We start from the raw sequence: 51,085 nt of genomic DNA, 5'->3' as shown, positions 1-51,085 counted from the left end.
TCTGTAACCACTGCCCCTATGTGAAGGCGGTGATTTCGCGCATCGTCCGCGATGCCAACGACCTCAAGGCGCAAGGCATCGGCTTTGTCGCGATCAACGCCAACGATGCCGACGCCTACCCCGACGATTCCTTCGACAACATGAAGCTTTTCGCCAGGACGAACGGGCTCACTTTCCCCTACCTCCACGACGAGCGCCAGACGGTGGCGCGTGCCTATGGAGCCGTTTGCACTCCGGATTTCTTCGGGCTCAACAGCGACTTGACCCTGCAATACCGCGGCCGGCTGGACGCGGCGCGGCGCGACGCCGGACCGCCCGGGCTGAGGCGCGACCTGTTCGAGGCGATGAAGCAAATTGCCCGAACCGGCGACGGACCGCTCGACCAGATCGCTTCGATCGGCTGCTCGATCAAGTGGAAGGACGCCGCATGAACGTCGGCATGGGCAGGCCGTTTCGATCGCCGAAGGCGATCCTTTTCGATCTCGACGGTACGCTGGTCGATTCGGCGCCTGATATAACCGCCGCCGTCAACGAATTGCTGGCCGGCCGCCATCTGCCGCCGCTGCGCTTGGATCAGGTCAAGGCCATGATCGGCGGCGGCATCAGGAAACTGGTCGAGCGAGCCTTCGCGGCTTCCGGTACGCCGCTCCTCGGCAGTGCGCTCGATGAGGCCAACCGCGTCATGGCGCCGATCTACCGCAGACATCTGACTGGCCTGACAAGGCTGATGCCTGGCGTCAGGGAGGTTCTCACGCACTTCCATTTGAGCGGAATAGCCATGGGCGTGGTGACCAACAAGCCGCAGTTGGCGGCTCGCGAAATCCTGCTGCATTTCGGGCTGACGGACTATCTCGGCGCGATCGTCGGCGGAGATGCGGTGACATCCCTGAAACCGGCGCCCGACGCTCTGCTGCTGGCGCTCGACCAGCTTCAGGTCGAGCCGCGTGACACACTGATGGTCGGAGACAGCAGCGCCGACGTGGCCGCCGCGCGCGCCGCCGGCATGCCCGTCATTCTGCTGCATGGCGGCTACACCCAGATTGCCGTTGAAGAGCTTGGCGCCGACCTCGTTTGCGACGGCCTGCTCGACCTGCCTTCCGCCATGCGGAGACTGCAAGACGCCGCTTGACCGGCGGCGCCAGGGTGGGCGCCGGCCGAACGCAGTTTCGAACGGCCGGCGAAGTCGCGTTACTTCCTGCGGAAGAACCGGGTTACTTCCTAGGGAAGAACCGGGTTATTTCCTGCGGAAAAACCGGGTTATTTCGAGAATTGCTTCAGATAGGCGATGACGTTCGCGACGTCTTCCTCCTTCTTGAGGCCGGGAAACGCCATCTTCGTGCCTTTGACCATGGCCTTGGGATCTTGAAGGTAGCTGGTCAGCGTGGCTTCGTCCCATTTGACGCCGGATTTACCCGCCTCGGTCATGGCTTTGGAATATTTGAACCCCGGATGCGTGCCGGCCGTTCGGCCGATGACGCCGCTCAACGACGGACCGACCTTGTTCTGGTCCTTGTCCACGACGTGACAGACCTTGCATTTGGTGAAGACCTTCTCACCTGCAGCAGCATCCTGTGCCTGCGATTGGTTTGTGATGAACGTCGCAACGGACACGACGGCGAAAAACGCGATTGCACGCATGGCATTTCCTCATTGATCGTCAAGGTGCCCTAGACGATTTTGCGCAGGCCGTTGTTTTGATCATCGGCATGCGTCGTTTTATGGCAGAGCGAAAACTTCTCCCTTGTGGAGTTGCCGCCTGCTTCTTGGAAGCTACCCGGCAGATGAGGGATGTCAACCGCTACCCGAGTTGAAGGCATCGCTTCAGACCAATTGCCGATCGAGGCGCAGTCGGCGAAGCTGCCGATCTCCCCCCTTGCGGGGGAAATTGGATGCCGCTTCGGCTTTCGCCAACCACCAACGCTGGAAGACTGGGCAAGGGGTGCAACCTGAAGCGATTGCCCTCGTATTTTCATTGCTTTGTGACGGCAGTTATGCTAGGAATTTATTCATGGTGCTGATTTGCGCCGACGACCCGCCACCGAGGCGGTTTTTTTGATTCAGGCTTCGGCGGCCATCCCTCCCGAGGTTCAGAGGAGATCGGCTGCGGTAGAATACCAGCCTGTCCATTCGATAGTGGGTCAGTTTGAAAGGGAAGCCGAGAAGCCGATGGTGCGCGGAACGTACGCAAAACGGACCGTCTCAACCTTCACGATGGAAAATTCGGACAATTAGTCGACAACTCGGCCCATGCTCGATCCAATTCGAGTTCCGATCGGGTCTTTTCAATGTTTTTCGCGTTAGCGTTGTCGATGAAGTTGCTTTCGGCCCGCATGACCTGAAAATTTCCCCCTGACGGCCGCTGATAGAGAACAATATACCCGCAGTGACGATCGATGTTTTCAAACTTCGTCGCTATGTCGACTGCGGCATAAACGCCAGGAAAGGGAGCGTTCGCTGGGTCCTTCAGCCACGTGAATTTGAGTAGCCGTCGCTCGCGCACAGCGCCAGCCTGAGAATGAAAATGTTTGCTTTGCTCCATGAAGGCGTTCGATGGGATCGAAGCTTTGGCGGCATCAGTCATCATTTCATATGCCCGCCCATACTCTTGGTTGTCGAGCGAAAGGAAATAGCGACCAACCGTTTCCGTTACATCGCGAACCGCGTCTTCTGAGGGCATCCACTCTTGCGATTGTGCGGGTAGGATCGTAACCAACACCGAAGTCACGATCGCAAGGAAAGCTACGGCTGCATGTGTCATGGGGACTTTCTTCGTAGGAGCCTGATCCGAATGCAATGCGGTCACTACCCTCCATTCGCCTTTGTTGACGGCCATTGGGCGAACGCGTAGCCTCAACCATTCCGGTTTTCCATGGGCACCTCGGGACTCCGGCAGGCGATTTATGTCCAGGCTCGCAGATCGGGCCGGATCTCGCCGAAGCGGGCGTCTTCAAGCGCGCAAGAGGTGCTGAATGGATGTGGTCGACCTCATACTGACGGTTTGCCTGATTGCCAATCCGGGCAACTGCCGAGACGAGCATCTCTATTTCGAGAGCCGTGGCTCTCTGTTCCAATGTATGATGCTGGCGCCCAGCGAAATCGCGAAGTGGTCGCAGGAACACCCGACCGTCAAGGTCAAGCGCTGGAAATGCGCTTCCCCGAGCAAGGACCGTGCGATCTGATCGGCGCCCTGGCTTATCCTGGCCCGGGAGGAGACATCATGATGATTTCGCGTCGAGGAACGCTCTGTCTGGCAGCTCTTGCAACAGCCGCGGCTCTTGTCTCAAGGCCCTCCTTCGCCACCGCCCCCTCCTTCGCCATGGGCAAGGTTCGCATCGGCGTGCTGAAGTTCGGCACCGTGAGCTGGGCGCTTGACACCATGAAACAGCACAAGTTCGACGCAGCCAACGGCATCGATCTGGAGATCATCGATTTCGCCGGTGAAGATGCTACCAACGTCGCGATGCTGGCCGGCGCGATCGACATCATCGTCTCCGACTGGCTGTGGGTCTCGCGCCAGCGCTCGGAAGGCGTCGACCTCACATTGGTCCCCTATTCGACCGCCGTCGGGGCAATCATGGTGAAGGAGCAATCGCCGATCCGGACGATCACCGATCTTAGGGGAAACAAGATCGGCGTCGCCGGCGGGCCTCTCGATAAAAGCTGGCTGCTGATCCAGGCGCTGGCCAGACGCGATCACGGCCTCGACCTGCCGGCAACCAGCGACATCGTCTTTGGCGCGCCGCCGCTGATTTCGGAAAAGGCGATGCAAGGCGAACTCGATGCGGTGCTCAATTTCTGGCATTTTTGCGCCCGGCTCGAGGCCAACGGTTTTCGTCGGCTGATCGGCGCGGATGATGCGGCGAAGGCGCTCGGGGCCGCGGGCGCCGTGTCGGCGCTCGGCTATGTCTTTCATGGCAAATGGGCGAGCGAAAATCTGGCCACCATCCGGGGCTTCGTCAAGGCTTCCGCGCAGTCCAAGGACTTGCTGGCCAGATCCGACGATGAGTGGCTGCGCCTTGCGCCGATCATCCGCGCGCAAGGCAAGGAATTGGCAAAACTGCGTGACCGCTATCGCGAGGGCATTCCCAGACGCCCCGTCGCCGAGGATGCGGCCGACGCGGGCAAGCTCTACCGCGTGCTGGCCGAGATCGGTGGCGAAAAGCTGGTCGGCCGCGCGCCGGAGATGGCGCCCGGCACGTTCTGGCAGGAACTCCCGAAATGAGCGCACCCGACACCGGCGATCGCACGCCTGGCGCTGCGGCCGGCAGCCAGTCCAGCCTTGCAACGGCGCTGACACCCGTGCTGACGGTCGCGGTCTCTCTGCTCGGGCTGTGCCTGCTGTGGGGTTTTGCGGCAAATGCCTGGCCGAGCCGTGCCTTTCCAGGGCCGGGACAGGTCTGGCAGGTGCTGCTCGCAGAGGCGGCGAGCGGCGACCTTTTCTATCATCTCGGCGCGACCCTCGGCCGGGTTGCCGCGGCATATGTCATCGCGATGGTCGTTGGCTCGGTCATCGGCGTTCTCCTCGGCAGCTACCGCAACGCCGACCGGTTCTTCAATCCCTGGGTGATCCTGTTTCTCAACATTCCCGCGCTGGTTGTCATCGTGCTCGCCTACATCTGGTTCGGTCTCAACGAAGCGGCGGCGATCGGCGCGGTTGCCGTGAACAAGATCCCGAATGTTGTGGTGACGATGCGCGAAGGCGCCAGGGCGCTTGATCCGAACTATGCCGAAATGGCCGCCGTCTACCGCTTCGGGCCCCTCGACCGCATCCGCCACGTCCTGCTGCCGCAGTTGCAGCCCTATCTTGCCGCCGCCTCACGATCCGGCATCGCGCTCATCTGGAAGATCGTCCTGGTGGTCGAACTGCTCGGCCGCTCCAATGGCGTCGGCTTCCAGATCTATCTCTATTTCCAGCTCTTCGACGTCGCCGCCATTCTTGCCTACACGCTGGCTTTCGTGGCGGTGATGCTTGTCATCGAACTTCTTGTGGTGCAGCCCGTTGAACGACATGCAACCCGTTGGCGCCGCCGTCCCGCTTAGGGTCGACATCGCCGAAAAGATCTTCAGGTCCGCGCAAGGCGTCTCGATCACGGCGCTTAGGGACCTTTCCTTCGAGGTCCGGCAAGGCGAATTCGCCTGCCTGCTGGGGCCGTCGGGCTGCGGCAAGACCACGACGCTGCGCATCCTGCTTGGATTGGACAAAGACTTTTCCGGCTCCTTCCAACTGCCTGAAGGCGGCTCCAACCGGATCGCCGCCGTATTCCAGGAGCCGATCTTGCTGCCGTGGCGGACGGTGGAGCAGAATGTCAGGCTGGCGCTGCCGAAAAGCCTGAGAACGAAAAATCTCGACGGGCTGTTCGACACGCTCGGCCTCGCCGGCATGCGCTCGCTCTATCCGGCGGAGCTTTCGCTCGGCCTTGCGCGCAGGGCAGCGCTTGCCAGGGCCTTCGCCACCGAACCGGCGGTGCTTTTCCTGGACGAACCCTTTGCCTCGCTCGACGAACGCACCGCCGAGCGGCTTCGGCACCTGCTTTTGACCGTGTGGTCGGCGCGGCCTACGACCGCCCTGATGGTCACGCACAATCTGCGCGAGGCCCTGATGCTGTCGGATCGCATCATCGTGCTCGCGCAGCGGCCAGCCCATGTGCTCGGCATGTTCGACGTAAGGCTGCCGCGGCACTATCGCAATACACAGGTGATGAGCGACCTCTTGCGGTCGTTCCACCAAAAATTTCCGGGCGTGGCCTGATCGCCTTACAGCTCGATGCATATCGGGGGAAGCCATGCCAATCGATAGGGTACGACGCAAACTTGTGAGCGGCTTCGCCTGCACCGCGGTCAGCGCCGCGATGCTGCCCTGTTGCCTCGGGCGGGCTGCTCTCGCCGCTGCCGGCGGCGTTGAATTCAAGGTCAGGAACGTCGCCGACGGCGTCTTCGCTTTGCAGGGCGTGGATGAATTGATGAGTGCCGCCAACCAGGGCGCGATCTCGAACCTGGGCGTCGTCGTCGGCACCGACGCCGTTGCCGTCATCGACAGCGGCGGCAGCCTGATCGAGGCGAACGCCCTCCTCGCCGCGATCGGCAAAATAACCGCCATGCCGGTTCGTTACCTGATCAACACCCACATGCACCCCGACCATATCTTCGGCAATGCGGCATTCCAGGAGATCGGCGCGACTATCGTCGGCCACCACAATCTGCCGCGCGCGCTCGAGGCGCGCGGCGCGTTCTACCTGCAAAGCTTTCGCCAACAGATCGGCGACGCGCTCATGAAAGGGGTCGAGATCATACCGCCGACGCTGCTGGTCGATGATCGCCTGCAGCTCGACCTCGGCGGGCGCATGCTCGAATTGCGGGCGTGGAAGGCGGCTCACACCGACAACGACCTGACCGTCTTCGACAGCGCGACCCGCACGCTGTTTGCCGGCGATCTCGTTTTCGTCGGTTCCTTGCCGACGCTCGACGGATCGCTGCTCGGCTGGCTCCGCCAGATGGATGCGCTCGCCACGATCGGCGCCGCGCGCGTCGTGCCTGGTCATGGCCCGGTGCCGGCCGACTGGCCGGAGGCGCTGACGGCGGAGCGGCGCTATTTCGAGGTTCTGGCGCGCGATATTCGCAAGGCGATCGCCGACGGGATGCCGCTCAGCGAGGCCGTCAAGACCGCCGGCGCAAGCGAACGGGGCAAGTGGCGTCTGTTCGACGAGTACAATGAGCGCAATGCAACGGCCGCCTTTGCCGAACTCGAATGGGAATAGACCGCACGACAAGCGCTGGACGTGGACGAGGTGGATCGATTTGCCAACGCATCGTCAAGGCCTTATCCTCGCCATCAGCCTGGGCACCACCTCTCTGACATTGGTGGAGGCATTGAAATGCAGAACCACGCTTACCGGAGCCGGCAGCTCGCTTTGCCGCTCGCAGCCGTCTTTGCCGCGATCATCCTGGCTGCCGGCACGCTCTTTGGCTTCGCGGGAGCCGCCAACGCGCAGCAGACAACCGCATCTTCGGACAGGATCTGGCAGGATTTGAAAGGCGACGTGTTCGGCGATCGGGCAATTCTGGTCGATAGCGGCGTCGTCAGGATCGAGGCGCCGAAGCGGGCGCAGGATGCCGCCATCGTGCCCGTCGACATCTATATCGACCTCGCCAAGACGCCCGATGGCATCAAATCCGTCACCTTGATCATCGACGTCAACCCGGCGCCGGTGGCGGCGACGTTCCAGATCGGCAAGGACGCCGGCGTGACACATCTGTCGACGCGCGTGCGCGTCAACGACTACTCCTATCTGCGTGCCATAGCAGAAACGCAGGGCGGCGAGCTCCACATGGCCCAGACCTTCGTCAAGGCGTCGGGCGGATGCTCGGCCCCGGCGGTCAAGAACCAGGACGAGGCGATGGCGACGATGGGGCAGATGAAGCTGCGCCAATTCCCGCCTCAAGAGACGATGACAAAGGTACAGGAATTGCAGTTGATGATCCGGCACCCGAACAATTCGGGCCTGCAGCGCAATCCGCTGACCCAGTATTTCATCCCCGCGCATTTTGTTCAGAAACTATCGATCTCTCAGGCAGACCGGCCGATCCTCTCGATGGAAGGCGGAATATCGATTTCGGAAGATCCCAATTTCCGGTTCGATTTCAAGGCGCACGGCAACGGCGAAATCCAGGTCGAAGCGATCGATACAGATGGCAAGGTATTTCGCAATCAATGGCCACTGGAGGCTGCGGGACTCTGAAGCCTCGAAGCGGCGTGCGTAACGCGTTTAAAAGCAGCGCACGTCGGCTTCCGCCTGCGCGCGCTTCAATTCAGTGCTCGCGGCTTTCGCCTGCGCGCTTTCGCGAAACAGTCCCGAACGCTCCCCTGTCGTCAGGGACATGCTCTTGAAGGTCTCGGCCCTTTCATAATGGTCGAAGGGAATGATCGAGGCGATCACGTCGATCGAGCAGGAACAGCTCTCCAGCGCCCGACGTGTCTGGCCGTTCGTCTGCATGCAGCCGAGCACATAGTCGACGACCGTCGCTGTCGGATAATCTCCGGCAGCGCCAGCCGGATTTGCGAATCCCAGCGCCGACGTAAGCAACAGCGGCAAGGTCGAAAAGCCGACATATCTGATCACTGGGAATCCTCCGATTGGCCTGGACGCGATAGATTGATCCGATGGGATCGAGCCGATGGACGAGACGGGACCACCCGCGCCAGTTGGCCTCGCGCCACCACGCCAGTCAAGTTCTCATGCTCACCGTATAGTACCAAAGGAGCAGGGCCGTACCGGCCGGCAAAAGGCCTCCTCGACGACACGATCACCCCCTCCGAATCCCGGTGCCGACCTTCATTTCATGTCTCCTTCACTATCGGCAACCGGAGCGACGCGCGCATACTTAACGTCGTACGCTCCAATGAATATTCCTAAATAAAAACCAATACATTCCGCAAAAAAAATACGCAAAATTTGGCAACTTATATAAATCCAGCCTCTAACACAGTCGATCAATAGCTTTCTGCATGCGTTTTTTCATATCTATTTCTCTATATTGCAGTGCAACATGGACGAAAGTGATTTTTCTTGCCTTCCGCCTGGGGATGACATAGCTTCATCCTGTTTCCGGCTTCAAGGGCGTCACCGTCATTAGGGAGCGGCGACAGTCTTTCGTAGGCCAAGTGGGATGGGCAGTAACGGTGCCCTCTGCTCATTCGGCTTAGGTCGTGACACGCTGCCGGAAATACTTCCCCCACATGAATCGCTTGGGCAAGCCCTCGTGGGCTCAACGGACGATTCGTCATTGTGAACCCTGGGAGGACTTTGATGCGTGTATTTGCGAAAACTGCCTACCTACTAACGACCGCGGCGCTCATGTCGTTCGGCGCGGTCCACATGACGTCGGCCAATGAAGAACTAATGAAAATGGCCGAAAACCCCAAAGACTGGGTGATGCAGACGGGTGACTACGCCAACACCCGCTTTTCCAAACTTAACCAGATCACCAAGGACAATGTGAAGAACCTGCAGGTCAAGTGGAGCTTCTCCACTGGCGTGTTGCGCGGCCATGAAGGCGGGCCGCTGATCATCGGCGATGTGATGTATGTCCACGCGCCGTTCCCCAATACCGTCTACGCTCTCGATCTCAACAATGACGGAAAGATCCTCTGGAAATACGAGCCCAAGCAAGACCCGAATGTCATTGGAATCATGTGCTGCGACACGGTCAATCGTGGCGTCGCCTATGGTGACGGCAAGATCATTCTCAACCAGGCCGACACCACAGTCGTGGCGCTCGACGCCAAGACCGGCAAGGTCGTCTGGTCGGTCAAGAACGGCGAGCAGACCGACGGCGGAAAGGGCGAATCCGGTACGTCAGCACCCGTAGTCATCAAGGACAAGGTGCTGGTCGGCGTCTCCGGCGCTGAATTCGGCGTTCGCGGCTGGTTGGCCGCCTACAATCTGGCAGATGGCAAGCTCGCCTGGAAAGCCTATTCGGAAGGTCCGGACGCAGACACCCTGATCGATCCCGAAAAGACCACCCACCTTGGCAAACCTGTCGGAAAGGATTCCGGCACGAACACCTGGGAAGGCGAACAGTGGAAGACAGGCGGCGGCACGACATGGGGATGGTATTCCTATGATCCCAAGCTGAACCTGGTTTATTATGGTACCGGCAATCCTTCGACATGGAACCCGGTCCAGCGCCCAGGCGACAATCGCTGGTCCATGACAATCATGGCTCGCGATGCGGATACTGGTGTTGCCAAATGGCTCTACCAGATGACCCCGCATGACGAATGGGACTATGACGGCATCAACGAGATGATTCTCGTCGATGGGATGGAGGTCGGCGGTGCCAAGCATGACGTGCTGGTGCATTTCGACCGCAATGGCTTTGCCTACACCATGGATCGCGCCAGTGGCGAACTTCTCGTCGCCAAGAAATACGATCCGGCAGTGAACTGGGCGACGGAAGTCAACATGGACCCCAGCAGCGACCAGTATGGCCGCCCGCAGGTCGTGGCCAAATATTCGACCCAGCAGAACGGCGAAGACACCAACTCGACGGGCATCTGCCCGGCGGCGCTTGGAACCAAGGATCAGCAACCGGCCGCCTATTCGCCGAAGACCGGGCTGTTCTACGTGCCGACAAACCACGTCTGCATGGACTATGAGCCTTACAAGGTGAGCTACACTGCCGGCCAGCCCTATGTGGGCGCCACCGTGTCGATGTATCCTCCCGCTGGAGGCGACGGCAACATGGGCAACTTTATTGCCTGGGATGCTGCCAAGGGCGAGATCGTCTGGTCGAAGCCCGAGCAGTTCTCGGTGTGGTCGGGCGCGCTGGCAACCGACGGCGATGTCGTCTTCTACGGCACGCTCGAGGGCTACATCAAGGCGGTCGATCATGACGGTAATGAACTCTACAAGTTCAAGACCCCGTCCGGCATCATCGGCAACATCACGGCCTACGAGCATGGCGGCAAGCAGTACATCGCCGTTCTGTCCGGCGTCGGCGGATGGGCCGGTATCGGTCTGGCAGGTGGACTGCTGTCGCCCGATAACGCCGCTGCCTGGCATGGTGCCGTCGATCAGGGCCGTGCGCAAGGCGACGAGTCCGCGGTCGTTGGGACTGCTGGTCTGGGTGCGGTCGGTGGCTATGCAGCACTTGCCGACTACACGACGCTGGGCGGCCAGCTCACCGTCTTCGGTCTCCCGGACTGACACACGGGAACCTTAGGCACACGCCTCGGGTCTTGTGAAAAGACCAAGGCTTGAAAAGCGAGAGCCCGGATCACCGGGAAGCCAGGACCGGGCTCTCGATTTCGCCGCGCCCCAAAACATCGATCAATGCCGCTTCACGACAGAAAAACCCGTGTCCGTGGCAAATGAAGGAAGACACTGAATGTTCGTTCGCATTGTAATTTCCGCTCTCGCCCTGGCTCTGCTGCCTCTGGCAAGCTCAAGTCTCGCACAAGCCCAGGACAGCGCGGAAAAAGCCAAGGCGGTGACGGAAGAAGACGGCAAGCATTTGGATGCGGACGGAAATCCGACCTACAAGATCGAAAACGGAACCGTGGATTGGTACACGTTCAGCGGTTATCGCCGCTATCACTCCGATTGCCATGTCTGTCACGGACCGGACGGCACAGGTTCGACCTATGCGCCGGCCTTGGTCAACAGCCTGAAAACCATGGATTACGGCACGTTCCTCTCGATCGTCGCCGAAGGCCGCAAGAATGTCGGCGGCGGCAAGGAGAACGTCATGCCCGCTTTTGGCGATAACAAGAACGTCTATTGCTACATGGACGATCTCTACGTTTACCTCCGTGCCCGCGCCGACGGTGCGGCGCCCCGCGGCCGGCCGCCGAAGAAAGCAGACAAGCCGCAGGCAGCGAAGGATGCCGAAGCATCCTGTATGGGTGGATGATATGATTGGCCGCGATGCCATGATGGGTTGCGATGCATTGAAGCTGCGTTTTGTGCTGCCGATCCTCGGCGCACTCGCCTTGCTGCCTTCGAACGCGCAGGCGCAGGGCGCCGGGCTTGGTGCCGCGGGAGAACTGGTCGATCCCGATATTCTGCGCGTCTGCGCCGATCCTTCGAACATGCCCTTCACCGACAAGAGCGGCGAAGGCTTCGAAAACAGGCTGGCCGAACTGGTTGCAGCGAAAACCGGTCGGAAGTCCGTCGCCTACACGTGGTTTCCTCTTGTCACCGGCTTCGTGCGCAACACGCTGGCGGCCAACCGATGCGACGTCATCATGGGCTATGCCCAGGGCGATGAACTGGTGCAGAACACCAACGCCTACTATCGCTCCTCCTATGTGCTGGTGCATCCGAAGGGCAACGGCATGGAAGGCGTCGAGACGATCGAGGATCCAAAACTCACCGGCAAGAAGATCGGTGTCGTCGAAAGCACGCCTCCGACTGCCAACATGGCCGCCAACAAGCTCTTGCGAACGGCAAAAATCTATCCGTTGGCGGTGGATACGCGCCTCACCCCTTCCATGGGGGAGGTCATGATCAAGGACATGCTCGCCGGCAAGATCGACGCGGCGGTCATTTGGGGACCGATGGCAGGCTACTATGCCAAGGAACTCGGCGCCGACCTCACGATCGTTCCGCTGGTGAAGGAAAAAACCGGCTCGCGTATGTCCTACCGTATCACCATGGGCGTGCGTCCATCCGACCAGGAATGGAAGCGGACGCTCAACCGGGTGATCAGGGAAAACCAGGCGGAGATCAACAGGATCCTGCTGGACTACAATGTGCCGCTGATCGACGAACACGATAATCCGATCACGCAATGACGATACCGGTATGGGGGACGATACCGGTATGAAGGGAAAGGAGACGATTTTGCTGGTCGCTGCGGGCCTTCTCAGTCTGACCGAACCCATGTGGGCTGGCGATATCGCCGAGCCCGGCGGCTACCGGATGGACGAATATCGGGCGCCGGTGCCGCAGACGCTGCGAGGCGCAAGGGTGGTGACGACGGCAGAGGCGGAGGCGCTGTGGCGGGAGAAGAAGGCAGTGTTCTTCGACGTCATGCCGAACACGCCGAAGCCGGCCAATTTGCCGGCAGGAACGATTTGGAGAGAGGCGATCAGAAAGGACATCCCGGGCAGCATCTGGCTGGCCAACGTCGGTTACGGCGCTATCTCCGAGGAGACCGCTAGCTATTTTCGTCAAGGCCTCGCGGCCGAGGCCGGTGCCGACAAGTCGCGCGCTATTCTGTTCTATTGCATGACGAATTGCTGGATGTCCTGGAATGCCGCGAAACGGGCCGTCGAATGGGGCTACAGTTCGGTGATCTGGTATCCGCTCGGCGCCGATGGATGGGAACGTGCAAACCTTCCGCTGGAGGAGAAGAAGCCTTACGTGATCGGCAATTGAAGCATGAGCATTGTTATTTCGATCGTCTTGTTTTTCGATTTTTCAGAACCTACCGTTTCATTTGTCCATTTTGAGAGCTGATGGACGAGCCATTGCAATGGTGCCCAGCAATGGTTGACTGAGAAAAGAATCGGCCCCTTCGGGCTGGTAGAAGAGGAGAATGCCATGAAGAAGAGCTGGACAAAACCGACCATGTGCCAAGTTGCTGCGGGCTTCGAAATTTCGCGGTATCTGCCTGCTGAAATTCCTCCCAAGAAGTAGGCCGCAGTGGTGCGTGTCCCTGGCAACGGGGACACGCACTCCCTTGCCGCGTGGGATCTTCGTGAAAGGTTTTGACGCGTTCAATGCGGGCGCGAAGCCGTTCGCGGCCGAAAATTTCCTGCTGGTTGAACAAGCCGCAGAGCGGGCATTGCAATGCGGTTGAAGATCATCGGCTCGGCGGCAGGCGGCGGCTTTCCGCAATGGAATTGCAACTATCGCCTGAGCCGCGCGGCTCGCAGCGGGATGGCTGGCGTGCAATCGCGAACCCAATCAAGCATCGCCGCATCAGTGGACGGGGCCGGCTGGGTTCTCTTCAACGCCTCGCCCGATATTCGCCAGCAGATTGCGCAAACGCCCGAATTGCAGCCCGCGCACGATGCGCCGCTGCGTTCGACGCCTATCCGTGCGGTGGTGCTGACCAATGCCGACGTCGATCATGTCGCCGGCCTGCTCAGCCTGCGTGAGCGGCAGCCTTTCGCCATCTATGCAACGACACAGGTTCTGGCGACGCTGGAGGCGAATTCGATTTTCAATGTTCTCGATCCGGTGCTCGTGCCGCGCCGCACCTTGCCGCCGGCGGAAGAACTGGCGATCTGCGATGCAGACGGCCATGACACCGGCGTGGCCGTCGAGAGCTTTCCCGTGCCCGGGAAGATAGCCCTCTATCTCGAGGAAAGAGGCCAGCCGGACGCCAATTTCAGCTCCGACGCCGGCGACACGATCGGCGTCCGTATCGCCGGCGCCGGCAGTCGCGGCTCAGTCTTCTATATCCCGGGCTGCGCACGCATCGATGCGAACCTGCGCACGCGCCTAGCCGATGCCGCCGGCCTTCTGTTCGACGGCACGGTCTACACGGACGACGAGATGATTGCCGCCGGCGTCGGACAAAAAACCGGTGCGCGCATGGGGCATCTGGCAATGTCGGGAGACGCGGGTTCGATCGCCGGCTTGGCCGATGTGAGGATCGGCCGCCGTGTCTTCGTCCACATCAACAACACCAACCCGGTTCTGGACGAGAATTCCGCCGAACACGCGGCGGTCAAGGCGGCGGGCTGGGAAGTCGCCCGCGACGGGATGGAGATGGAATTTTGAGTGATTTCCACGACGCGGCCAGGAACGGCCTGTCCTCCAGCGAGCTCGAAGCGGTGCTGCGTCAGGTCGGTGCCGAGCGCTATCACAACCGCCACCCCTTCCATCACAGGATGACCAGCGGTGCGCTGTCGAGGACCGAGATGCAGGCTTGGGCGCTGAACCGCTATTGCTACCAGGCTGTCATCCCGCGCAAGGATGCCATGATCCTCGCACATGCCGAGGATCCGGCGTTTCGCGCCGCCTGGCGCAAACGCATCGAGGACCATGACGGCGAGGACGGCTGGAGCGGCGGTATTGCGCGCTGGCTGCATCTGGCGACCTCGCTCGGTCTCGATGCCGATGCGGTGAAGAGCGAAAGGCTGGCGCTGCCGGCGACACGTTTCGCGGTCGGCGCTTACCTCTCCTTTTGCACGAACCGGACGCTGTTCGAGGCGGTCGCCTCGTCGCTGACCGAGATGTTCTCGCCGCTGATCATTGGCGAGCGGGTGCCGGCGATGCTGGCCAAATACGATTACATCACCGAGGATACGCTGGCCTATTTCAGCCGACGGCCCGAACAGGCCTCGCGCGACGCCGACTTCGCCCTCGCCTACGTGCTCGGCCATGCCGACACGGCGGAACGCCAGCAGCAGGCGATCGATGCATTGGTGTTCAAATGCGATATACTCTGGGCCATGCTCGACGCGCTTCAACACGCCTATGGCGAGCCGGGAAACATACCGCCCGGCGCCTTCCGCCCGGAGGCAGCGCTATGATGGCGCTGCGCGAAAGAGCCTTGGTGTCGCCGCAGTCGGTGCCGTCGCTACCGAAGCACGTGCGCATACAGTACGACCCCGTGCGGCAGGCGTTCGCCGTGCTTTCGCCCGAAAAAATATTTTGGCCGAACGACATCAGCCTCGACATATTGCGCCGCTGCGATGGACGGTCGACGGTCGGCCACATCATTGCCGACCTTGCCGCGGATTATGATGCCGAACAGGAGGCCGTGGCCGCCGACGTCGTCGCCTTCCTGCAGGAATGGTCGGACAAGCTGCTGGTGAAGCTATGAGCGAGCCCCTTCTCCCCCCGATCGGCATGCTGGCGGAACTGACGCATCGCTGTCCGCTGCAATGCCCCTATTGCTCCAATCCGCTCGAATTGCTGAAGGCCAATCGCGAACTCGACACACAGACCTGGCTCGACCTGTTCTCGCAGGCCGCCGATCTCGGCGTTCTCCAGGTGCATCTGTCCGGCGGTGAACCGACACTGCGCCGCGACCTCGAGCAATTGATCGCCGGGCTTTCGGCGCGCGGCGTCTACACCAACCTGATCACCGCCGGCGTCGGCATTGCCGAGGGCCGCATCGAGGCGTTTGCCGAAGCCGGGCTTGACCATCTGCAGCTGAGCTTTCAAGGCGCACGGCCGGCGACCACCGACCGCATCGGCAACCACAAGGGCGGCCACGAAAAGAAGCTGGAGACGGCACGCCGGGCTCGCGCGGCCGGCCTGCCGCTTACCATCAACGCGCCGATCCATCGCCACAACATCGAGGAAGTGCCGGAATTCATCGATCTGGCGCTTTCGCTGGGCGCGGAGCGGCTCGAGATCGCCAACGTGCAATACGCCGGCTGGGCGCTGACCAATCGCGATCAACTGATGCCCGAGCGTGACGCAGTTGAACGGCAGGCGGAGATCGTCGCGGCGGCACGCGAACGGCTCACCGGCATCATGAACATTGATTTCGTCCCGCCGGATTATTTCGCCATCTATCCCAAGCCCTGCATGGGCGGCTGGGCGCGCGACGCCTTCATGGTGACGCCGGACGGCACCGTGCTGCCATGCCATGCCGCACAGACTATCCCGTCGCTCAGCTTCGAGCGTTTCGGACCGCGCAGCCTGGCCGAGATATGGACCGATTCGCCGGCATTCAATGCCTTTCGCGGCACCGACTGGATGCAACAGCCCTGCCGCAGCTGCGAACGGCGTGAGATCGACTGGGGCGGCTGCCGCTGCCAGGCGATGGCGATCGCCGGCGATGCCGCCGCCACGGACCCGGCATGCGCGAAATCGCCGATCCATGCGCGCATGGCAATGCTGATCGACGAAGCCCAGCGTGCTGCGGCAGTTCCTTCGAAGGACGAACAATTCGTCTACCGCCGGATCGGCGTCGTGACCGAGCCCGCCTGACGCGCTCTTCTATTCCACGGTCTCGCGCTCGCGCACCGCGTCGGCGAAAGCCAGTGCGTCGCGATTGACCGCGACATTGTGCACACGAAAGATCGAAGCGCCCTTCAACCGCAGGATGACGCTGGTCGCCGCTGTGCCGACGTCGCGCCCCTCGTCACTTCCGCCGACCAGGTGACGGGCAAGACGCTTGCGCGACGTGCCGACCAGCAATGGAAAACCGAGAGCGCGCAATTCACCGAAGCGAGCCATGAGCTCGAGGTTTTCCTCTCCATCCTTGGCGAAGGCGAAGCCCGGGTCCAGCACGATCCGGTCGTCCGGGATGCCGGCGTCGCGCGCGATCTCCAGCGATCTGTTCAGGAACATGAACTGGTCGGCGATCACATCCGCCAGTTTTTCACGGCCGCGCCCGGTGTGCATGATGACGAGACCGGCGCCGGTTTCCGCCGCGACGTGCGCGATGTCGGGTTCGCGCTGCAGGCCATGCACATCGTTGACGATATGTGCGCCCGCCGCGACCGCCAGACGCGCGGTCTCGGCCCGATAGGTGTCGACCGAAACGAGGCTGCGGCCGTCGGACGACAGCGCCTCGATGATCGGGAGGATGCGCGACTGTTCCTCGCGCGCCGAAACGGCGCCGGCGCCGGGCCGGGTGGACTCGCCGCCGACGTCGATGATCGCCGCACCCTCGCCGATCATGCGCCGCGCCTGTTGGAGCGCCCGCTCCGGCCGATCGAATTCTCCTCCGTCGGAAAAACTGTCCGGCGTGACGTTCAAAATCCCCATCAGCAACGATTTCGCGCCAAGATCGAGATGCCGTCCATGAGCAAGGTGCCAGCGCGTCATGCATCAACCTTCTGTCTATTAGAAGCCAATCGCGACAGGATTGTCACTCACACGAGTCCGGTTTCCCCATCTACCTAAGCTCGTGAAACAAAAAGGAGCCTAGCAATGACCAAGGAAATGATCAGCTTTACTTACACGACCTATATCGTCTCGACACCGGGAAAGGTGTTCGAAGCCATAACGAAACCAGACCTCGCACGGCGCTACTGGGGCCACGAGAACGTCTCTGACTGGAAGCCCGGTTCGAGATGGGAACATATCCGCGCCAATGATGAGCGGACTGTCGAACTCGTCGGCGAGGTCGTCGAGGTCTCGCAGCCGACCCGTCTCGTCATCACCTGGGCAAACGCTTCGCAGGCGTCCGATCCGGCGAGCTACAGCCGGGTAGCCTTCGAGCTCGAGGAATACGAGGCCATGGTGCGGCTGACCGTCACCCATGACGAACTCGAAGCCGGCAGCGGCATGGCGAATGGCATCAAAAAGGGGTGGCCGATCGTCCTCTCCAGCCTGAAATCCTTCCTCGAAACGGGCCAGGCGATCGATGTCTTCGCGAAGCCACGCGCGTCCGAACTGGCGGCCTGAGCCAATACAAGGAGCCGAGCACATGAGCACTCTCTACACCGGCGGATGCGCATGCGGCGCGGTTCGCTACGAGGCAGAGGCAACCCCCATCTTCGAGAACCACTGCCACTGCCGTGATTGCCAGAAAAGAAGCGGCACCGGTCATGGATCCTATCTGACGTTTTCGTCGCGAGCGGACGTGACGATCACCGGCACGACCACGGAGTGGCGTGTCGCGGCGGACAACGGGAATGTGAAAATCCATTCCTTCTGCCCGGTCTGCGGAACCCCGGTCTACCTGACCTACACCGCCATGCCGGACCCGATAACGGTGCATGCAGCAAGCCTTGACGATCCGGGCCGGTTCAATCCGACCGTGGTGACGTACGGTATCCGGGCCCTCCCCTGGGACACGATGGAAGCCGGGCTGAAGACGTTCGAGAAGATGCCATCAGGCTAACCGGCGTCATAGCCGACACGCACCGCCGCAATTCCGGCTCCTGGAAACGGATCACGCGCCCTCCACCGCGGGCGCGGTCGTCGGTTGGCGTAGGTGCGCGCCCCAAACTCAAGCAAAGGAAAAGACCATGTTTCCGATTGATATCTGGTTGGCCTACACCCTTGCGAGCGTCCTGATTGTCCTGGCGCCGGGGCCCGACATCGTTCTCTCGATCGCGCGCGGTCTGAGCCAGGGCCGCCTCGCGGCAACGCTTTCCGGATTGGGGGCCGGCACCGGCATCCTGGTCCACACGGTCGCCGCCGCCTACGGCCTCGCTCTGATCATCCAGACTTCCGCCATGGCTTTCCTGGCGATCAAGCTGGTCGGCGCGGCCTATCTGATCTGGCTGGGAACCAGGGCTCTGCTTTACCGCAACCTCGTCACCTTTGCGCCGACCGCCAAGCGTTCGCTGCATGCGATCTATCTGGCTGGCCTGATGTCTAACGTACTGAACCCCAAGATCGGATTGTTTGTCCTGGCGTTCATTCCGCAGTTCGTCAGCGCCGACCGCGGCCCGGTTGAGGTTCAGATGATGACCTACGGTGCATGGCTCGCGGTCATTGCGGTCGTCGGTCTCTCCATCATCGGCAGCTTCGCTTCGGCCCTGAGCAATTGGCTGCTTCGCCGTCCGCGCGTGGTGGCCGGCATCAATATCGGGGCAGGCCTGACTTTCGTGACCACGGGCTTGTCTGCCGCGGCCACCAAGCCAAACTGAGCGATCAGTTTTTCGGGTCATTGCGGAACCGAGACCACGGCCCGCCGCCGCCGACCTGAGATCGCACCATCTCTCGTATGATCTCGTATGGTCTGGCGAACCCGATAATAACAATGACTCTGCTTGAATGTCAGCTCCGCGCCTGCGTTGCAGACATATTGGGATCTGCTGCCAAGACTGGGAAGCGGACATTTGTTTCGCCTCGTCGCTATAACGAACAAACTATATCCTTCATACCGAGATCGGCAGGACGAGAACTCCATGATGCATGACGATCAGGTGGATATCGACATCGATATCGCCCGGCAGATGATCCGCGATCAGTTTCCCCAGTATCGCCATGAGGACATCACCTCTGTTAGATCTTCGGGAACCGTCAATGCCATCTTCCGCATTGGCTCGAAGAGCACTGCGCGGTTCCCACTGCGGGCAATGAATCCGACCGAATGCGCCAATATGCTTCGGTCAGAGGCCGCTGCTATGGTCGAGATTGGGGAACATTGCTTATTTCCGACGCCTCAACCGATCGGGCTCGGCGAGCCAGGTCCTCACTATCCAATGCCATGGGCATTACAAACGTGGATCGAAGGCGAGGTTGCCACGCCGCACGGGCTAAGTGGATCGACGACGTTCGCCCTAGACCTTGCACACCTCGTGGCATCGTTGCGCCAAGCAGACACACGGGGCCGAGGCTTCGACGGGCAAGGACGTGGTGGACATCTCTCCGATCATGACGATTGGATGATTGTTTGCTTTGAAAACAGCGAGAGCCTTCTTGATGTGGCTCGACTGCGCGATTTATGGACTCGCTTGCGGGAGTTGCCATCCGCTGGGCCTGTCGTGATGAGTCATAGGGACCTTATCCCAGCAAACCTTCTCGTGCAGGGCGAGCGCCTTGTCGGAGTGCTTGACGGCGGCAGTTTCGGACCAGCCGACCCGTCGCTGGATTTAGTGGTCGCGTGGCATCTTCTAGACCGCGACCGAAGGGCGACCTTTCGGTGCCGCCTTCAAGTTGAAGATCTTCGGTGGAAGCGTGGTGTTGCTTGGGCATTCCAGCAAGCAATGGGTCTCATCTGGTATTACCATCGCACCAACCCCGCCATGAGTGCGCTGGGGCGCAGCACGATCTCTCGTATTCTCGATGATCCGGACATCTGAATCGAGCAGCCCCTCCATCGGGACGGACGTCGGTTTCCTGGCACGATAGTGCGATCCTCATACCGACTCGACCGGATGGCGAGGTCGAGCTCAGAGGTTCGCGCGTTGCGCGGTTGCCGGAGAAGTTTCGAGATGCGTGGGGGCGCTGCCTACGAAAGCGGAGACACGCTCTAGGACAACCTTGTCGCTAAGGAACTCTCCGTGGTGGCCCAAGCCGTCGACGAGCAGCCACTCAGCGCTCGGCCAAATGGAGGCAACAGCCTCCGCACCCTTGTAAGGAACAACCATGTCATCGGATGAATGAATGAACAGGGCAGGCTGGGACATTTTCGCCGCTTGTCGTCGCATGTCGATGCGATCCGGATGGAGCCCGATCAAGCGTTCCAACCGCAGCAAGATCGCGTCTTCGTCTCCTTCAAACCCAGCCTTGCGCGCCATGAACCGGGCCCAGTGGCCGTAGTGCGTCGGCGTAGCGAGGAGGACGATCCGCTCCGCTGAAAGACCTTGCTCCAGAGCCTGAACGACGCAGGCGCCTCCGATAGAATGTCCCACTACCAGAGCGAATGGTCCAGCGATCCTATCGACAGCCTGAAGAACGGCGGCGGCCAACGGAATGGACAATCGTTCGCCGGCCGAATCTCCATGGCCGGGAAGATCTGGAAGCCAGACCGCGTAGCCGGTCTCAACGAGCTTTTGGCCGATGCCCATGAGATCGGAACGCCGTCCCTGCCATCCATGCACAAGCAGTGCATTGCGTCCGGACCCCCAGCGATGGACTCGCACCTCGATCTGCCGACCGTCTGGCCAGTCGCCCGGCGCCTCGACTTGCAGCGCTAAGGATTCGGTGTTCGACAGTTCCTGAAACTGCTGGTCTATAGGCGGTCGCTTGACACGGAGCAGCTTGTCGGCAAACCCCGCAGCTCGGTTTTCGGCATCGCTCACTTCTTTCTGTCGCATAGCAAAACCTTCCTGCTGTTGATCGATGTGGAACCGCGTCGCGGTCGTTTTCGCCTGGTCAAACGAGGCGGTAGCGGATTCTCGAGAACCTGGGGGTCAAGCCGTCCTCCGCATGCCCAGCGCCGTTAACGCGCTGAGCGCCGCGCCAAGGGCGATGAGTTGCCAACTTGTTTGAAAAGCATGCAGTGCCTGGTTCGGGGCGAGACTGAGAGAGCCCGTAACCGCCACCAGGAGCGCCACGCCCAGCACATAGCCAAGTTGGCGGCTTGTATTGACCACCGCGCTACCCGTAGCTGTCATGTTTGCTGGAAGATCGCGCGACGCGCTCCCAATCATGGTCGGCATGGCGATGCCGATGCCGATGCCGACCAACATCCATGCCGGCATGATATCTATGCTGTAGCGGGGAGCGATTGACGCCATGAAGGCGAGGCTCAATGCCGCAACTGCAAATATGGCATTCCCGACGATCACAAGCACTCGCGGTGACGCGGTAGACGCAAACTTCTGAACGAAATAAGCGGCTATGGGCACGCAAACAGGGCCAGGGACGATCGCAAATCCGGTTTCGATCAAGGAAAGGCCGGCAACTGTTTGCAACCAGATTGCGACGCTCAGAAACATAGCGGCGAAGGCCGTGCAGAACAGAATGATAGTGATGTTCGCCCAGGTAAATGTCGAAACCCTGAAGAGGTCCGGATCCACGATCGGCGCCTGGTGAAACAGGATTCGCCTTACGAGCCAGGCTGCGGTCAGAATTGCCAAGACGTAATATGCAATGATCTGCGATGTCGTCGATTGTTCGTGCCCAACGACCGCGAGGGACAGTGACCCCACCGCGATTGCAGCGAGCAAGGCGCCGAATAGATCGAGATTTCTGGTCGAGACACTGGCTGGCTGTATTGTTGGTATCAGCAATGCGGCTGCGATGCCGGCAATAACTCCGACCGGCAGATTTATGATGAAAACCCATCGCCATGAATATTCCGCAAGGACCCCGCCAAGGGCCGGACCAACGGCCGCTGCAAGCGCGGATGTCGTCGCCCAGATCTTGACCGCCCCCGCCCGCTTCTGCGCAGGAAGGACCGTCAATATAAGGCCAAGGCTGCTCGGAGTGAGCATCGCGGCTCCCGCTGCTTGCAACACGCGGGAAAGTATGAGCGACCACATCGCGCCCGAAAGCGCACAGCCGACGCTGGCCAGCGTGAATATGGTCAGGCCCGTAAGGAACGCACGCTTGCGTCCCCACTTGTCGGCGAGCCCGCCGAACGGAATCAACAAGGCCGCATAAACTATGGTGTAGCCATTCAGAATCCAGCTGAGATCGGCAAAGCTGGCTTGAGGAAATTCGGCGCCTATTCGACGGAAAGCGACATTGACGATGAATACGTCAATCATCGCCATGAATGCCGCCCCACATAGGACGAAAGTTGTCAGCAGCGATCTCTGATCTGAGATGTCACTAGAGGATGCAACGTGCGTTTGTGTGTCCATTGTTGTCATCTACCCTTTAGGCAGTTCAACGCGGGCGACAGCCCGCTATTGATCGCATCCGGTTGATATTTTCCGCCCGGGCGCGGCGTCTGGTGAAAGCGACATCAACGACAAGCGTTAGAGCGTTTTCCATCGCGCAACCGGTCAGTTGGATATTCCAACTCTTAGAATTGCACACTAAGTTGGATACCACAACTCACTATGGTTTGATTTTCCAACTTTCTCTTGGTATGAGGTCTGGAATGCAATCGAAGGCCACCGATGTAACCCCACGCCTGTGCAATATCGCAGCCGCCCTTGAGGTCGTGGGCGATCGCTGGAGTCTTCTGGTCGTTCGGGAGCTGCTTTACGGGCAGCAGAAATTCAATGAGATCGTCAACAACACCGGAGCGGCGCGGGATATTCTCGCCGTCCGGCTTCGCAAGTTGGAAGAGCATGGTGTCCTGGACCGTGAGCCGTATAGCGATCATCCATTGCGCTACACATATCGGCTTACCGCCACAGGGCGCGCCCTTCTGCCTGTACTGCTCACGTTAAAGCAGTGGGGCCAGGATCATGTTCGGGACGGACAACCGGACTCGGTTCGCCTGATCCACCGACAGTGTGATCACGAAGTAGTGGCGCGGGTGCATTGCCGCGCTTGTGGCGAGCGTTTGACGTCTCGCGATCTGGAAGTGAATGGAAAGCAGCGCAACGACGCTTCGGAGCGCTGATCGGTGGGGTCGTCATTGGGGGCGTTTCGATCGTGTGCCTCTTGCAGGAAAGTGACGAGATGATCTTCCACCTCCATCGAGGCCTCCCGTCGCGCGAAATGTCTGGCGTCAGAAGTAACCACGCACCGACATGAGCCGGAGAAGAACTTCTCCTTGAGGGTCGTCCGAGCGCTCTGGTGAATATTAGCGCATTTGATAGTATCGCTCCCACTCCGCCAGCCAAGGCACCGTAGCATGTCGGAAAAGGGTCGAGTAGAGCCTCCAATCGTGGCCCTTGCCAAGGGCGTTCTGAGCAAGGTCGACAGTAGTGTGTCCGACGTTCGCAGCGAGCGGCGCGTTATGACAGCTCTCTGTTATGATCTGGTCGGATCAACCGACCTGCTCGCAGTTCTGGATATCGAGGACTATGAAGAACTGATGTCGGCCTTTCGGCGTGCGGCAAGACAGGCAATCTCATCGTGCTCGGGCGTTGTCGACAGCGAGGCCGGCGACGGCGGTGTCGCACTTTTTCCGGCAGAGATGGAGGCAAAGGACGCGGCTTCGCAAGCGATCCGGGCAGGACTCGAAATCATTGAAGCGTGCAAGCGGGTCGGGCTGGAGAAGGACCATACGGACCTACATGTTCGGGTCGGGATTGCCACATCCATGACCCTCGTTCACGGGGACGGCGGTGACCCGGCGCATGCCAGTGTCACGGGCCCTGCTTTGGCCATGGCGACGCGGCTCCAGGCTATGGCTCAGCCGGATGCAATATTAGTGTCCGATGAGACCCGAAATCTGGCGCGGCGGTCCCACGTTTTCAGTTTTCGTGGCATTCACGTTATTAAGGGTTTCGCGGAGCCGGAGCGGACTTGGCGTGCCATCAGCCACAAGCGGGACGTTGACCGCTTCTTCGCCTTCGGGCGCTTGAACAATACGTTTATAGGCCGTGGGGACGAACTGGCCACCATCGCCGCATGTTGGCATGATGCCGTCGCCGGCAAGGGCGGCGTCATTTTAGTTCAGGGTGAGGCCGGTATCGGCAAGTCTCGCCTGCTTTATGAAGTCCGCAAGAGGACACGCTTTCAGCGGGCAAAATTGCTGCTTTTCCAATGTCAGCCCGGCGGCTCCCACTCGGCCCTTTATCCTCTGCTGCAAAATGTTCGGAGTGACCTGGCTGGCAAAGAGGGTCGGCTGGAGACTTCAGACGTAGCGGAGGTCTTCGCAAATCAAAGCGTTCACGATGACGAAGTGGTCGACATCTTCTCGTTTCTACTTGGGGCTGAAGGGTCGAATCCCGCTCTGAAGGAGGCTGATCTCAAGGTCATCCGGGAGAAAGCCGCCTGGGCAGTTCGCAAAAGCATAGAAGCCATATGCGAACGCGGACCACTCATCCTGGTTGTCGAAGACATACATTGGATCGACCTCACGTCGAGGCAATTGCTGGCGGAACTTGCACTCTTCATCCATAGGGTGCCCGTGCTTCTCATAATGACTGCGCGACCTGGGACTTATTCAGGGTTCCGGGACTTGCCGCATATTACTCTGAAGCCGCTCGATCGCGAGGAAACGCGACAGGCGATCATGGCCATGCGGCCGGAAATCGGGTCAGCCGCGCATTCGGAACTCATTAGCATGGTGGAGGAGGTAACCGGGGGCGTGCCTCTTTTCATCGAGGAAATCTGCCAATGGATCGCCGAGAATGCAGCCTCCATAACGGATCGCATTGCGCCAGCCGGCTCATCAAGCCGAATATCGGTGTTTGAAGGCATCCTTCAAGCCAGGCTGGAAGCCTTGGGCCCTGCAAAGGATGTGGCACGAGCGGCCGCCGTCGCCGGCAATCGTTTCAATCTGGAATTGCTCCAGAAGCTGTTGCCGGAATACAGTGACGAGACGATCGGGAATGCACTGGACACCCTCATCGAGGCGGGATTCCTGATCCGGGTCAGGCCTTCCGGCGAGCCCGACTATGGATTTCGTCATGCCCTGATCCGGGAGACAATCTACAATGCATTGCTGCGGAGGAGACGGCAGGCCCTCCATCAGTCGCTTTTCTCCGCTGTCGGCTGCGACCGAAATCTGGCCCCGTGGCTGGGTACGGCTGAACTGGCAGAACATGCTGAACGCGCTGGCCTTATCGAGGAAGCGATCGATCAGTTCATCGCAGCCGGCCGGGAAAGTTACGTCCGCTCTGCAATGGCTGAGGCGAGACAGATTCTCGACCATGCCATGACCCTTTGCCAGCGAGTGAGAAGGCCGGACAAGCAGGATGTTTTGCGCCTCGCCGCGATGATGCCGCTCGGGCCGATACTTACAGCCACGGAAGGTCCAAACTCGCTGCCGGCCCGCAAACTTTACGAGGACGGGGTAGAGATCGCCAGGCGCCGGCCACTCGCCGAGCGTGCGAAGTGGTTTCCGATCTACTGGGGTTGGTGGTTCACCGACTCCACCATCGACGGGGAACGCGCACGGACCGTCCTCACCGACCTGAGGGATGTCGACGACCCCGAAGTGCAGTTTCAGGCCAGACACTGCGTTTGGGCAATCGAATTCAATCTTGGACATCACAAGAACTGCATCGCGGCGGTCGACGAAGGACTTGCGCTCTATGGGACGGGCCAAAGGCCAGGGAATGCCACTCTGTTCGGCGGCCATGACGCCAGGGTCTGCGGCCTGTCGCACAGGGGTCTCTCTCAATGGTTTACCGGCCGGGCCGCAAGCGCGGTTCGGTCGTTGGCTGAAGCCAGGCGCTGGGCAATGCAAACGGCGCATGTTGGGAGTATCGCCCATGTCTATATCAACGAAGCGATGCTTGATTGCTATCGCCGCGATTTCTCGGCGCTCCGGGGGGTCATCGCCGATATCCGCGAATTGACGAAGCGCCACCATCTGCCCTCCCTTGCCGCCTTGGCACAAATTCTCGAAGGCTGGTGCGAAGGAAATGCTGCTCGGGTAGAGCAAGGCAGGGACCAGATCAAGGAGGGTCTCGCGATCCACGGCGAACTCCAGACGCCGGAAGACTATCCTGTCTACTACGGCATGCTGGCGGAGCTTCTGGCCCGGACAGGCGAGACTGAAGAGGCCCTTGCGCTTGTCTCTTCCGCTGTTGCGGAAGCCGAAGCAGGTGGCAGTCTTTCTTGGCTCGCCGAACTCTATCGGCGAAAGGCCCATCTCCTCCTACTTACAGGTTCCTCAGGCACGGATGTTGTTGCCGCGCTCTCCAAAAGCCTGGCTACCGCTGATGAGCAAAACGCGGTGCCAATCCTGGTCAATGCATACGAGATGCTCAGGACATGGGGCGTATCAGAGGAACTATCCCGGCAGTACAGCAGTCGCGTCGACCTGGCGAAATCCGCCATCGAGCAAGGCGCGGCGCTGTTCGTCAATCGAGAACCGAGCCTGCGCCACTAGCCCGCGCGGCTGGGACATCAGGGAGCCTCCATGCTGGAACGATACGAGCGCTCGGGTCCGCAGCCGCGCGAAGCACTCATGCGGCTAATGACGATGCGCGAGCTCTTGGGCATCACACGGATTGCAGACATCACAGGTCTCGACGTGCTCGACATACCCGTGGTTCAGGCGGTCAGGCCTTTCTCCCTTTTAAATTCCGTTTCGCAAGGCAAGGGGCCGACCAGAACCGAAGCTGCGGTATCGGCCATTCTCGAGGCCGCAGAGTCCTACTTTGCCGAGCGCTTGGCGCACTACGACCCCATCGCGGCCTCCGCAGACTCCCTGAATATTCCTCCTGAAAGATTCGAAGCCCATCTCCAGCCTGGTGTCGACCCGGGCTGGCGCAGCAGGAAGATTGCTTGGATTCATGCCGAGAATATCCTCAAGGGTGGTCTGCAGGATTGGGTCCCATTCGAGCTTGTACACACTGCCTACGTGTTCCCGCCGCGGCCCCATGAGGAAATCTTCGCTTCATCGACGTCCGGCCTGGCGGCCTCCTTCGAGGAAACGGACTCTATCCTGCACGGGATAATGGAATGCATCGAGCGCGACGCACTCACGCGGGCGGAGCGAATCCATGGCTTTTTCCAGCGCCGTCGAATTGACCCGAGAACGATCGACCATCCGACAGTTGCGAGCCTTCTCGAAAGCCTGGAAGCCAAAGGCCTGCTGGTGGGGCTTTGGCACGCCCCCTCACCGCTGGGACTACCGGTGATCTGGTGCCATCTCATGGAGGATCGGCCGCCGGAAACTGCAATTCTTCACCATCCGGCAGAGGGCTCGGCTGCAGGTTTCGATGCCGCGTCCGCGATCGTTCACGCAATCTACGAGGCGGCGCAGTCGCGACTGACGGCGATCTCCGGCGCCCGTGATGACCTGACGCGTGCGTCCTATCCAAAATATCCCGACTGGCAAAAAATTGCGGCGCACCGACGTCTCCTGTCCGACGGCCCTCGTGACGTACATTTCCATGCGATTGCCGGGCAGAATTACACCAGCGCGGGAAATAGGATGTCCGCTCTTCTCGCACAGATCGAGGGCGCAGGAATCGATACAGTGTACATGATTCAGCTCGATACGAGACCGCTCGGCGACCTGTCGGTCGTCAGGATCGTCATACCAGCCTTAACGCCGCTGTTGCATGGCTAGGCATATGCGTCCCAAGCTGGTCTTCGCCGGTCCCACCCTGTCACAGGGCGAAGTGCTGGAAGTGGTGGAGGCGATCTGCCTTCCGCCGGCTGTGCAGGGTTCGATCATTGCGGCTGTGCAGCATTTTGATCCGAGTGCGATAGTCATCATTGACGGCGGCTTTCAGTCGGAGCCGGCGGTCAGGCACAAGGAAATCCTTTGGGCAATAGCGAAAGGTGTTCCGGTAATAGGCGCAGCGAGCATGGGGGCTCTTCGCGCTGCGGAACTTTTTCCATACATGCAGGGAGTGGGGCTCATCTACCGGTGGTATCGTCGTTTTGCGTTTGCGCCTGACGATGCAGTGGCCGTGCTGCACGGACCATGGGAGGTAAACTCCGCGTCCATAACCCACGCGCTGATCGATCTTCGCATGACGGTTCGCGGGGCCTGCCGTCGAGGCATCATTTCGGCTGAATACCGAACCAGCCTGGAGCGCGCCGCGCAAGCTCTCAATTTTCGCGAGCGCACGCTCGCCCGCATCGTCGTTGACGCCTTGTCATGCGAAGGTGATCTCGTTGTCGAGAAATATCAGGAGATCCTCGCCGCAACTTTCGTTCAGCAAAAGAAGCAGGATGCGCGTGATGCACTTCGGCTATTGCATCACGGTTTATTCAAGGAGCCCGCACCCCTGCCAGATTTCCAATTGACGGCGGCTTTCTTTAAGGATCTCGACGAAGCCGGGTTAGAGATTTGAAAGCATCAGGGCGAGAATTCTCAATCTCAATTTACAATACGTAAGATTTTGCTAATGTATTAAAATGAGAGGGGCTGAGCTACTAGGAACGCTCGATCGATCCAACGACGAAAGTCGCTCCGTCGGCACGCGCTTCCTGCTATTTCCGCAGGTGCCCCACCTTGCCGATTACGGCACGCCCGAGACCGTCTGGATATCGACCCCGCCGGGCCGGTTACGCCCCGGTCCGGAGGACCATCGCATCTATGTCCGCGATCCGCTCCTCGACAAGGAACCTTACGAGTATCCCTATCTGCCGCCCTTCGTTGGCGAGGTCTTCCCGCCGGCGGAACCCGCCTACGACGGTCACTTCGACCAGATTTCATTGAATTCACGTCAGTTCCTGGCGGCACACGCCTTCGGGGCAGTCAGCCGGGTCCTGGACATCTGGGAAAGCTACCTTGGGCGGCCGATTACCTGGTACTTCGCCGAAACCTATGAGCGGCTGGAGATCATTCCGTGGGTCGACTGGAACAACGCCCAGTCTGGCTACGGTTATCTGGAACTCGGCGCGGACAGGGCGCCCGACGGTCGAAATTATCCCTATGCCCTCAACTTCGATACGATTGCGCACGAGGTCGGCCATGCGATTCTGTTTTCCCTTTTTGGGGTGCCGGCAAATGGATTGAAGACCGGCGACTTCGCGTCGTTCCATGAGGCGAGCGCCGACATAACGTCGCTTCTGTCCTTCCTGCATTTCGACAGCGGTCTCGACCGGCTGCTGCGCCACTGCAACGGCAACCTCCTCGTCATGAACGAGCTCAACCGCATTGCCGAACTGATCGGCGACCGGCAGATTCGCCTCGCCAGCAATTCGCGCCGCATGTCTGAAGTCTCCGACGAAATCCATGACAGGTCGCGGCCCTTCACTGGGGCGGTATTCGATACGATCGTAGACACCTACCACGCGAATCTCGTGGGTGATGGACTAGCCGACGAACGGCTTCTCGATATCGACATCAGGGATATCGACGAGGCCGCCATGCACCGCATCTCGGATTTCACGGCGCTGGCCTTCCGTGCCAGGCCGTTCCTGTTCAAGAGCGCGCTTACCCGGGCGCGTGACGATGTGGCGCTGGCCCTCGCCCGGACCTGGTCCAGCCTCGAAGCTGACGATCTGACATTTGAGAATGCCGCGATTGCCGTAACCGAAGCTGGCGGTCGCATCGCGCCGGCGCTGGGCGCTAAGTTCGAGGAAAATTTCAGGTGGCGAGAAATCTCATGAACTGAATGTCAAAGTGAGGAGGACCAACATGAGCGACGACTATCACCGTCCCACATATACGACTGCGACGACCGATGTGCACGGAGCATTCAATGCAACGCAGGTGCGGCTCTACGGGGTTCCTGGACTACCAAAGCCAGAAGACAAAAATGAATTTGGCGATATAAACACTATTGTAAAAGAGGGCCAGTACGCCATAACTTTTTCAAAATTGGCAGAAAGCGCTCCTGACAATAATGATGACGAGTTGCTAAAATTGATAAGAACCATGTTTGACAATCAAGGAGACAATAAGCCAGACAGCTCTTACGTTTTTATTAAATCTATATTTGATAATTATATGCTGATGTTAAGCGCAATCGACATAGATCCAAAAAAAAAGATAAATGCGAAGAAATTTAGCTCTGGAATAATTTTTGGATACGCGTATGAGGGACACACATACGATCTGCCAAAACCAAAGATTATGTTGATACCGGCGCCTCCGCTAAAGATACCCAGCGATGATTCCGGATATGATCTTAAGAAAGACTATTACAGGGTCTGGATTGTCGATAAGCTTGACCAATGCGTCGAGTTCGAAATGAACCAGGGTTTTGTCGAACAACTTGTTCTTGAGGCTAACCTTCCCGGCAAGCGCTCGCCGACCATGTATGCTGCGAAGCAGGCGCTCGGGCACCGCAGCGGCAGGCTGACTGAGTAGTGATAGATCCTGCTACTTCGCGGCCCGTCGAGGGGTTGTGTCAGCCGGCCCTTTTCTTGCAGCATTGCCATGAACACTGTCTTGAACTCAGGCATCGGCTTCAGCGTTTCATGATGACATCGGTATAGAACGGCATATTATTGGCCGCATCTAGTGCGCCGGCAACCGCCACGCCGCCGAGCGAGCAAAGAGCGAGTGTCCCGAGACAAGCCGGGATACTTAACCGCCTGATGCCTGCAACACCTTGATTTAAGCGCAATTTGCCTCATTCAAACAGACGAGGACAGTAGGCCAGCCTGCCCCTACGGTAGGAGGTCGTTCTGTCGAACTCGTCCGGGGACAATTATTGTAGTTGTGCGGAAATAGAAGCAAGCTTGCGATTCTTCATGCGGACACTATGGCAGTTCATGCGCTCGCATCCCATAGGGGGGACATTGTCGACGAAGGATTGGGGGAACAACGATTTTCTCGGTGTTACCGCAAAAATCTACAAACCCCATTCGGTGATAGGCCGCCAGGATGACGATAACGATGAGATATTCATCGTAAAATCGGGTTGGGCCATCCTTTACCACGGGCTACCGGACGGAGAACGGCAGATCATTGACACTCCCCTCACGGGGGACATTGTCGGTTTCCGTTCTGTGAACGGACCACGTTTAGCATCGCTGGCGTCCATAACCGAACTAACTGTTTATGAAATTTCCAGTAAGGAACTGATCGAGGCCATCTTGTCGGAAGGCAGCCTTGGGAAGAAGATCGCTTGCTCCCTGGCCCGCCTGAACGCCATCCTTGCCGAACATCTCATGAATACCGGGCGGCGGAACGCGATGAGCCGCACCGCCCATTTCCTGCTCGAGTTGGAGGAGAGGCTCTCCGTGGTTGGCTTGTCGGCCCATGGGAGATATGAGTGTCCCCTTACGCAATATGAACTGGCCGACATTCTTGGAATGACCACCGTTCACGTCAACCGAACGTTGAGCGAACTCCGCAAGGCCGATCTCGTCTCTTTCAAGGCGGGCCATGTACAGGTGATCAACCGCAAGAAGCTGGTCGAAATAGCCGGATTTGACAACGAGTATCTCAGGTAGCGGCCATCTCCTAGAGCGGCAGCGCATGAGCCATCAGCAAATTTTCCGCTGGAACCTTCGCCGTCGCCGGAACAGTTCCAGCCAATTCTTCCGGACGACTGGTCGTGCGCGGCCTGGCGGGGCCATGGTATATCTCGACCACACGGTATTCGCATCCGGCTTGCGGCGAAGGACGGGCCGAGCGGAACTCAACCTCGTTCGTGTTGAGCAATAGGCAAAAAGGCCCGATCATCATGACCGACGGCGACAGGCCTATCGCGCGACGAGAGCGTGCTGCCGAATAAGTACAGGTGCTTCACATACCGCGGCAGATCCACCGGGTGTTCTAGCACCTAAGCGTTGGGCAACCGATATCAAAGCGCTGCGACCTGACCATGCCAACCACCACCTTAAGGAATCCTCGTCTATCGCTGCAATCGCCGCAGGCACTACCCGATGGTCGTTCGACTGCCAGCGGCTTGAGATGACTAAGCCATCCCATCCCTGCGTCTTCAGGCAGATTCCCGCGCCCTGGGGTTCTAGCTTGGCGTCCGTTTGCGGCGAAATTACCGAAAAAACAACCTATGTTAGAGACTGCTTATAAATAGACCTTACACTGCCCAAGCTGTTCTCGCTGAGAGGGGGAGCGAAGAACTGCTAGAGACTCAAAGCGGGGCATCGAGCCTTAAGCTCTCATAAGGGCTGGGAATCAAACTTTCAAATGCTGGAAACGAGGAGACTAATCAGTCGCCGCGAGGCGGCTGTATGGGAAGGAGTGGTATCGGTATGGGTTCCACAGCAGGACTGCATAATTCCGCTTCGGCCGATCGGTCAGGAGTTCCGTGCAGCGGAACGGAAAGCGTCCGCGGACAACCAGGCAAGGAATGCCTCCTCATCCTGGACGGAAGGGCCCTAGACCGCGAGTGTCTCGCCTCGGCTCTCGTGGACCACGAACTCCGCATGGAGGTCGCCGCCATGGGTTCAATCGATGAATGGCGCATGAAGAAGGGCTCGGCCCCTCCCCTTGCAGCCATACTCTTCAACCTTGGCGGCCGGAACGTCACCGATCATGGCATCGCAGACGAGATCAGTCATATTTCGTCCGAGTTCAAATCAGTCCCTTTGGTCATCCTGGCCGACACCGAAGACCTCGCGCAGATACTGACCGCTCTCGAATGCGGCGCACGTGGCTACATTCCGACCTCGGTCGGCATCGATGTCTGTGTCGAGGCGATCAACCTTGCGGCAGCGGGAGGCATCTTCGTGCCGGCAAGCAGTGTCCTTTCCATGCGGCACCTGATAGATTCGGGCAGCCGCGACACGCAGCCTTTGACAGGCATATTCACGCTCAGGCAGGCCGAGGTTGCGCAAGCGCTCCGGCGCGGCAAGGCGAATAAGATCATCGCCTACGAACTGAATCTGCGCGAAAGCACCGTGAAGGTCCACATCCGAAATATCATGAAGAAGCTGAAGGCGACCAACCGCACGGAAGTCGCCTACAAGGTCAACGATCTTCTCGCGGAAGGAACTCTGGCTGAAGAGTGAACCCAAGCAAAGCGCGGCCCGCCTTGGGTGAATCCCGGTGGGCCGTGTTCGACTTGTTGCTGCCAATCATTTAGATCGTGAAAGTCGGAGGATCTCCGTTGTGGGTCTTGGCACGATCGGCAGCATTGCCAAGCTGACCTTGGACTCGGGTAAATTGCTGCCTCGGAATCGGTCGCTCAATCTGCAGTGTAAGCAGGCTCGGGGAAGGTGTATCTGCCCACCCATCTTATGGCCTCCTCGATCGTATCGAAATTCTTGTGCTGCCCGCTCAGCAGCCCGAAGCCCGTCTCGAGAAACCATTTGCCTTTCGTCGAGTAGGCTTCCTCGTCGATCTGGGTGAGGACCGCCACCAGTTGGTCGCGTTTCCACACCAGAACCCCCGATTCTCCGCCCTCGACCGTTCCGATCCGGACTTTGCTGAACGAAAATCCAGAAGTAATTTTTGCTTTGCCCATTTTGATAAATCCCTCAACTTCAAAATGGTAGTAAAACTCCGTCAGCTTTGTATATATGTTTCATTTTTGTTATTAGATCACGCGCTGAGTTCAAGCCGTTTCCTCGATCTAATTCGTTGATCCACCGCTATTCGGAGCGGACGACAACGCTTAAGGAAAACCGATCTGAGACGGCCTGCTTCCAATACAAAAGGCCGGGTCGTGGTCCCCCACTGGGGGGTCCACTCATGCGCCCCTGCGATGCCGTCTCCACCGCCCGCTACCCATCGCCGGGGGATGGATTTGAGCCTATGCGTTCTTGATCGCGGAGCCTCGTATCAGGGCGAAGCTTTGGCAAAGCGAATGCACCAGCCTGAATGACGATATATTAAGACGAGTTAGCAGGATGATGATTGTCGACAAAGAGGTACCCCTTTTTTGCTTCAAGTAGATCGTGCGGATGGTGAGACGGCTGAGTTGGCATCTTTTCGTTCCCCGAGGGGGCATTGCCAGACGCCGAAGTAAGCATGCCATGGTTCATCGCCCAAACTGCAGCCTGTGTACGGTTGCGGACCCGAATCTTTCGAAGGATGGCCTTGACGTGTACCTTCACCGTAGCTTCGGCAATGTTAATCTCGCGCGCGATGGCTTTGTTAGACTCCCCTTCGATCAAGCGACGTAGAATACAGTTTTCCCGACTTGACAAAATTGATAGTTCTTGATCCTCGTACTCAACTTTAACAGCTACCTTTGTTAACTCATCAGCTACCGCGTCATGTTTCAGACCATGCCTTATATCTTGAATAGACGTCGAAGTTTCGGCAGGTAACACCGTCTGCCCTAGCATAACCAATTCGAGCGCTTTGATGAAGGTGTCGTGAGCAGCGACTTTTGTCAAATACCCGTCAGCGCCTGCATGAAAAGCTGAAACTATATCTGTCGATCGACAGTGATCGGCAAGCGCGACGACATGGCTGGTCGGATAAATCGCTTTAAATTCTGCAATTTGTGCGAATTCAGCATCCGCATCAGTACCGCCGACATCTATGATGAGCAAGATGGGCCGGTGCTGGGGTAGCGGCTTCTGCAGAATATCGTGAACACAAGCTGCAGAGAAAAGAACACGAAACTTTGCCGCATCCAGGATTCGACTAAGGCCCTCTCGGAGTAACTCGCTCGGCCCGACAAGTACTGTTATGAAAGATTGTCTTGTCGTCATTGCCTCTCGCTCCGACGCTATTGAGGTACACGCGTCGAGTAGGGCACTCCACGCGCCAACCCCAAAGTTTCTTTTCTTAAGCTTACGCCAGGAAATCCCTACATCGAAATACCCTCAATAGGCGTAGGGCAGCATCGTCGAGGCCTATCCGGATTTCTCAAACCTGAGGACTTGTGGAAGGGAACGAGCCCTGGTTTTCAGCCGCTCCGGCCGGCGGCCATCGTGGCGCCGGATTGCGCAGCCGTCTGGGTTACCGGGGCTTGGTTTCCCGTCGGCCGTGGATGGTGCCGCCGATCTGGCGCGGGGCGGCGGCGCATGTCAGGCGGAGAGCCGCGGGCCCAGGCGAGCCGCCCCCGGGCAGCCGCCATTCGGGGATGACGGTGCAGGGCCAGGGCGAAGGCGATCTTGAGGCGGCACACACTGATCCTGACCAATGCCCCGAGCTTCAGCAGCTTGAGGCGAGACGTGCCGCGGCTGCCAGTGGCGAAGTGGGTGTGTGGGCCAGGGTGCTGGAGCGCAGCGCGCACAACAGCACAGCTGCCTCGTGGGCATCGAAGGAGGCGAAGTCTGCCGAGTCGCTCCTTGCATTTCACCTTCGGCGGGCAATGGTGGAGTTGCCTGGCGCAGCCGATATCGGGCAGCGCTGCTATGATCGTCCTATGGCAGGAGCCGGAATTCGAGCGTGACGTGAGAGCCGATGAAAGAACCACCATGAGGCGGCGGCCGGCTCCGCTTATGGTTACCTCGATACGGTTGCCAAGATTGACCTCTTCATCGATGTCGCCTCTTAATTCATCTGGCACGTCAAGCCGTGCATCAGGTCATCCACGTAGCAGAATGATCGCGTTTGCAACTAGGAGCCGTAGATGGTGATCGGCTCGTTCTCCAGAGCCTGGATGATGAAGCTGGAAACGGCCCCGCCATCCTGCGCACGCATGTCGGAGCCGCAGAGCGGTTCGAGACGCTGCGTCGGTAACCAAGATTTCCGCCTCTTCGTTGCGTTCGATCGTTTTTGTCCCGTTTGCTATCAAACAAGTTCTCCTGCAGCGCAGCAACCTGGCTATTGGACGAGTTCTCCCAAGGCCGCGCTTTATCCGGAAGGAGTGCCCACAAAGGGATAGTTGTGCCGCTGGCGGCGAAGGGTCACGATAAGGCAGAGCCTTGCCTGTCGACCCGTGCTCGACCAGTTCGGGACGGGATGGCAACCATTGAAAGCCACGCGCCATGGCGATGGATACAAAATACAATTCCGACCCCGTCGCCCCTTCGTCACGGGCGGCTCGCCGCGGGGGAAAGAAGGCCGCCCTGCTTGCCTTTGGGCTCTGCGGGGTCGCCGCCTTGGGAGGGGCCGCGATCAGAAACTGGCGGGGCGTCGAGGTTGTTTCCGGACCCGTGATACAGAAGGTCGAGGATATCTCCGGAGCCGTATTGCACAAGGTCGAGGTTGTTTCCGGCGCCGTGGTGCAGAACGCCGCGGATGTCTCCGGAGCCGTGGTGCAGAAGGTGTCTGCTGCTATCGATAGCTGGCTAGAGCAACCGGTTCAAGCCACGGCCGAACCCTCCCGCGCGATCGTTTCTGATGCATCGGCCGCGGCGTTGGTCGATCGGAGCGTCGTCCCTGCCGTCCCCACCAGTGCCGAGCGCCCCAAAACCCTCAGCAATGCGCCAGGCGTGCCAACCGGAGCCCTGTTTGTCGTCGGCGACCGCCTCAAGGTCGCGTTCTACGAGCGCGTCGACGTCGAGGAAGACAAGTGGGGGCGCGCGTCCTCGGCCTTGCACGGCATCCAGCAGCGTCCGGAACTGAGCGGCGAATATATTGTCCAAGAGGACGGCACGATTTCCGTGCCTTTGCTTGGCTTCATTCCGGTCGCCAACCGGTCGACGCAACAGGTACAGGCCGACCTGGTGGAAACCTTCAATCAACTGCTGGGCCGCGAGGGACTGGTCAACATCCTGGCGCTGGAGCGCCCACCCATTTACGTGCTGGGGCCGGTCAAGAATCCTGGCTCGTTCAAGTACGCGGCCGGCATGACGATCCTGCACGCGATCGCGCTGGCCGGCGGACTCGACCGGGCCGAGAGCGAGCCGTGGCAGAAGATCGAAACCGTGCGTGAGACCCAGAAGCGGAGCGGGGCGATCGATGCCATGTTGAAGTTGCTCGCGCGCGCGGCGGTGCTGAAGGCCGAGCGCGACGGTACGGCACCCACTATCCCGCGCCAGTTGCTGGAACTGGCCGGCGCCACCGAAGCTGCCAACCTCGTCAACGAGCAGAGCGACCGGCGCAAGGCCGTCGCCACGGCCCGCAAAGATCGCGAGCGCGCGACCATGCGTGCGCTGGAGGCGTCCAGGCAGGATGTTGTCGCTTATGGGCGCATGGAGTCGCTCGACGAACTCGTCAAGCTGCGCCAGGAACGGGTCAATAGCATGCGCACGCTCGTGGACCGCAAAGTTCTTAGCATGACGGTGATGGCTCAGATCCAGAGTGAGTTGTCCGACGCGGAACAGCGTCGGCAGGACGCCCTCAACCAATACGCGAGCGCCAAGCAGCGCCTCGCGTCGCTGGAGTTTGAGGTGTTGCGGACCCGGGCCGACCTCAGGAACGATCTGGAGGTCGAGATCGAGACCACGGAGAGCCAGATCGCGGCCAATGTTCGCGAGTTGAACGCCAGCGAAGGCGTCCTGTACACGTTGCCGGTGACCCGCGCCCAGTTTGCGAAGGACGAAAACAGCGCAACTTATCAAATCGTGCGGCAATCGGCAGCCGGGCCGGTCAGCATCGAGACCGTTGGGATGACCCTGTTGCAGCCAGGCGACCTCGTCAACATCATCGTGGGCGAAAGCGAGCCAAGAGAGCCTGCCGGTTCGTCGGTCCCGACCTTGTCGCCGACCTGCGAGAGCTTGCCAGCCGCGTGCAACCCAAGCGATGTCGACCCTGCCCGCGTGGTGAGGGAGGAGAGGATCGTTCCGAATTGATGCCCGGCAAGGACATTGGCTGCATGGCTGGTCGCGTGGATGAACGCGTCGGCACGAAGTGGGAAGCGCGAAACGACCACTCGCCGTCGCCGACAACTTGAACCGCTTCATGAACGAGCATGTCCGCCTCCGCTCAGGAGTTCGGATCACTGACAAAGGTTGCAGTGGGATGACATCGAACGGGACACAGGTGCCTATCAAGCGGGATTGGTCAAAGATTTCGGAATTTTGTCACGACGCGCGTACGCCAGAGCGAATATTTGCGCACTATCAAATCGAGAAAGCTCTGGCTGCTCAGCTGCTGAACTCAGATCAAGACGATCGGCTCAGCCTCTATGCTGAAGTGTACAGCAAGCTTTTCACTTCGCTTGAAGATCATCCCCAAAATAGGAATGAATACAGAGACGATCGTATCGTCAATCTTCAGACCCGCCTTTTAAGAACGCTTGTCCGGAAAGGCGCGCGTTTCGGCGAATTGGGGGCCGGCGATTGTAAGCTTAGCCTCAGCATGTGCAATCATTGCTCATCAGTAAATGCAATCGACGTAACTGACGCGTTACTGCCACCTGGGGAGAAACCCGCCAATTTTCAATTCGCCAAGATCGATGGTATCCATCTACCCTTCGCCGATAATAGTCTCGATTTTATGTTCAGCGATCAGTTGATGGAGCACCTCCACCCCGACGACGCAGTAAGGCAGCTTTCGGAGGTATATCGCGTTCTTGCACCTGGCGGTGCTTACTATTGCATCACTCCAAACGCGGTCACGGGTCCTCACGACATTTCGGTATACTTTGACAAAGTTGCATGTGGATTCCACCTGAAGGAATATAGCTATCGTGAGCTGTCACGCGCGTTTACGGGGATTGGCCTTCGAAAGCAGGCTGTGCTGTTCGGCCATGGGGCCGTTAATGTGCTCGTTCCTGCCAAAATTGGGATCATGCTCGAAATGGTCATGCAAGGAGTTTGGCGGGGGCGATCGAGACCCCCTACGAATTCGGTTCTTCGGCATCTGATGGGGATTCGCCTGCTCGGCTATAAATGAGAGCGTGAGCCGCCGCGGTTCGAGACAATACCTCGGAACCGCCTTCGCGGGTCCTGGCCGCTCTAAAGGGGGCCGTGTGAAGCGGTCGCTCGTACTCCTCCAGCAGGCACAGACTAGCTCTCCGTGAGTAGCCAAGAATAGGGTCTTCACTTCCCGCGCTTGCAAGTCTTCACTTCCAGCGCCTCGCGACTTGAAGTCTTCTCTAAACAGGAAAACCCCGAGTGCTCCATGGACGAACAGCAGCGCGCAGCGAGGATACTCCTGGCATTCCCGCCGCAATGCGCAAAGTATCAGGAAGATGGCTGTATATCAGGACCTCTTGATGTCTCAGCCATAGGTGCGGAACCCGATCGCGTGGCTTCAGTAGAACAAGCCATGCGCCAGGATACGGTCATCGACGTTGCCGTGGAGGCCTTGCCGGACATCGTGAGACTCGAGACCGTTTGGAAGGAGCTCGAAACGCGAGCAACTCACTCATTCTATCTGTCCTGGCTCTGGATCGGAACTTGGCTGCGGCATCTGCCGGGGGGCGCGCAACCACATCTTCTAGTCGCTCGGACGTCAAGCAGGATCGTTGGGTTGGCGATTATTTGCCGGCGGAGGGCGTGGAGTTTCGGGCGGCATGCGCGGGCGCGTTGGCTGCTCAATGAAACCGGAGATGTTCGCTTCGATCGATTGTTCATCGAGTACAACGATATTCTTGCGGAGCGATCCCTGGCCGATGCCACTCGAGTGGCATGCGTCGAGGCCTTGGCGCATCACTTGCGCCACTCTGACCAACTGGTGCTCTCCGGAATTGATCCGGACTTCGAGTTGGCCGCTTGTCGCATAGCGGGCCGGGCCGGGCTCCTTACTGAGGTGAAAGCAGAAGATACGGCACGGTGGATCGATTTCGCCAAAGTCCGCCAGAAAGGCGGAAATTACCGCGCCACATTGGGCCGCAATACTCGCCAAGCGGTAAGCCGTGCCATGCGGCTATATGCGGAACGCGGCCCCATTGCGTTCCGGACCGTCGAAGTGACATCGGAGGCGCTCGCCGCGTTTGATTTGCTCGCCGAGCTTCATCAGTCGCGATGGGGACGCAGGGGAGCCTTTGCCAATCCGAGCTTCCGTCGATTTCACGAGGAGCTCATTGCACACGGAGTTCCCACCGGGGCCGTCCGCATCTCACGGACGTTGGCTGGGGACCAGACAATTGGGGTCCTGTACAATTTCGTGCATGACGGCCGTGTTTACAACTACCAAAGCGGCTTTCTTTATGAGCGCGACGGTCGGCTCAAGCCCGGGCTTATCAGCCATGTTCTGGCTATTGAGGACAGCATCGGACGCGGGGAGTGCGGCTACGATTTTCTGGCAGGCTTCTCCGGGCACAAGTCCCACCTGGCCAATGCGGAGCATCCCATGAAGTGGATCGCAATAGGCAGAGACACTCCAGAGCGCCGCATCGAGGCAAACCTGCGTGATGCCAAGCGGGTGCTAGGGAGCATTGTTGCTCACATGACACAGGCCGCGGCTTGAAGCGTCGGCCAGAAAAGGACCCGCCACTCAGTGTCAAGTAGGTAGCAGGTTCTTGGATATGCGGTCGGCGGGTGCTGCCCTTCGGCAGGCGAGGATCCATGGGAGGTACGCTTTGTATAAGTTGTGCGACGTGACCATTGTCGGTGCTGGCCCCTATGGACTGTCGGTAGCTGCACACTTGCGCGGACTGGACATTGACTGCCGGATAATCGGCAGCCCGATGGAGAGCTGGAAAAGCAAGATGCCGAAAGGCATGCTGCTCAAGTCAGCTGGGTTCGCATCAAACCTTTCTGATCCCGAGCATGCTTTTACTCTTCGGCAATTCTGCATCGAGCACGGCAATCCTTATGACCATCTGGATCTTCCAATTCCGCTGAGAACATTCTCCGCCTACGGGTTGGCGTTCCAAAAACGCTGCGTGCCGGGCGTGGAAGACGAGGAACTCGTTTCCTTGGTTCCGGCTCCAGAAGGATTCGATCTTCGCATGAAGAGCGGGCTATCCTTCAGGACGCGCAAGGTGGTGATTGCAACGGGCCTGACCTATTTCCGCCATATCCCCGAGTTGTTGTCCCGACTGCCCAGCGATAAGCTTTCGCATGCCGCTGACGTTCACGACCTCCAAAGATTCCGGGGGCAGCGGGTCGCGGTACTCGGAAGCGGAGCATCCGCAATTGATATAGCGGTGCTCTTGAACGAAGCGCGGGTCGAGGTTCAGCTTATCTCGCGCAAGCCGACGATCATTTACAGTGGCCGGTGGGGAGGCTCAGGCTCGCACCCGATGCTACGCCGCCTGGCATGTCCCGTTTCTGGAATCGGCCCGGGTTGGAAACATCGACTGTTCGCGGACTGGCCTTGGCTCTTTCGCTATTTCCCCGAGTACTATCGACTTCAAATGGCAGAAAAGTTTCCCTCGCCGTCTGGAGGGGAGCCAATGAAGGATCGGGCAGCAACCATTCCTTTGCTTGTAGGACGCTCGCCGCAGGAAGTGAGATTATCAGAGCACGAAATACAATTAAAATTGCTTTCCATGGACGGCAACACTCAAGTCGTAGAGGCAGATCATGTAATCGCGGCGACAGGCTATAAGGCGGACGTGCGTCGTTTTCCTTTCTTAAGCTCTTCGATTATCGAACAGCTGCGTCTTTTCGGAAAAACTCCGAGGCTGTCCGCGAACTTCGAGTCGTCCATCCCGGGGTTGTACTTCGTCGGGCATATATCGACTACGACGTTTGGACCGGTCATGCGTTTCGTGTTTGGCACCGACTTCACCTCTCGCACGATATCAAGGCACCTGGCGAGTCTGCGCCCTAGGCTGTGGCGAGAATCCCCTCGCACGAGTGCGGGGCAGCACCGCTCCGCTGTCGACATCTTCAGCCCGAAAATGCCTGTGAACACTCACCTTGAACGAATCAAGAGAAGTCAGTCTTCTCGCTAGGATTAGGGCTACCATGCCTAGTCAGGTGACAAATCCATCGCAACACAGCCTAGCAGCCGGTGGCGCACCGACACCCCTGGTCTTGGGAGGAGGAATAAACGGCCTGTCCGCTGTGCGCAGCTTGGCTCAAGCGGGGCTTCGGCCGATTGTAGTCGTTGAGACAAAATATGATGTGGCAGCTGTATCGCGATATGCCCGACGAGTTATCGTTTCCACGTTTAACGGCGAAGAATTTGTAGAGGAATTAGTTCTACTGCGAGAGGGAATGCCTCATGGAGGCGTAATAATATTTGCCGACGACCGTCCGCTATTGGCAGTGTCGCGGCACCGTGACCGTGTAGCTCCCTGGTTCGGCTTCCAACTCCCACTCCACGGACTGCTGGTCGACTTGACTCTGAAGGAGCCGTTTTTTCGTCTGGCCCAGCGCGGTGGCTTTCCGGTGCCAAAAACCCTCTTGGCGCATAACCATGGTGACTTGAACGGCCTGCGTGAGCTTCGGCCTCCATTGTGCGTGAAGCCAAACAGCCGTTCCCCGGCGTATGACGGCTCTTTTAAGAAGGCCTATCGCATTGAGACCCAAGCCGACGCTCGGTTGCTCTGCGAGCAAGTGCTGGACGCGGTGGGGGAGGTGATTGTTCAGGAGTGGATCGAGGGGTCGAATGACTCCATCTACTTTTGCCTGTGCTACCTGCGCCCGGGTTCTTCGGTCGCCTTTACGGGCCGCAAAGGCCGTTCCTGGCCGCCTCAGATCGGCGTGACCGCTAGTTGCTGGGCGGCGCCAGAAGTCGCCGAGGAATTGGAAGATCTGACAATCCGCTTCTTCCGATCAATCGGTTTGACAAACGGCTTCGCCAGCATGGAGTACAAACGCGACCAGCGTGACGGCGGCTTTTGGTTTGTCGAGCCAACCGTTGGCCGGGTCGATGGGCAGGTGGAGATCTCGGCCCTGTGTGGCATCAATCTCTGTCATGTCGGCTATTGCGATGCCGCCGGGCAGTCATACCCACCCTTGGAACTTGATCCGACTCACGTCTGGCGCGATGAATTCAGGGATTTCATCTCGGCCCGGTTCCTTGGCGCCGGCTGCTACTATCCACCAGGTCACCGGATTCACAACGCCTACTGGCGCTGGGGCGATCCAGGTCCGGCCCTGCTGGAGACAGCAAAAGGCGCGAAAGAAACGCTGCGCCGTGTGATCTGGCGCCCCGTCAAAACTGAACCGGTTTCAACGTACCGGAAAGATCAACCAGAGTTGAGGTGCTGATTGTCTCAGCGTCATCTCTGCCACGGAGTGCGCTCTGCATCGCCGACAATCGATCGGCGGGTTCGGCTCTTCGGCAGGCGAGGACCAAGGAGAGATTGGATTTGTCTAATCTATGTTTCAGCGTGGCGAAATTGGTAGACGCACCGCACTGTTAATGCGACGCCGAAAGGCTTGTAGGTTCGACTCCTACCGCTGGAGCCATAGATTACAAGTAGCCCGTAGCGACCATATTAAGTCGTTGAATAAGGACCTTTCGGCCCCTTTCTGTCCGTGCGGGGGGTACCCCCTCGGTCCACCTGATCCGCCGCCAGCAGGGCGAGGTTCTCCGCAGCGGCCGACAGGACCGTTTATCGGCGGACGCTCGCCAACATCAGTGTGCCGGCCGGTGATGACGGCGCCATCCTGCTCAACGAAGGGCTGCCATCGTTTGGACCAAGCCATCGGCGCGGCAGATCGTCGGCGCCGGGCGCTGCAGGAGCTCGCGGCGCTCGTGATGCAGCAGTTGGAGCTTCGCCACAGCGAGATCGCGCGCGGCGATGATGGGCTTTGCCGACGCCATGAGCTTGCGATCCTCACCATCGACGTCCACGGCGTCATCCGGTTCGCCAACCATGCGGCCGACGCGCTGTTTGGCTGGGACCTTGCGGAGATGATCGGGCACCCGAACGATATGATCGTCCGAGCGGCTGCGCAACGCCCACAATGCGGGACTGGCGCGCGTCGCTCGTCGGAAAGACGGTCGAGATCGCCGCCCGCCTCTATCTGCGTGCCTCCACCGCCGAGTAGGACGCCAGCCGGGCCTGCTGTGGAAACCAAGCCGTCAGCTACTCCCAGGGACACGATCCCAATTCTTCCGTAAGGCATGAAAGCCTCGCGGGCAGGCCGGGAGGCTTCGGTCGTCCAGCAGCAAAAGCCCATCGCCCAGGCGGTCACTCGGCCGCGCAAGCGAAGCGCGGAGATTGCTTTGATCTGACGTAATTCCGCATTCAAGTAACTGCTCTTTGGCCAGAGCCGGCGCAGCAGCCTTGCTCGTCAGAGCAGGGGATCATTGGAGCGCCAGTTCATTGTCAATCCGGCAAGATTATTTGGCAGTTTCGCCTCCGGCAGACCCCTTGCGGGCAGCAGTATGTCTGGGTCTTTTGAAGTAGCCATCCATACATCAAAATATCCACCAGGCGCTCCTTGCTTTCGCCCTTACGTGATTGTTTCATCAGGAAGTCAGCATGAATGGCGCTGGCGTTCATTAGAACGAATTGCGCTTGTGCGGGATGAGCGCTCCCAGCGATCGGAAACCACGTATGACTTCTGACTGCTGCCCCGAGTTCGACTTTATCCAATTTTCTGGCGCGGGCGGGGACGATCGCCATGGCGTATTGGGCGCGAGCTGGAATTTTCATGCTCTCTCGGCTCGGCCGGGACATCGATTAATTCGACCCGTCAGATTCGGCGTCAGTCAGCCTCTTGTGGAGCCGGCACCGCCCTCGCCAAACTTTTTGGATGAAGTCGAGCTGAGACCCGGGATCATAATGCCGGTTCTCGAGAATGGTGGTTTGGAGATCCTGGCATTCATGCTCGATGCGGAGCAGAACGTCATCCGCGAGATAGGCGTTTGCCTCAACGAAGAGGAACGTCGGCGCGCCGAGGGGCTGAGACTGGAGCGGGACCGCCGCCGCTTTGTCGCTACCCGTGGGCAGCTTCGCCGGGTCCTCGCTTCCAAACTGGGAATCTCGCCGTCCGACGTCGAACTAGAATATGGACGCCTAGGCAAACCCCACCTCTCGCACCGCATGCCTTCTCGCGATTTGCGCTTCAGCGTCTCACGATCCGGAGATGTCGCAGTCGTCGCCCTTTCGACCGGGCAGGAAGTCGGGGTGGACATCGAGGCAGTTCTCCCTGTGCCCGAAGCGGACGAGATCGCAGCGCTCTGCTTTTCCTCCTCCGAGTATGGGTCCTACACCGCCCTTGGTCCGGAAGACCGGCTGGAAGGCTTCCTCCGGCGCTGGACCCGGCTGGAAGCTATTTCTAAGGCCTTGGGGTGCGGCTTAGGACAGCCCCTCTCTTGGGATGAAAGGGATTGGGCTGTCCGTAGGTTCGTACCGAAATCTGAGTACATCGGGACCGTGGTAGTCCGGAATTGAGTGGTAGTCCGGAATTGAAGTGTCCGCGATGCCATCATTCACTTACGATGCACTGGGGATAAACGAGAAGCTGGATAAACGAGAAGCTCAACCAATTCCATTGGACTGCACGCAAGTTCATTCGAACCGCACTTGTTTCCCACACTTCGCGGTCGAGAACACGGGACAGCGCTCACTGACATGTCCCGGGCGTACGGAGAAAGAGGCGGCAGTTTCATCGATGAAACCGTCGTGCTGGAGCAACTGGGACGCGGGAACCACTTCGGCTCCGCCGTAAATGATGAAGAAAGTGATCGGAAGGCCCTATGTCGGCGGACGTGATGCAATTCCCGGAGCTTCTCGCAGACCTCGCGGTCAGGGACATCAAAGTCTGGGTAGAGGGCGACCGGCTGCGGTGCAACGCCCCAGTTGGCGCACTGACGGCAGAGTTTCGCGACCAGTTGCGGGACCGGAAGGGCGAGATCATCGCGTTTCTGAATATGGCCAAGGCGGCGGCCCTGCAACAGCCTGCAATCATTCCCCTGCAGTCTCGCGGAACACGCACGCCCATTTACGCCGTACCCGGGCATATCGGGGCGCCCTTCTCATTCTCGGACCTGTCGAAACACCTGGGCGGCGATCAACCGTTTTACGCACTCCAACCGTCTGGCTTCGATGGGCAGAGCGAGCCGATGAACCGCGTCGAAGATATCGCCGAGTACTTCGCCCGCCAGATTGTCGAATATCAGCCCGCCGGTCCGTACATCATCGCCGGTTACTGCTCCGGCGCTGCAACCGCTTTCGAACTGGCAAAAATCCTGGGTCAACGCGGAGCGGAGGTCCCATGCATAGCGCTTTTTGCCCCTCTTCACCCCACCACCTATAAGGAATTGCCGCGTCTGCTGTATTTCTTTGCCAAGCGCAGCGCCGATTCGTGCTTGCGAGAGATGGCGAAGCTGCCGACATTCGGCGCCCGTCTCCGATATTTCGGCAGTCGCCTCCGGAACCTTGGCGAGCGCGTCCGCGCTCTCGTGACCCTCGTTCGCAAAAGCAACGAGCCTGTCACGACAGATCCGGTGCTGGCGAGCAGAGCTCGACTCAAATCCACGGCGATCACGGCTTTGCGGCGGTACATTCCCACTCCGTATTCGGGTCGAGTATGCATATTCCTTCCGAACAAGGCCTGGCGGCGATCGGGTGCCGCACCGCACCGATGGCTTCGAGTGGTGCCCCATGCCGAATTTTATTTCGGGCCCGAGGACTGCAACGATCCCCTTATGCTGGAGGAACCGGACGCACCTGCCATCGCAGAACTTTATCGCCAGGCAATCCAAAAAAGCTGAAATGATTGACGTGATTTGATTTTTTGATTTCCGCGATGGGGAGCGTATCTCATGAATGAAGTCCTACCTATCGCGGCGGAGGGCGTAGCGCTTCCCCTGCTGAAAGATGCCGATCATCAGGCGCTGGTTGTCGAGTACAACGGCACGGCAGCGCCCTACCCGTCGGACAGGACGATCATCGATCTCTTCCGCGACCAGGCGACGCGTAGTCCTGACGCTGAAGCGATCCGCTTCGGCGACGCAACGCTGACGTACCAGCAGCTCAACGAACGCTCCAACCAGATGGCCACGCATCTAAGTTCGACCGTGGGGCCGGGTCGGATTGCCGTTGTGTTCATGGAGCACTCCATTGAAGTCGTCGTCGCGATCTTAGGCGTCCTGAAGTCCGGCGCAGCCTATGTGCCGGTGGATGCGGCAACGCCGAAGGGGCGTCTGGCAACAATCCTGAAGGACATTGCCAACGGGACCGACGGGCGGGCGCCGGTGGCGATCACTCAGGCGCGCCTGCAATCGGTCGTTTCCCCGAACCTTGCCGACATTTTTGTGCTCGACGCCGATTTCGGGTCGATTTTGAATCAGCCGGACTCGGCCCGACCGTCCGCTGCCACTCCGGACGGCGCCGCCTATATCATCTTCACCTCCGGCTCGACCGGCACGCCCAAGGGCGTCGTGATCGAGCACCGGAACCTGGTGAACTACATCTGGTGGGCCGCTCGGGTGTACAGTTCCCGCGAACGTCTCGCATGGCCCCTTTTCTCATCCCTCGCCTTCGACCTGACCGTCACGACGCTCTTCACGCCACTCATCACCGGCGGCCGCATCGTGGTCTATCTTGGTGATCCCGGAGTCCAGAGCATGGTGGTGCTCAAGGTCATCGACGACAATGCCGTCGATATCATGAAGCTGACGCCGGCGCATCTCGCGATGATCCGCGACCGCAATCTTGAGACCACAAGGCTGCGCAAGTTCATCGTGGGTGGCGAGGACCTCAAAACCGAGTTGGCTCGCGATATCACAAAAGCCATCCCCCATCCTATCGAGATCTACAACGAGTACGGACCAACCGAAGCCACTGTGGGCTGCATGATTCACCGTTTCGACATCGACCGGGATCAATCCGCATCGGTGCCGATCGGCGTTCCGGCCGCCAATGCGGGCATCTACGTCCTCAACAAGGCACATCAGCCCACCGCCCCCGGCATCATCGGTGAGATGTTCATTGCCGGCGACGGTCTCGTGAGAGGCTATTTCAATCGCCCTGACTTGACCGATGAGCGTTTCCTCACGGTCACCGATCCCCGAGATGGGTTTTCGAAGCTGCGGCTGTACAGGACGGGCGATCTCGCCCGCTGGAACTCGGAAGGGCGCCTGGACTTTCTCGGCCGCGCCGATCATCAGGTGAAGGTTGGTGGCGCGCGTGTCGAGCTGGGCGAGATCGAAGCGCGGCTGCTGAAGCACCCGCACGTTCAGGAATGCGCTGTCGTTGCCATCGCCACCCCGGTGGCGAAACCAGCGACACAAGTGCGTTATTGCGAACGGTGCGGTGTTGAGTCCGGCCTGCCCGGCACGACATTCGATGCGGCAGGCGTCTGCAATCTATGCCGGGCCTTCGACACCTATGTCGACAAGGCGCAGACCTATTTCAAGACATCGGATGACCTCCAGGTTCTCATCGCGGAGATGCAGGCTAACCGGAAGGGACCTTACGACTGCATCGTGCTGTTGAGCGGCGGCAAAGACAGCAGTTTTATGCTGTGCAAGCTCGTCGCCATGGGGGTGAAACCGCTTACCTTCACCCTCGACAACGGTTTCATTTCGGAAGGAGCCAAGGCCAATATCAGGCGGCTCGTGAACTCACTCGGCGTGGATCACCACTGGGGAAGCACGCCGCATATGAACGAGATCTTCGTCGACAGCCTGAAACGGTTCGCGAACGTCTGCAACGGTTGCTTCAAGACGATCTACACCCTGGCCACAAACGTCGCCCGCGAACGAGGGATCGGATACATCGTGACGGGGTTGTCCCGCGGCCAGTTCTTTGAGACGCGCCTGACCGAGGAGGTCTTCAAGCGGGACGACTACGATCCGGCCCGTCTGGACGCGCTCATCGCCGAGGCGCGCAAGGAGTATCACCGCCGCGAGGATGCTGTGTCGCGCTATCTCGACGTGGATGCCTTCGGGAATGACTCAGTATTCGAGGAAGTGAAGTTCATCGACTTCTACCGCTATTGGAGCGTCCCTCTGGAGGACATGCTCGACTTCCTGAAGACGCAGGCGGGATGGAATCGGCCTGCGGATACAGGACGCTCCACGAACTGCCTCATCAACGATGTCGGCATCTACGTTCATAAGAAGCAGCGGGGACATCACAATTACGCCCTTCCCTACAGCTGGGATGTGCGTCTCGGCCAGAAGACGCGCGATGAAGCCATTGACGAACTCAACGACGAGCTGGACGTACCCCGCATCAAGCAGATTATGGCCCAAATCGGCTATGTCGAACCGCCAGCGGCCGAAGACGGCATCGCACGACTTGTGGCCTACTATGTCTCGTCGAAACCCCTGACCGTGGCGGACCTGCGCGCCCACCTCGCCGAAGAACTCTTGGAGTCCATGATTCCGACGCACTATGTTCGCCTCGAACGGATGCCGCTCACGTCCAACGGCAAGATCGACCGCTCCGCGCTTCCCGAGCCGACGGCGGAAAACATCCAGCCTGCACAAGCTTTCGCCGCCCCCTCGACGGAGACCGAGAAGACGCTGGCCGCGCTGTGGTGCGAGCTCCTGAAGGTCGAGTCGATCGGCCGTGACGACAACTTCTTCGGCCTGGGCGGGCACTCGCTCCTAGTGATGCGGGCGGTCTCGCGCATGCGGGAGACCTTCGGCGTCGACGTGCAGCTTCGCAACCTCTTCGAGCGCCCGACAGTGGCCGGACTGGCGGAAGTGATCGACGGAATGCTCTGGGTGGCCGATTCCAGAGCCCCTTCAGTCTCGGAAGGACCGAGAGAGGAAATCGAACTCTAGCTTACCGGAAGGCCTCCGAATGGCCTTGGGGAACCAATTCGGACGGAAGCTTTTGCGTTGGACTGCACAGCAGAGCGGATGAAGATGATGGACAAAGCTTGGGTACCGGCGCGAGGATCGGGGCTGCCTTGGGCGGCGGGGGAGTATGAGCTCTTACGCGACCAGGTGCGCCGGTTCGTCGAGGAGGAGATCAAGCCCCGTGCGGATCGCTGGGAGGAGGACGGGTTCGTTCCCCGTCCGATCCTGCGCCGCATGGGCGAACTCGGCTTCTTCGGCATCCGCTACCCGGCCGAGTATGGTGGTGCCGAGATGGACGTGGTCGCATCCACGATCTTCGCCGAGGAGCTCGGGCGCTCGACCTATGGCGGCGTCGCCATCGCGACGCTGGTCCATACCGACATGGCTTCCGTGCATGTCTTTCACGACGGGACCAAAGCCCAGCGGGCCCGCTGGATGCCGGGTATTATCAGCGGCGAGGTGATCACCGCGGTCGCCATCACGGAGCCGGATGCGGGCTCGGACGTGAAGGCCATCCGCACGCGCGCCCGCCGAGAGGGCGACTCTTACGTCCTCGACGGCACGAAGCTCTACATCACCAACGGCGTCCACGCGGATCTCTACTGCGTCGCCGCCAAAACCGATCCCTCGGCAGGAAGCCACGGGATCACGATGTTCCTCGTCGAGAAAGGCACGCCAGGCTTCAGCGTCGCCCGCGAGCTGGACAAGCACGGCTGGCGCTCCTCCGATACGGCGGAGCTCGTCTTCGACGGTTGCCGTATCCCCGCCGAGAACGTACTCGGCGCAGAGGGACAGGGCTTCTACTCTATCATGCGCAACTTCCAGAACGAGCGCCTTGTCCTCGCCGGCATGGCGATAGGGGCGGCCGAGGCGGCGATCGATATGACCCTCGGCTGGGTGAAAGCTCGCCGCGCATTCGGGGGCGTCCTATGGGACATGCAGGCGATCCGTGAACGTCTGGCCATGCTTTCTGCGAAGGTGGAGGCAGGCCGCCAGTTTCTCTATGCCACCGCTTGGCGCATGGCGGCGGACGAAGATTGCCTGCGCGAGGTGTCGATGGTGAAGGCTATCTGCGGCGAACTCGTCAACGAGGTCGCGTATACGTGCGTGCAGTTCCACGGCGCTATGGGCTTCATGCGCGAGAGCCCGATCGAGCGCATAGCGCGTGACGCCCGCGCCCTATCCATCGGCGGCGGCGCGACGGAGGTGATGCTGGAGGTGGTCGCGTCGATGGCGTGAGCCTAATGCGGCTGTGAGGACGTCGCTCTGGCGTGGCTGCGTGAAGGGCTCTTCGCACGGCGGGTAGTGTTGGCTGAGGGGTCCTTCGGCTGTTCTTTTTTCCCCACCCGCTCTCAGGCGGCGGCGCTGGAGGAAAGCATGAGCGATCATGGTCATGAGCGCGTGTCGATGGCCCTGCCAGGAGCGGCCCTCGAAGTGGTCGAGGCCGAGGCGGCCCGTCGGC

48 protein-coding genes, 1 tRNA gene and 1 pseudogene are annotated in these 51,085 nt (G+C 59.5%); 38 read left to right on the top strand and 12 right to left on the bottom strand.

Annotated features, from left to right (window positions below; genetic code table 11):
• Nucleotides 1-431 (top strand): thioredoxin family protein (locus E5W87_RS06235; RefSeq protein WP_292395018.1); only part of this gene is annotated, 431 nt, incomplete at its 5' end.
• Entirely contained in the window at nucleotides 428-1,129 is a 702-nt protein-coding gene (gene gph, locus E5W87_RS06230; RefSeq protein WP_292395016.1) for a phosphoglycolate phosphatase, read from the top strand. The genes E5W87_RS06235 and gph, both read left to right, overlap by 4 nt.
• Nucleotides 1,130-1,257: 128 nt before the next feature.
• On the opposite strand, the gene E5W87_RS06225 is transcribed toward gph, so the two are convergent.
• Both E5W87_RS06225 and E5W87_RS06220 read right to left on the bottom strand, forming a co-directional pair.
• Nucleotides 1,258-1,638 (bottom strand): cytochrome c family protein, encoded by a 381-nt coding sequence (locus E5W87_RS06225; protein WP_292395014.1) that lies wholly within the window; start codon nucleotides 1,636-1,638, stop codon nucleotides 1,258-1,260.
• A 568-nt stretch (nucleotides 1,639-2,206) separates the two neighbouring features.
• Entirely contained in the window at nucleotides 2,207-2,833 is a 627-nt protein-coding gene (locus tag E5W87_RS06220) for a DUF4019 domain-containing protein (RefSeq protein WP_292395012.1), read from the bottom strand.
• Between the two features lie 136 nt (nucleotides 2,834-2,969).
• Here E5W87_RS06220 and E5W87_RS06215 point away from each other — a divergent pair, with 136 nt between their 5' ends.
• From E5W87_RS06215 to E5W87_RS06190, 6 genes are all read left to right on the top strand, one after another.
• Nucleotides 2,970-3,179 carry a hypothetical protein gene (locus E5W87_RS06215; protein ID WP_292395010.1) on the top strand — a complete coding sequence of 70 codons (210 nt, stop codon included), beginning with the start codon at nucleotides 2,970-2,972 and terminating at the stop codon, nucleotides 3,177-3,179.
• A 38-nt stretch (nucleotides 3,180-3,217) separates the two neighbouring features.
• Nucleotides 3,218-4,222 carry an ABC transporter substrate-binding protein gene (locus E5W87_RS06210; protein ID WP_292395008.1) on the top strand — a complete coding sequence of 335 codons (1,005 nt, stop codon included), beginning with the start codon at nucleotides 3,218-3,220 and terminating at the stop codon, nucleotides 4,220-4,222.
• On the top strand, nucleotides 4,219-5,040 hold the full coding sequence (locus E5W87_RS06205; protein ID WP_292395006.1) for an ABC transporter permease: 822 nt from the start codon (nucleotides 4,219-4,221) through the stop codon (nucleotides 5,038-5,040). The genes E5W87_RS06210 and E5W87_RS06205 overlap by 4 nt, the downstream gene beginning before the upstream one ends.
• Nucleotides 5,009-5,749, top strand: coding sequence for an ABC transporter ATP-binding protein (locus tag E5W87_RS06200; protein ID WP_292395026.1), 741 nt, complete (start codon nucleotides 5,009-5,011; stop codon nucleotides 5,747-5,749). The genes E5W87_RS06205 and E5W87_RS06200 overlap by 32 nt, the downstream gene beginning before the upstream one ends.
• A 34-nt stretch (nucleotides 5,750-5,783) precedes the next feature.
• Complete coding sequence (locus E5W87_RS06195) at nucleotides 5,784-6,755, top strand: quinoprotein relay system zinc metallohydrolase 2 (RefSeq protein ID WP_292395004.1); 972 nt, start codon at nucleotides 5,784-5,786, stop codon at nucleotides 6,753-6,755.
• Nucleotides 6,756-6,872: 117 nt separating this feature from the next.
• Nucleotides 6,873-7,736: a quinoprotein dehydrogenase-associated SoxYZ-like carrier gene (locus E5W87_RS06190; RefSeq protein WP_292395002.1), complete on the top strand. Its 864-nt coding sequence runs from the start codon at nucleotides 6,873-6,875 to the stop codon at nucleotides 7,734-7,736.
• A gap of 27 nt (nucleotides 7,737-7,763) precedes the next feature.
• Here the strand turns inward: E5W87_RS06190 and E5W87_RS06185 are convergent, their stop codons facing one another.
• Entirely contained in the window at nucleotides 7,764-8,117 is a 354-nt protein-coding gene (locus E5W87_RS06185; RefSeq protein WP_292395000.1) for a hypothetical protein, read from the bottom strand.
• 687 nt (nucleotides 8,118-8,804) lie between these two features.
• Here E5W87_RS06185 and E5W87_RS06180 point away from each other — a divergent pair.
• From E5W87_RS06180 to E5W87_RS06165, 4 genes are all read left to right on the top strand, one after another.
• A complete protein-coding gene (locus E5W87_RS06180) occupies nucleotides 8,805-10,706 on the top strand; it encodes a methanol/ethanol family PQQ-dependent dehydrogenase (protein ID WP_367118797.1) in 1,902 nt (633 codons plus the stop codon).
• Nucleotides 10,707-10,887: 181 nt separating this feature from the next.
• Nucleotides 10,888-11,412: a c-type cytochrome, methanol metabolism-related gene (locus E5W87_RS06175; RefSeq protein ID WP_292394998.1), complete on the top strand. Its 525-nt coding sequence runs from the start codon at nucleotides 10,888-10,890 to the stop codon at nucleotides 11,410-11,412.
• Nucleotides 11,384-12,295, top strand: coding sequence for a quinoprotein dehydrogenase-associated putative ABC transporter substrate-binding protein (locus E5W87_RS06170; RefSeq protein WP_292394996.1), 912 nt, complete (start codon nucleotides 11,384-11,386; stop codon nucleotides 12,293-12,295). Before E5W87_RS06175 ends, E5W87_RS06170 begins: the two co-directional genes overlap by 29 nt.
• Nucleotides 12,296-12,323: 28 nt before the next feature.
• Nucleotides 12,324-12,881 (top strand): PQQ-dependent catabolism-associated CXXCW motif protein, encoded by a 558-nt coding sequence (locus E5W87_RS06165; RefSeq protein ID WP_292395022.1) that lies wholly within the window; start codon nucleotides 12,324-12,326, stop codon nucleotides 12,879-12,881.
• Here E5W87_RS06165 and E5W87_RS06160 read toward each other — a convergent pair.
• Nucleotides 12,863-13,168 carry a hypothetical protein gene (locus tag E5W87_RS06160; RefSeq protein WP_292394994.1) on the bottom strand — a complete coding sequence of 102 codons (306 nt, stop codon included), beginning with the start codon at nucleotides 13,166-13,168 and terminating at the stop codon, nucleotides 12,863-12,865. The two genes, E5W87_RS06165 and E5W87_RS06160, sit on opposite strands and share 19 nt — an antisense overlap.
• Nucleotides 13,169-13,295: 127 nt before the next feature.
• Between E5W87_RS06160 and pqqB the strand changes: the two genes are divergently transcribed.
• The 4 genes from pqqB to pqqE are packed head-to-tail and all read left to right on the top strand — an operon-like array spanning nucleotide 13,296 to nucleotide 16,400.
• Nucleotides 13,296-14,234 (top strand): pyrroloquinoline quinone biosynthesis protein PqqB, encoded by a 939-nt coding sequence (gene pqqB / locus E5W87_RS06155; RefSeq protein WP_292394991.1) that lies wholly within the window; start codon nucleotides 13,296-13,298, stop codon nucleotides 14,232-14,234.
• A complete protein-coding gene (gene pqqC, locus E5W87_RS06150; protein WP_292394989.1) occupies nucleotides 14,231-14,989 on the top strand; it encodes a pyrroloquinoline-quinone synthase PqqC in 759 nt (252 codons plus the stop codon). Before pqqB ends, pqqC begins: the two co-directional genes overlap by 4 nt.
• On the top strand, nucleotides 14,986-15,282 hold the full coding sequence (pqqD, locus tag E5W87_RS06145; protein ID WP_292394987.1) for a pyrroloquinoline quinone biosynthesis peptide chaperone PqqD: 297 nt from the start codon (nucleotides 14,986-14,988) through the stop codon (nucleotides 15,280-15,282). Before pqqC ends, pqqD begins: the two co-directional genes overlap by 4 nt.
• Nucleotides 15,279-16,400, top strand: coding sequence for a pyrroloquinoline quinone biosynthesis protein PqqE (gene pqqE, locus E5W87_RS06140; protein WP_292394985.1), 1,122 nt, complete (start codon nucleotides 15,279-15,281; stop codon nucleotides 16,398-16,400). Before pqqD ends, pqqE begins: the two co-directional genes overlap by 4 nt.
• 9 nt (nucleotides 16,401-16,409) lie before the next feature.
• On the opposite strand, the gene folP is transcribed toward pqqE, so the two are convergent.
• Nucleotides 16,410-17,243 (bottom strand): dihydropteroate synthase, encoded by an 834-nt coding sequence (gene folP, locus E5W87_RS06135; RefSeq protein WP_292394983.1) that lies wholly within the window; start codon nucleotides 17,241-17,243, stop codon nucleotides 16,410-16,412.
• A gap of 105 nt (nucleotides 17,244-17,348) precedes the next feature.
• Here folP and E5W87_RS06130 point away from each other — a divergent pair, with 105 nt between their 5' ends.
• From E5W87_RS06130 to E5W87_RS06115, 4 genes are all read left to right on the top strand, one after another.
• Nucleotides 17,349-17,825 (top strand): SRPBCC family protein, encoded by a 477-nt coding sequence (locus E5W87_RS06130; protein WP_292394981.1) that lies wholly within the window; start codon nucleotides 17,349-17,351, stop codon nucleotides 17,823-17,825.
• Nucleotides 17,826-17,847: 22 nt separating this feature from the next.
• Entirely contained in the window at nucleotides 17,848-18,264 is a 417-nt protein-coding gene (locus E5W87_RS06125) for a GFA family protein (RefSeq protein ID WP_292394979.1), read from the top strand.
• A gap of 127 nt (nucleotides 18,265-18,391) precedes the next feature.
• On the top strand, nucleotides 18,392-19,018 hold the full coding sequence (locus E5W87_RS06120; RefSeq protein WP_292394977.1) for a LysE family translocator: 627 nt from the start codon (nucleotides 18,392-18,394) through the stop codon (nucleotides 19,016-19,018).
• A gap of 261 nt (nucleotides 19,019-19,279) precedes the next feature.
• The gene (locus E5W87_RS06115; RefSeq protein ID WP_292394975.1) at nucleotides 19,280-20,176 is read left to right on the top strand and encodes an aminoglycoside phosphotransferase family protein; all 897 of its coding nucleotides are present in this window, start codon (nucleotides 19,280-19,282) and stop codon (nucleotides 20,174-20,176) included.
• A gap of 90 nt (nucleotides 20,177-20,266) precedes the next feature.
• On the opposite strand, the gene E5W87_RS06110 is transcribed toward E5W87_RS06115, so the two are convergent.
• Both E5W87_RS06110 and E5W87_RS06105 read right to left on the bottom strand, forming a co-directional pair.
• Nucleotides 20,267-21,133, bottom strand: coding sequence for an alpha/beta hydrolase (locus E5W87_RS06110; protein WP_292394973.1), 867 nt, complete (start codon nucleotides 21,131-21,133; stop codon nucleotides 20,267-20,269).
• A gap of 96 nt (nucleotides 21,134-21,229) precedes the next feature.
• Entirely contained in the window at nucleotides 21,230-22,627 is a 1,398-nt protein-coding gene (locus E5W87_RS06105; RefSeq protein WP_292395020.1) for an MFS transporter, read from the bottom strand.
• A gap of 242 nt (nucleotides 22,628-22,869) precedes the next feature.
• On the opposite strand from E5W87_RS06105, the gene E5W87_RS06100 reads away from it, so the two are divergent.
• The 8 genes from E5W87_RS06100 to E5W87_RS06065 all read left to right on the top strand — a co-directional run bounded on the left by E5W87_RS06100 (nucleotide 22,870) and on the right by E5W87_RS06065 (nucleotide 33,233).
• Nucleotides 22,870-23,340 carry a helix-turn-helix domain-containing protein gene (locus E5W87_RS06100; RefSeq protein WP_292394971.1) on the top strand — a complete coding sequence of 157 codons (471 nt, stop codon included), beginning with the start codon at nucleotides 22,870-22,872 and terminating at the stop codon, nucleotides 23,338-23,340.
• Between the two features lie 267 nt (nucleotides 23,341-23,607).
• A complete protein-coding gene (locus E5W87_RS06095; protein ID WP_292394969.1) occupies nucleotides 23,608-26,730 on the top strand; it encodes an AAA family ATPase in 3,123 nt (1,040 codons plus the stop codon).
• Nucleotides 26,731-26,760: 30 nt separating this feature from the next.
• Entirely contained in the window at nucleotides 26,761-27,918 is a 1,158-nt protein-coding gene (locus E5W87_RS06090; protein WP_292394967.1) for a YcaO-like family protein, read from the top strand.
• Nucleotides 27,919-27,922: 4 nt separating this feature from the next.
• Nucleotides 27,923-28,651, top strand: a complete 729-nt coding sequence (locus tag E5W87_RS06085) for a TfuA-like protein (protein ID WP_292394965.1) — start codon at nucleotides 27,923-27,925, stop codon at nucleotides 28,649-28,651.
• 64 nt (nucleotides 28,652-28,715) lie between these two features.
• Nucleotides 28,716-29,915, top strand: a complete 1,200-nt coding sequence (locus tag E5W87_RS06080) for a hypothetical protein (RefSeq protein WP_292394963.1) — start codon at nucleotides 28,716-28,718, stop codon at nucleotides 29,913-29,915.
• 28 nt (nucleotides 29,916-29,943) lie between these two features.
• Nucleotides 29,944-30,618: a hypothetical protein gene (locus E5W87_RS06075; RefSeq protein WP_292394961.1), complete on the top strand. Its 675-nt coding sequence runs from the start codon at nucleotides 29,944-29,946 to the stop codon at nucleotides 30,616-30,618.
• 434 nt (nucleotides 30,619-31,052) lie between these two features.
• Nucleotides 31,053-31,709: a Crp/Fnr family transcriptional regulator gene (locus E5W87_RS06070; protein ID WP_292394959.1), complete on the top strand. Its 657-nt coding sequence runs from the start codon at nucleotides 31,053-31,055 to the stop codon at nucleotides 31,707-31,709.
• Between the two features lie 765 nt (nucleotides 31,710-32,474).
• Nucleotides 32,475-33,233 (top strand): response regulator transcription factor, encoded by a 759-nt coding sequence (locus E5W87_RS06065; protein WP_292394957.1) that lies wholly within the window; start codon nucleotides 32,475-32,477, stop codon nucleotides 33,231-33,233.
• Nucleotides 33,234-33,409: 176 nt separating this feature from the next.
• Here E5W87_RS06065 and E5W87_RS06060 read toward each other — a convergent pair whose 3' ends face one another.
• Nucleotides 33,410-33,688 (bottom strand): hypothetical protein, encoded by a 279-nt coding sequence (locus E5W87_RS06060; protein WP_292394955.1) that lies wholly within the window; start codon nucleotides 33,686-33,688, stop codon nucleotides 33,410-33,412.
• A gap of 367 nt (nucleotides 33,689-34,055) precedes the next feature.
• Nucleotides 34,056-34,886, bottom strand: a complete 831-nt coding sequence (locus E5W87_RS06055) for a response regulator transcription factor (protein ID WP_292394953.1) — start codon at nucleotides 34,884-34,886, stop codon at nucleotides 34,056-34,058.
• 1,224 nt (nucleotides 34,887-36,110) lie between these two features.
• Here E5W87_RS06055 and E5W87_RS06050 point away from each other — a divergent pair.
• From E5W87_RS06050 to E5W87_RS06025, 6 genes are all read left to right on the top strand, one after another.
• A complete protein-coding gene (locus E5W87_RS06050) occupies nucleotides 36,111-37,859 on the top strand; it encodes a polysaccharide biosynthesis/export family protein (protein ID WP_292394951.1) in 1,749 nt (582 codons plus the stop codon).
• Nucleotides 37,860-37,968: 109 nt separating this feature from the next.
• Complete coding sequence (locus tag E5W87_RS06045) at nucleotides 37,969-38,904, top strand: class I SAM-dependent methyltransferase (RefSeq protein ID WP_292394949.1); 936 nt, start codon at nucleotides 37,969-37,971, stop codon at nucleotides 38,902-38,904.
• Nucleotides 38,905-39,132: 228 nt separating this feature from the next.
• A complete protein-coding gene (locus E5W87_RS06040) occupies nucleotides 39,133-40,422 on the top strand; it encodes a GNAT family N-acetyltransferase (RefSeq protein ID WP_292394948.1) in 1,290 nt (429 codons plus the stop codon).
• Between the two features lie 112 nt (nucleotides 40,423-40,534).
• Nucleotides 40,535-41,857, top strand: coding sequence for an NAD(P)-binding domain-containing protein (locus E5W87_RS06035; protein WP_292394946.1), 1,323 nt, complete (start codon nucleotides 40,535-40,537; stop codon nucleotides 41,855-41,857).
• 388 nt (nucleotides 41,858-42,245) lie between these two features.
• Nucleotides 42,246-43,121, top strand: a complete 876-nt coding sequence (locus E5W87_RS06030) for a hypothetical protein (RefSeq protein WP_292394944.1) — start codon at nucleotides 42,246-42,248, stop codon at nucleotides 43,119-43,121.
• 116 nt (nucleotides 43,122-43,237) lie between these two features.
• Nucleotides 43,238-43,322 (top strand) — tRNA-Asn (locus tag E5W87_RS06025).
• 205 nt (nucleotides 43,323-43,527) lie between these two features.
• Here the strand turns inward: E5W87_RS06025 and E5W87_RS06020 are convergent.
• Together E5W87_RS06020 and E5W87_RS06015 are read right to left on the bottom strand one after the other, a co-directional pair.
• Nucleotides 43,528-43,734 (bottom strand): hypothetical protein, encoded by a 207-nt coding sequence (locus E5W87_RS06020; protein ID WP_292394942.1) that lies wholly within the window; start codon nucleotides 43,732-43,734, stop codon nucleotides 43,528-43,530.
• 454 nt (nucleotides 43,735-44,188) lie between these two features.
• Entirely contained in the window at nucleotides 44,189-44,518 is a 330-nt protein-coding gene (locus E5W87_RS06015; protein ID WP_292394940.1) for a hypothetical protein, read from the bottom strand.
• 96 nt (nucleotides 44,519-44,614) lie between these two features.
• Between E5W87_RS06015 and E5W87_RS06010 the strand changes: the two genes are divergently transcribed.
• From E5W87_RS06010 to E5W87_RS05995, 4 genes are all read left to right on the top strand, one after another.
• Nucleotides 44,615-45,259 (top strand): 4'-phosphopantetheinyl transferase superfamily protein, encoded by a 645-nt coding sequence (locus E5W87_RS06010; protein ID WP_292394937.1) that lies wholly within the window; start codon nucleotides 44,615-44,617, stop codon nucleotides 45,257-45,259.
• 305 nt (nucleotides 45,260-45,564) lie between these two features.
• Nucleotides 45,565-46,581, top strand: coding sequence for a thioesterase domain-containing protein (locus E5W87_RS06005; RefSeq protein WP_292394935.1), 1,017 nt, complete (start codon nucleotides 45,565-45,567; stop codon nucleotides 46,579-46,581).
• Nucleotides 46,582-46,632: 51 nt separating this feature from the next.
• Nucleotides 46,633-49,605, top strand: coding sequence for an amino acid adenylation domain-containing protein (locus E5W87_RS06000; protein ID WP_292394933.1), 2,973 nt, complete (start codon nucleotides 46,633-46,635; stop codon nucleotides 49,603-49,605).
• Between the two features lie 78 nt (nucleotides 49,606-49,683).
• Entirely contained in the window at nucleotides 49,684-50,862 is a 1,179-nt protein-coding gene (locus tag E5W87_RS05995) for an acyl-CoA dehydrogenase family protein (protein ID WP_292394931.1), read from the top strand.
• On the opposite strand, the pseudogene E5W87_RS05990 reads toward E5W87_RS05995, so the two are convergent.
• Nucleotides 50,756-51,085, bottom strand: a pseudogene (locus E5W87_RS05990) (hypothetical protein); the annotation flags it as partial. The gene E5W87_RS05995 and the pseudogene E5W87_RS05990 overlap by 107 nt on opposite strands.

It is taken from the genome of Mesorhizobium sp. (genome assembly GCF_004962925.1).
In the GTDB taxonomy this organism is placed as follows: Bacteria; Pseudomonadota; Alphaproteobacteria; order Rhizobiales; family Rhizobiaceae; genus Mesorhizobium.
This window is presented reverse-complemented; position numbering and strand designations above follow the sequence as displayed.

Bases quoted from the DNA above. Each gene is read 5' to 3' on its own strand.
- gph (WP_292395016.1), top strand. From the start codon at position 428: ATGAACGTCGGCATGGGCAGGCCGTTTCGATCGCCGAAGGCGATCCTT.
- E5W87_RS06225 (WP_292395014.1), bottom strand. From the start codon at position 1,638: ATGCGTGCAATCGCGTTTTTCGCCGTCGTGTCCGTTGCGACGTTCATC.
- E5W87_RS06220 (WP_292395012.1), bottom strand. From the start codon at position 2,833: ATGGCCGTCAACAAAGGCGAATGGAGGGTAGTGACCGCATTGCATTCG.
- E5W87_RS06215 (WP_292395010.1), top strand. From the start codon at position 2,970: ATGGATGTGGTCGACCTCATACTGACGGTTTGCCTGATTGCCAATCCG.
- E5W87_RS06210 (WP_292395008.1), top strand. From the start codon at position 3,218: ATGATGATTTCGCGTCGAGGAACGCTCTGTCTGGCAGCTCTTGCAACA.
- E5W87_RS06205 (WP_292395006.1), top strand. From the start codon at position 4,219: ATGAGCGCACCCGACACCGGCGATCGCACGCCTGGCGCTGCGGCCGGC.
- E5W87_RS06200 (WP_292395026.1), top strand. From the start codon at position 5,009: ATGCAACCCGTTGGCGCCGCCGTCCCGCTTAGGGTCGACATCGCCGAA.
- E5W87_RS06195 (WP_292395004.1), top strand. From the start codon at position 5,784: ATGCCAATCGATAGGGTACGACGCAAACTTGTGAGCGGCTTCGCCTGC.
- E5W87_RS06190 (WP_292395002.1), top strand. From the start codon at position 6,873: ATGCAGAACCACGCTTACCGGAGCCGGCAGCTCGCTTTGCCGCTCGCA.
- E5W87_RS06180 (WP_367118797.1), top strand. From the start codon at position 8,805: ATGCGTGTATTTGCGAAAACTGCCTACCTACTAACGACCGCGGCGCTC.
- E5W87_RS06175 (WP_292394998.1), top strand. From the start codon at position 10,888: ATGTTCGTTCGCATTGTAATTTCCGCTCTCGCCCTGGCTCTGCTGCCT.
- E5W87_RS06170 (WP_292394996.1), top strand. From the start codon at position 11,384: ATGCCGAAGCATCCTGTATGGGTGGATGATATGATTGGCCGCGATGCC.
- E5W87_RS06165 (WP_292395022.1), top strand. From the start codon at position 12,324: ATGAAGGGAAAGGAGACGATTTTGCTGGTCGCTGCGGGCCTTCTCAGT.
- pqqB (WP_292394991.1), top strand. From the start codon at position 13,296: ATGCGGTTGAAGATCATCGGCTCGGCGGCAGGCGGCGGCTTTCCGCAA.
- pqqD (WP_292394987.1), top strand. From the start codon at position 14,986: ATGATGGCGCTGCGCGAAAGAGCCTTGGTGTCGCCGCAGTCGGTGCCG.
- pqqE (WP_292394985.1), top strand. From the start codon at position 15,279: ATGAGCGAGCCCCTTCTCCCCCCGATCGGCATGCTGGCGGAACTGACG.
- folP (WP_292394983.1), bottom strand. From the start codon at position 17,243: ATGACGCGCTGGCACCTTGCTCATGGACGGCATCTCGATCTTGGCGCG.
- E5W87_RS06130 (WP_292394981.1), top strand. From the start codon at position 17,349: ATGACCAAGGAAATGATCAGCTTTACTTACACGACCTATATCGTCTCG.
- E5W87_RS06125 (WP_292394979.1), top strand. From the start codon at position 17,848: ATGAGCACTCTCTACACCGGCGGATGCGCATGCGGCGCGGTTCGCTAC.
- E5W87_RS06120 (WP_292394977.1), top strand. From the start codon at position 18,392: ATGTTTCCGATTGATATCTGGTTGGCCTACACCCTTGCGAGCGTCCTG.
- E5W87_RS06115 (WP_292394975.1), top strand. From the start codon at position 19,280: ATGATGCATGACGATCAGGTGGATATCGACATCGATATCGCCCGGCAG.
- E5W87_RS06110 (WP_292394973.1), bottom strand. From the start codon at position 21,133: ATGCGACAGAAAGAAGTGAGCGATGCCGAAAACCGAGCTGCGGGGTTT.
- E5W87_RS06105 (WP_292395020.1), bottom strand. From the start codon at position 22,627: ATGGACACACAAACGCACGTTGCATCCTCTAGTGACATCTCAGATCAG.
- E5W87_RS06100 (WP_292394971.1), top strand. From the start codon at position 22,870: ATGCAATCGAAGGCCACCGATGTAACCCCACGCCTGTGCAATATCGCA.
- E5W87_RS06090 (WP_292394967.1), top strand. From the start codon at position 26,761: ATGCTGGAACGATACGAGCGCTCGGGTCCGCAGCCGCGCGAAGCACTC.
- E5W87_RS06085 (WP_292394965.1), top strand. From the start codon at position 27,923: ATGCGTCCCAAGCTGGTCTTCGCCGGTCCCACCCTGTCACAGGGCGAA.
- E5W87_RS06080 (WP_292394963.1), top strand. From the start codon at position 28,716: ATGAGAGGGGCTGAGCTACTAGGAACGCTCGATCGATCCAACGACGAA.
- E5W87_RS06075 (WP_292394961.1), top strand. From the start codon at position 29,944: ATGAGCGACGACTATCACCGTCCCACATATACGACTGCGACGACCGAT.
- E5W87_RS06065 (WP_292394957.1), top strand. From the start codon at position 32,475: ATGGGTTCCACAGCAGGACTGCATAATTCCGCTTCGGCCGATCGGTCA.
- E5W87_RS06060 (WP_292394955.1), bottom strand. From the start codon at position 33,688: ATGGGCAAAGCAAAAATTACTTCTGGATTTTCGTTCAGCAAAGTCCGG.
- E5W87_RS06055 (WP_292394953.1), bottom strand. From the start codon at position 34,886: ATGACGACAAGACAATCTTTCATAACAGTACTTGTCGGGCCGAGCGAG.
- E5W87_RS06050 (WP_292394951.1), top strand. From the start codon at position 36,111: ATGGCGATGGATACAAAATACAATTCCGACCCCGTCGCCCCTTCGTCA.
- E5W87_RS06045 (WP_292394949.1), top strand. From the start codon at position 37,969: ATGAACGAGCATGTCCGCCTCCGCTCAGGAGTTCGGATCACTGACAAA.
- E5W87_RS06040 (WP_292394948.1), top strand. From the start codon at position 39,133: ATGGACGAACAGCAGCGCGCAGCGAGGATACTCCTGGCATTCCCGCCG.
- E5W87_RS06020 (WP_292394942.1), bottom strand. From the start codon at position 43,734: ATGGTTGGCGAACCGGATGACGCCGTGGACGTCGATGGTGAGGATCGC.
- E5W87_RS06015 (WP_292394940.1), bottom strand. From the start codon at position 44,518: ATGAAAATTCCAGCTCGCGCCCAATACGCCATGGCGATCGTCCCCGCC.
- E5W87_RS06005 (WP_292394935.1), top strand. From the start codon at position 45,565: ATGTCGGCGGACGTGATGCAATTCCCGGAGCTTCTCGCAGACCTCGCG.
- E5W87_RS06000 (WP_292394933.1), top strand. From the start codon at position 46,633: ATGAATGAAGTCCTACCTATCGCGGCGGAGGGCGTAGCGCTTCCCCTG.
- E5W87_RS05995 (WP_292394931.1), top strand. From the start codon at position 49,684: ATGAAGATGATGGACAAAGCTTGGGTACCGGCGCGAGGATCGGGGCTG.